The organism is Clostridium sp. CTA-6, assembly GCF_054768115.1.
In genome coordinates, this window is sequence record NZ_BAAAAU010000004.1 from 173,014 (window position 1) to 230,684 (window position 57,671).

Genomic DNA, 57,671 nt, shown 5'->3' on the forward strand with positions numbered 1-57,671 from the left:
GGATGAGAATTGGAATGTCTGTTTTTTCTTAAAATATATTTTAGTGCTTTTTTATAATAAGTAAAAATATATATTATATTGAAAATAATGTTTATCATGGATATAATTAAACTATTGTTAAGTAGAGAATGGCAGAAAATATTGAATAAAAAAATGTAATTTATAAGTAAATATATGTTTAAATAAAACATATAAGGAGGACTAGTTGTGAATTTTAAAGAGATGACAGTATCAGATATAAAAGAGGTTGTAGATATATATGTGCATACATTTAACTCTCCACCTTGGAATGACAAGTGGACAATTGAAACTGCTTCAAAACGTTTATATCAAATGATAAATTGTGAATCTTCATATGGGCTTGTAGCATATGAGGATGAGTTAATTTGCGGCATGATTTTAGGAAGTGAAGAGCAGTTCTATGATGGTGTTGTTTTTAATATTAAAGAATTCTGTGTTAGGAATGATATACGGAATAAAGGGCTTGGTACAAAAATTTTTGAAGAATTTGAAAATCGCTTAAAAGGTAAAGGTATAACTGAGATTACATTAGTTACTACAAAGGATTATAGGACAGAAGGATTTTATAAAAAAAGAGGATTACAATCAAATAATGAAATGGTTGTTATGGGGAAAGAACTTTAATTACATTTTTATATATTTTATGAGGGGGTAAAAAATGTCTGAGCACAGTGTTTCAAAGAAAGATCTTATTTTATTTTTGGTAGTAACCTTTGGCTTTACTGCAGTTATGGGAATTGCTATGGCATTTGCATATTCTAAATATAAAATAGATGCTTTTCCGCTGGTACAAATGTGCTATCCAGCTACGGGTGTTATGATAGCTTTATTGCTAAACAAGAACAGACGTAAAGAGTTACCAATAAAATTTTATGGAGTCTATTTGTTTTTTACTATTACTTTAGTTTTGTATATTTTGGTACAGATATTTATATTTCATAAAAATCCAGGCTGGTATGTGGAATGCTATACCATTATAGGAAGCTTTGCTTTAATAACTATGTATTTTTCAGATGAAAAAGACAAGATAGATGCTTTCGGATTGAAGATTGGTAAAAATTCTGGAGAATCTATCAGGTATACTTTGTTATTTGTTATTTTGTATCTATGTGCAATTCTTTTAGGAGAACTTATTTTTGGTGACGTTAAAGATTTCATTACTCCTTTCAAAGATCCAAAGAGATTGTTAGGAATGTTTTTATTACCACTTTTATTTCCTCTTACCTTTATTATATTTTTTGGAGAGGAATATGGATGGAGATATTTTCTTCAAACAGCCCTTCAGGAGAGATTAGGGAAACGAAAAGGAATAATTCTTTTAGGAGTTATTTGGGGGATATGGCATTTGCCATTGAACTTATTTTATTATAGTCCAAAAACTTCTTTTTATTCTGTTATAAATCAGCTTATTATTTGCATTGGTTATAGTGTATTCTTTGGATTTGTATATATGAAGACGAAAAACATATGGGCTGTTTCTATGATCCATTTTATCAATAATAATCTTGGTGCTATTCTTTATGGTGGCACAGGAGCAGATGTTGTTCTTAGCGGGAAAGCAGTCTTAATAAATTTGTTTTGTATTTTTGTAGTCTATTTACCTTTCTTATTTACTAAAGAATATAGTAAAAAAGAAGCTGAAGTTTCTAATTATAGTGCTTAGGTAGAAATCTTTAGCTACTTTAAGAAAGTAAGGGGACTGTATATAATTAAACTAGAAACAATCATTCAGTAGACATTTGTAAAATCATAGGGATTAAAGACTATTTAAATTGATTTTATTATTTAATATTTTGAAATGGTAAGTAAAAACACCGTAAAATTTAGGTTTGATATGCTACCTTTTTCAGTAACAGATTTTTATTTTTAAATCCGTCCACTTTAAGGAGAGCATATCAGAACTTAATAATACGGTGTTTTTGTAAATCATTCGTTTTTCAGTTATGATATTAAATAAGAATATTATTTATAAATATTTAATCACACCAATGTTCTGGACGACTTAATGATATTGGTAATTGTGTGTTTATATCACCTTTGGCAGAGTTTAGTTGAAGTTGTGTAAGATAAATACTTCTTGATAAATCTGCACCTCTTAAGTCAGTATCTCTTAAATCAGCGCCTAAGAAATCTACTCCACTTAAGTTTATTCCTTTAAGGTCTGCTGCAATTAAAAGTGCACCACTTAAATTCTCTCCTACTAATCTTTTCTTTTTTAAATCTGCCCCAATTAAATTTAATCGTCCTGCTATTAATTTCTTATGATTTATATTAGAACTTTTACCTTTTTTATATTTATTTCTTATAAATTTACTTGTTTCTAAAAGTAGTGCATTTACTTTACTTCTATATACAACTAAATCTAACTTTATTAATGAAACTGCATCTAAATTAGAGACTTTAACTATTTCCATAATCATATTATTTATTTTATATTTAATATTTAAATCATCTTGCATTCTTGAAGCCTCTGATAAATACCATAACATTTCATGAATTTGCCTCATAACTAAAAATACATCAAACATCTGCTGAGAAATTCCAGGATTCTCTCTCCAATTTTCACCTTTGTAAGTAACTTTAGCAACTTTTTGTCCTGCTCCAAAACAATCATATGCAGTACATCCTTTTAACCCTTTTTTTCTAAGCTCTTTATGGACTTTACACTTAAATTCTTCATCTAAATTTATACAGGGATTCCCTGCTTCTTTATCATTTGGAAATCCATCTGACTTAGAAAAATATAATGCAGTACAACAAAACCCAAAACAATTTTTACAATCAATTTTTAAACTCTCTTGTAGTTCTCTATCTTTATCTTTATGTATCATAATTATTATCACTCCATTTATATCAGCCTTTATTTTCTTAATTAATTTGTGATATGATTCATTAGTATTTATTTAGATAATTTAGTTTACAATTACGACTTAACGAATATTAAAATTATATCATGTTTTCTATAAATCTTATAGTTAAGTAGAAAACATGCAAATTTAAAACACTGTATTATTGAATTTTCAAGTTTAATCAGAAGCTATTTAAATTTAAGATAACAGAAAACAAATTATAATGAATAGAGAAAAAATAAATTTAATAAAATAGAGAAGAGTTTATATTATGGTATAATTAGTTAAAATAGGATGTAAAGGAGGAAACAATATGGTTGCGCCAGTTAAAGCAAATATCAATATGGATGTACTTGACAAGATTGATATTAGAGTGGGAACAATTAAATTAGTTGAAGATGTTGAGAAATCAGATAAATTAGTTAAGTTATCTGTTGATTTCGGTGAATTCAACAGAACTATATTAGTAGGAATGAAGGGGGAAAGAGATAACCCTAAAGAAATTGAAGGTAAACAGGCATTATTTGTAGTTAATTTGGCTCCAAAGAAAATGGCAGGTGAAGTTTCTGAAGGGATGCTTTTTGATATAGGATATGCTGATGGTATTATACCTGTTTTAGCACAACCTGAAAAACCAATACCTAATGGCACAAGAGTGGGATAGATACTTAATAGTACGTAACATTCTCAAAGTGCAAAGTAAATTTTATTAGTTAATAATTGACAATATATCTATACAATGATAATATGAAGTAAACTTCACATGAAGTTGGCTTCATATTTTTTATTTTGGGGAGGTGTATAGGTGAAAAATAAAGTAAAAGAATTACGAACAGCATCGAATATGACGCAACGGCAACTTGCCGATTTAGTTTCAGTTTCTTCCAGAACCATTATTTCACTTGAAAAAGGACAATACAATCCCTCAATTATGTTGGCATATAAAATAGCCCGCCTTTTTAACACCACTATTGAAGAGTTATATTGTTTAAAGGAGAATTTGGAAAATGAATATTAAAATATATAATAAAAAGAAATTTTTAAGTGGTATGACATTTTTATTATTAGCAGCAATTAGTATTCCATTTATAATTACACGCTTTAGCAATCTAGACACCTTAAGAATTGTCAAATCTATTATAATAGATACATTTTGTATCTTATTTGGAGTAACAGAAGTATATAGAAGCTTAAATAGCAAATGCACAAAAGAAGACGAGCAAAATGATGATGAACGAGAAAAGTTTATTACTATTAAATCCAAAAGTAGGGCTTTTGATATTACATTTTTAATTTGTGCTATTATTGCAATACTATCTGGAATTGCATTTAAAGTGACAAAAAATAATATTTTCATTGGTATTTTTATTGGTGTAGGCATTGTTCCTACCATTATGATAATTATTGAAATGTTTAGTTATTTTTATTATGATAAGAGAAATTAATTACTATCATAGCATTGTGATTTAATTTTTGAATTAGAGGGGGAAAACATTATGGATAAGAGAAAAGTTAAAAAAGAGATTGAAAGTTGGATTTTCTCTATTTTAGGGGCTATTCTTATTGCAGGTTTAGTTAATAGTAAGGTTTTTGCAAAGGTTCGAGTACAACAAAATTCTATGGAGAACACCTTGCTTACTAATGAACAATTAGTAGTAGATAAATTAAGTTATAATTTTGCAGAACCTAAAAAAGGAGATATAATTATTTTTCATGAAAATAAAGAAAAGGGAACTATAGCCGAGGACACTTTAGAAATGGTAGATAATATAATATCCATATTTAATAATAACAATGATTCTATAGAAAAAGATGATAGATTAATTAAAAGAGTAATTGGTATTCCGGGGGATGAAATTGATATTAAAGATGGACATTTATATTTAAATGGCAAAAAACTTGAAGAATCTTATGTAAAAGGGGAAACTATTGAAAGAGAATTTAAACTTCCTATTAAGGTTCCAGAAAACAAATTGTTTGTTTTGGGTGATAACAGAATGATAAGTAAAGATAGTAGAATGTTTGGACTTATTGATTATAAACAAGTAGAAGGTAAGGCAATATATAGGGTATATCCTTTCAATCACGTTGGAAAGGTAAAGTAGAATTTTCTATAAATATTATGTTGCTGTAATATAATTTTCTTAGATTTTATTATAACAATAATAATTTAAGTTTCGTTTTAAAAGAATATTTTTATATAATAATTAATAATTTTTAAGGGAAGTTAAATAACTTCCCTTATTCTCATTTTAAGAATGCCACAAATTTAAATTAATTCTTTTAATTGCTTGTTAATATTTTAAAAATTTCTGTTTCTGGACCTTGTTGGATTTATAAAAAATTAAAGCTTTTACTAATGAATCCTATATTTGTACATTTCCTATATTTGTAGGTTAATTGTGTAATAATTGTTAACATAAAATTATTTTTGTTTTAAAATTACTTATCATATAAAAATTAAACCTAATTTTTATGATATAATAAAACCTAAATTAATATAGGGATGATTTTGTGTTTAGGTTAGAGTTTTTAATTTATCTAAAACTTAAAAGTAACTACCCAGAGATATAGTCGTTGTTTAACACCACTTTGAGTAAGAGTGAATTATTATAGGTATGCATTGTATAAAAGGCTAGAAATTTAATTCTTTTTATAGATTAAATTATAATGTGTTTTATTAAATAAAATTATAATGATAGCGGTTATCATTAATTCGTATATTTAAATATTTAATTAAATATTTTTTAGTTCTTCTTAAAAGGTTTACATTATGTGGTATATATATATAGTAATAAATAACAGATTCTAAAAATATAACAGATTTAATTTATTAATCCTAGAAAGTTTTAAAAATAAATTTTGTTTCAAAATTTATTTTTATTTATGTACTTTTTTAGGCTTATATTCAAGAAAAATACAAATGATGAAAATTTTTTTGATTGTTTTATATTAAATACTGTCATCACCTTTTTTATTAGCTTCTAGAATTTGCTTGCCCATGAATACTAAAAAACTAATAAAAGGGAGGACATTATATATGCGCATAGGAATCTGTGGAAACGATGTTGAACAAAGAAATTATTTGAAAGATCATCTAATAAAAATTATTAAAGAAACGGAATTAGAATGTGAATTATTAGAATTTGATTGTGGAGAAGAGCTTCTACAAAATTATAAAAAAATGAACATTATATTTTTAGATATAAATATGGGAAAAATAAATGGAATAGAAATAGCTAAAAAAATAAGAGAGTTTGATTCAGTAGTAGAAATAATATTTGTAACAAAGCTTGTCAATTATATTCATCAAGCGTATGAAGTAAGAGCGTATAGGTATTTGCTGAGACCTATAAATTATGAAATTATAAAATATGTTACGTTGAACTGTATTAAGAGTATTGAAGCACAAAAGAATTTAGTTATTAAATATAAAGGTGAAATTATAATTTTGAATATAGATGAAATTACATATATAGAGGTTATGCAAAAGATGTTAACTATACATACTAAAGAGAAAGAATATATATTTAAAATGACCTTATCAAAATTTGAAAAAAAATTATCTCAACATGATTTCTTTAGATGCCACAAAAGTTTTTTAGTTAATCTTAATAAAGTAAAAGAATTTAAGGACAACATAATCAATGTTAATGATACCTATATACCAATAAGTAAATATAGGTCTAAAGAATTTAGACATAAATTAACAAAAATATTAAAAAATTCAATATGGCTTTGAAGAAAAAATCTATTTATTCTAGTACAGGTGTTATTCATGCCAATCATATTGAAAAAAGAATCAAAGGATAGTAGAATTTCTTTAAAGTTAAATTAAAACACATGGGACAAGCCGATTAGAATACATTAAAATCTATTATTGAAAATAAGAAGTTTATTTTAGGTGATGGATTGTTAATATTTTCTCATACTTTAATGATATTAAATTTAGAATGTATATTACTATATTTTAAACTTAATATTGATTAATAGAATCTGTTAAACCACTATAATTATATTTATTCTTTTAATTATATTATCTTTGAAAACTATATAACTTTGGAATTTTTTTAGATTTTAATTAAGCCCCTATAAAATAGGGCATCTATTTTATCTAGGATATAAAAATAAAAAACTTATACTAAATGCATCCATTAAATAATTTATAAGATTTAATAAGACTATATTAAAAAGATAAAAAATTTAATCAACTCTATAAAAACTAACCAAATCAAATCTATAATATAATTTAGTTTTGTACATTATTCTCTTTTTCTTTAGAAATTTATTTGTTTTTTAAAGAAAATAAGAGTTAATGTTCATATAATTTAGAAGTTAAAGGAGGGGGAAATTATGAGATTTATAAAAAATCCATCTAAAAAATTTCAATTAGGATTCTGTGTAGCTTGTTCTACAAACTGTGATAACAGATGCGCAGATCAATGCGTAGTTGTACAACCTAATAGTAACTAATAGAGAATTTAGAAGAATAATTAATGGGGGGTGGATCAAATGAGATTTATAAAAAAACCATCATCAAAATATGTATTAGGATTTTGTAATGCGTGTTCAGAAAATTGTCACAATGATTGTTCTAAGCAATCAGGATGTGGATATTGCGCATCATATGGTGTTTAAAAATAGGAAATGAAGAATAGAATACTCCTAGTCTATCTATACTAAGAGTCTTAATTATTTTAATTTAAAAATAATAGGTAGCTATATTTAAGAAGAATAGTTATATGTATTAAGATGAGAATTAATTTAAATTCTATTACAGCTTTGTAAATTCCTCGAAATTATCATTCATATATATAACATCAATTATCTTTAATATATTTAACAATTCAATATTAGTATAGGTAGACTAGGACCAAAATTATAATAATTTGGGGTATTAATATTATGAAATTTATAGTAAAACCTAAAAGTTTTAGAATAGGCTTATGTTATTGTGATCAGTGTGACTATTGTTCTTTAAAATGTAATAGCAGATGTGGCATTTATACGTAATATAAAAAAGTTTATTAAGATACTATTTAATATTAACATAATACGGTTAATTTAGGGAGAGAGGAGGAAAGTCATGAAATATATAAAAGAGCCTGCTAAAAAATTTTCACAAGGATATTGTGTTGTATGCTCTGGAAATTGCGTAAATAACTGTGTAGGCCAAAGTGTGTGGGGATAGAAACTTACTAAAGTTAGATATTAAAAATTTAAAATAATTGTTCAGAAAATTCGAACTATATTTTGAGAAATAGTCAAATTTTAGTATGGTTAATATAATATACCTTACAATTTAAGGGAAAATGGGAAGGAGGGATTAGATGAGATATATTATTAAAAGAGTAAATTTAAAAGATGGATATTGTGTTGTAGGCTGTGGAGAAAACGGGTGTAGTAGTGTTTGTGTAAATAATTGTTTAAGGGTATGTGTAGTAGATTGTGCACTTAATGGAGGAGAAGCATCATAAAAATAATTTTAAATGAATTAAATTTTAGATTGGAGTTTTATCATGAAATATATAATTTATAGAAAGAAAGAATGGGAATATGTTTCTGGATATTGTCACTGTAGTAATTGCGATAATTGTCATGAAAATTGTGGAACTCAATGTAAGACCTATTACCATTAATATCATATTTACTTTCATAATACTTAGTTCATAACTATAAATTCCCAAAATGATTTTAAAATTATTAATTTGATTTCTCTTTTCTTCTAAGAAAAATGTTTTAAAATCAAATCATTATAATTGGGAGAAAAGAGAAATCAATTTTAATATAACTTTACAGAACGTTGAGAATAAATAGGGGGAATAATATGAAATATATAATCAAGCCATCATCAAATAAAAATTGGTATTGTTATTGTTCTGATTGCAACGTATGTGTGAATTGTAATAACTGTGAAGTATATCACTCAAGGATATAAACAGAGTTCTTGTCTTCAAAGGGAGTTTTTACTCCAACTAAAGCTTATTAACAGAATTCTTAGGAGTTTTACTCCTTAGAAGTCGTTATCCTTTAGGGGAAATCGTTATCCAGGGACGTAACTGATCTTTACTCCCACTTTGAAGAAGAGGGAAGTATTAGAGCGGGTAGTCATCGGATAAATATTTCAATGAATATAGAAATGTGAGAGAAAGACAGTCAAGGGAATAACTAAATGATATGGGAACAAATAATGTAATTAATAAAATAAATTTAGACTGTTATACATTGGATTATTAAAAATTTAACAAAGTAGGGGGCAAAAATTATGAAAAAATCTAAATACAATAAAATAATTAAACTAGAAGATGGAAAAACTATAGCTTTTAATAGTGTTACTTGTGCGCTCGCAGAAGTAGATAAGGACTTTTTAGATGTATTAGAAAACATAGAAAATTTAGATATAGAAAATTTAGATAAAAAAAGAGAGAGTTAGTTGAAAACATGTCAGAGGGTAATTATATAGTTCATGATGATATGGATGAATTAAAGTTATTAAAATATAGAAATTACAATGGAAAGTTTTCAAGTGGCGCACTAGGACTAGTTATTGCTCCTACACTAGCTTGTAATTTTGCTTGTCCTTATTGTTATGAAACTCCAAAAGCAGGCCTTATGGACAAAAAAGTTCAAGATAGTTTAATAGAAATGATAGAAGAAAATGCTAAAAATAAAAATAATATAAGTATAACCTGGTATGGTGGAGAACCCTTATTAGCAAAGGAGATGATATTTGACTTTTCTCAAAGGGCTATAGAAATATGTGAAAGAGAAAATGTTAAATATAGTGCATATATTGTAACCAATGGATACTTGATAGATGAAGAAACTATAGAAAATATGAAAAAAGCTAAAATAACAGGGGCGCAAATTACAGTGGATGGCCCTCCAAGTATTCATAATAAAAGAAGAATATTAAAGAATTCAGATAAGGAAACTTTTACTACAATAATGGCTAATGTAAAAAAACTTATAGATGGTGGAATTAAAAATATAGCTATTAGAATAAATGTAGATAAAACAAATGTTGATCATGTGGAGGAATTATTAGATATATTAGAAGAAAATGGATTGAAAGATGTTGTTGTTAATCTAGGACATGTTACTGCATATACAGATAGCTGTAATGGAATTGCAAATAATTGTTTAAACACAAAAGAATATGCAAAAAGTGATACTAAATATCAGAAAGTACTTTTTGAAAGAGGATATAAGGTGGCAGGAGCATATCCTTTCTATCCAAGCGTAAAAGCAAATTATTGTTGTGCTGATAATGTTGGAGCTTATGTAATTGATTCTGAAGGATATATGTATAAATGTTGGAATGATGTTGGAAATGTTGATAGGGCGGTTGGAAATGTTACTACAATTAAAGACAAAGTAGATGAAAAAATGTATGCAAGAAATATGGAATATATATTATGGTCTCCATTTGAATATGAAGAGTGTAAGGAGTGTACCATATTACCAATATGCATGGGAGGATGTCCATATAAAGGAACAATGAATGAGAAGCCTGAATGTGAAAAATGGATATATAACCTTGAAGAAACAATAATAGCAACATATAACCAAAAAAATGAGGCTGAATGTAGTCAGCAGGGATGTTGCTGTGAATAATCTTAATTTCCATATTAAAGATTTAAGAGTATTAAGAGACATTGAAAGCTATTTGGATTTTTATAATAGAGCAATGAATATAAAAAATCTATTTAATTTTAATGATAAAGTCATTGTAGATGTAATAGATAGTTTAGAAGAATTATCAGAAATACTAGAAGTTAAAGTCCCCAAATGGGTTATCGGGACAAGCTTTGAAGATGTAATTCTAATATTAGATCATGATAAATGGAAAAAATCAAATAATGAGAGTGTTGAAAATTTAATATTACATGAATTTGTTCATGTAGTATTAAATTTAAAGACACAATCACCATTGCCTATATGGTTAAATGAAGGGCTAGCTGTTTATCTTTCAGATCAGCATGGTAATTATAAGGGGAAAAAACCTAATATAAAGGAAGATTTTGATTTTTATAATGTCAATTATAATAATGAAAAACTTTATGATATATCCATTTATATTATTATGAAATTGATTGATAAGTACAGCATAAATAAAGTTATTGATGAAACATTAAAAACTAAAAATTTTAAACAAAGCAAAATGTTTAGCAATGAAAGCTTGTTAGAATTGTTATGATTTATACATTTTTAATGATTTAAAGGAGAGGTGATTATGAGAGAAGACATAGAAATATATAGAGCAGGAATGAGTGATATGAAAAAGATAGCCGATCTCATAGTATCTATAAATGAAGAAAAGACGAAAATTACAAAATATGATGATTTTAATTTTTATCATTCTAAAAATTCTTTAAAGGAAGTTTTAAATGGTAAGAATAAAAATGAAATGATATTCATAGCTAGAAACAAAGAAAATTTTATAGGTATGATAAATCTGTCATTTAGAGATTCAGATTATCTGTTTTTTATTGATAAGTTTTTATATATAAAGTATTTATATGTGGATAAAGATAAATTCATAGATACACAAGAGTATAAAGATATTGCTAAAAAATTATTTGAAGCATCAATAAGTGAAGCTAAGAAGCATGGATTTAAGTATATATGTGGAGATGTACTAAGTGAAGAAGATGAAATAAGAGAATTATTTGAAATAAATGATATGAAAAACTATAAAAATAGATTGTACAAAAAAATAAATACTATGTAGATCTTTTATTCATAGTTTAATTTAGGGAGAAATTATGAAGAAAATATTAAACAATGTATGGGAAGTAGCAAAAAAATATAAAGGCAAAGAATTAATTGGGTTAATTTTTACTATTTTATATACAGTTGCTATATTTATATCTCCAATGGTGTCTAGGTATTTAATTGATAGTGTTATTCCAAGTAATTCAATTTATAAGCTAAAAATAGGCATATTAATATTTTTTGGTGGATGCATATGCCAACCTATATTTGGATATCTAAAAAATAGGGTTTTCATGGGAATAAGTGAAAATATAACAATAATGTTTAGAGAAAAAATGTTTAATAAAGTAATAGACGCACCTATGGAATTTTTCGATGGATGTAGTAATGGAGCTATTGTATCTAGAATAAGTAATGATGGAAGAAGTGTAAGTGAATTTATTACCAACTTTTTTGTTGTTGTTGTGAAAAATATAGTGTTAATAATCATGATTATCATTGGAATGCTAATGTTATCTAAAGAAATTACACTAATGGTTATTTTTTTATATGTAATATATTTTTTTATTAACTGGAAAATATCACGTAAATTTAATCCTATGTCTAAGAGTATCCAAGAAAGTTATGATCAAATATGTATAAAAATTAATCGAAGTGTTGGATCAATTAATACTATTAAAGCATTTAATCAAGAGGAGAAAGTAAAGAGGGAATTTAAAGAAATAATAGAGAAAAATTATACAAATAATTTAAAGTTTAGAAAATTGAGCATGTTAATGAATAGCATTAGTAATGGAATAATGATAGCATCATTATCTATTGTATATGGAATGGGAAGTTTACTTGTTATGGATGGAAAAATAACAATAGGGACAGTTGTGGCCATGGGGCTGTACTTTCAACTATTAGTACAACCAATATATGAGCTACTAAATAGTAATATAGATATACACACAATAGTTCCCATATTTAATAGAATTAATGAGTATATTAATTTAAAAACTGAAAGAGCTAATAAAGAAAATAATGAACTTAGTTTTCTTAAAGAAATAGAATTTAAAAATGTTAGCTTTAAATATAATAATGGAAGTCAGGCTATAAATAATATTAACTTTAAGCTACCATCAAAAGGAATCTTTGCAATAGTTGGGGATTCTGGAGCAGGGAAAAGTTCTTTAATAAAATTATTGAGTGCTTTTTACGACTCATACCAAGGAGAAATAAAAATTAATGAAAAAGAGTTAAAAGAATATGGAGCAAAAGATATAAGAAAAGTTATAAGCTTAGTATCACAGGATATAGAGCTTGTGAATGAATCCATTAAAAATAATATAAAGATGGGTAGAGATATAAAAGATTCAAAAATAAAAGAAGTTGTAAAGTCACTAAGTCTAGAAAAAACTATAGAAAAATTAGAATTAGGCTATGACACTATAGTTAATGAAAGAGCAAATTTATCAGGTGGTGAAAAACAAAGATTATCCATTGCTAGAGCTTTAGTAAAAGAATCATTAATTTATATTTTTGATGAGCCTACAGCAGCTCTTGATACTATAAATGAAAAGAGAGTAAAAGATATACTAGAAGAGTTATCAAAAGAAAGACTGGTAATTATAATAACCCATAATTTGAGTTTATTAAATAAGGCTCAGTGTATTTATACAATTAAGCAAGGAGAAATAGTTGAAGAAGGAGATTATGAATATTTAACAAAAAAAGACTCATATTTTTCTAAGCTTATGAAAGAACTGTCTAAGAAATAGTATCTGGAATGAAGATGTATTTCTAAATGGATTAATAAACTCATGAAGAATTGTCTAAAAATAGTACAAGCAGTTAGGTTATGGAAAGGAGGAAGAAATGAATAAAATCATTATAGGATTTGCTCTGATTATTATAGCCACTTTAACATTAACCTCATGTTCTAAGAAGAATAAGATAAAATTTGACGATGAAATAGCCCCCTATACAAAAAAGGAAACTAATGAGTTTAGTTATAAAATCATTAGTGACACAGTAAGAATAAAAAGCAATTGTGGAAATCTAAAGATTAAAAAAGGTAATGTTGATGAAGTTAAAGTTACCATAGAAAAACTTGTTGGTGGAAAAAGTGAGGATAAATTACAAGAAGCATTAAATTCTATTAGTTGCACTTTAGAGGATGGGACTATTAAGATAAATTTATCTAGTAAAGACAAGTCTAGTATCAGTTCTGTAAACATAGAGACCACTATAGTTATCCCTAAAAAGATTAGTTCATTAAATATAGAAAATAATATTGGAAATATTGAGTTAGAAGGTAATTATAAAGATTTGAAAGTTCAAATGGAAAATGGAAATATATCATACAAAGGAGAGTTAGAGAAATCTAATATAAGTTCTAAAGTAGGAAATATTAATTTGAATTTGCAACAATTAGAAAGTAATTATCAGTACAAGATTAATGGAGAAGTTGTAAATGTAAATATTAAAGTACCAAATAAAAGTAAAATTAACCTGATAGGATCTATGGCTAATAAAATTAAAGTTGAAGATAGGGGAAATATTAGTGAAGATGGTGCGGTATTTTATATAAGTGTAAAAACAGGCAATGTAAAGATAGAAAACTAAAAGAAGATAAGGGGGAGCGCTTATGGACTTTATAGTTAGAGAAGCAAAATTATCTGATTTAGATAATATATTAGAACTATGGAGAGAGCTATCTGTAGATCAATTAGGAAAGGATAACTATTACAAAGGAAGTTTAGAATTTAATTGTGGAGATGGTCAAATTAAAGAGTCTATAATAAATGATAATTGTGGAATATTTGTTGTAGAGTATAATGAAGAAATTCATGGATTTGTAGAAGTATGGATAAATAGAAAGGATTTTTCCTTTGAACATAATGATTATGCTTATATATTACATTACTATATAAATGAAAAAGGTAGAAATGTAAGAAATATTTTCTCTATTATATATCATCTTTATAAAATTGCGGAAGAGTGGGCCATAGGCAAAGGAAAGTCTTATATAATTTCGGATGCTTTTGAACATAATGAGAGAATAGTTAAATTTTTAAAGAGAGTAGGAGTATCTAAATATAAAACACGAATGGTGAGAAAAATATGAAGTTGTTTTTTAAAATTGCATTTAACAGTATAAGGAAAAATAAAATTAGATATATACTATTAACTTGTACCTTAGTTTTGTCTACAATTATTATGTTATCTACATCTATAATAAAAGATTCTGCAATTAAAATCAGAGAAGATCAGCTAAGAAAGACAACTTTAAATAGCCAACTGGTGATAACAACTGCAGATGAAAAAAACCCTTTTTTTAATCCTAAAGATATTATAAATTCTATCAAGAATATAGATGGAATAAGTCATATTGTACCTAGAATAGGAGGTATGGCAAAGGATTATAAAACTTTAAAAGATGTAAATATTATTGGGGTTGATCTTAATAAACAGAAAGCAGCATTCCCAATAGAATTGATAGATAAATATAAGGTTAAAGATAAAGAAAATGAGATTATAATTAATGAAAAGTATGCAAAGGAAAATTATTTAAAAGTAGGATCTAAGATAAAACTAGTAATCGGAAATAAGAATAAAGAATTTATTATAAGCGGAATATCAAAAAATACAGGGGTATTTGATCCTAGTATGAATACTGCAATGATTAGTATTGATAATGCCCAGTACCTTTTAGACCAAAAGGATAATGCTTATTCAATTGGAATAACAATAAAAAATTTAGATGATATAAATAATATGATTGAGAAAATAAAGCCTAAAGTATCATCAAAATTTATAATCCAACAACGATATGATATGGATTATTTTAAATCCTATGTAGGAACTATAGATATGGCATTAAAGATAATTGGTGTGTTGTCTATATTTATAACATTGTTTCTAACCTATTCAACATTTTCACTTATAATTTATGAAAGGTTGCATCAAATTGGTATATTGAGAAGTTTAGGTATATCAAAGAAGGATATTAAAGTAAGTGTTATAGTAGAAAACTTACTTATAGTATTAAGTTCAATAGTTATAGGGAGTATATTAACTGTTCCTTTCGTAAAGCTAATTTTAAACTATATAGTGCGGGATGGATATTTTACTTTAGATTTGAGAAAATTTTTATTCATTGATTTAATAATTATGATTTTTAGTGTACTAGTAATATTAGTTTCTTTAAGGAAGATATTAAATATGTCTGTTATAAATCTTTTAAAAGGTATTGGGAAAAAATATTATATAAATAAAATAGGGAAAATATTTAAATCTTCTTTTGGAGTTGTGTTATTAATTGTATCCATAGTTATTTTAATTAGTGAATATAAAAGAGAAAATGGAACATTAGCATTAATTTTAGGGGCTCTTTTCTTTATTATTTCTTTTGTATTTTTAGCAAAACTGCTACTTATAATGTTTAATTGGATTTACAAAAAAATATTTTCTACATTTAAAGGTTCGGTTAGCATTTTGTTTAAAGAGCTTGTAATGCAATTTTCTAATATAGTAGATATAGTAATAATTACATCAATAATTATTTGTTCAATTTATGTAAGTGTTACACTTAAAAATATGATAAACAATGGAGTAATGAATGTATACGGTAATGCAGATTTAATGCTAAGTATTGATGGGACAGTAGAGGAAGATTTTACAGATAAAATAAAGAATATAAAATATATTAAGAACTCTCTACTACAATCAAGAACAACAGAGGTCATAAAAGATACAAAGGTAGATATTGCAGGAATAGATGGATCTCAGTATAAGAAAGATTTTTCAACAGAAATTATTAAAAAAGGTGGAAATAATATATTTGATAAACTTGATGATGGAAAAAACATTATAATAACAACAACATTTAGTAAGAATACTGGCATTAATTTAAATGATTCATTAAAAATCAATGAAGTGAATTATAAGGTAATTGGAGTTGTTAGTAGTTTTGAAAATATGGGAAAAGTATTATTCCTATCCAAAGATAATTTCAATAAGGACATAAAGGTAAAGGATAAGGATTTATGTCTTATAAAAGTTAATAGTAAACAAATAAAGTCTACAACAAATGAAATAGAAAAATTATTTAAAGACAAATATGAAAATAAATATTCTATACAAGAATTAACTGTTCTTAATGAAGAAAACAATAATAATAACAAAAAAACATTTACCATAGTAAATGTCTTAATATGTATCTCAACAATTATATGCATAATTAGCATGAGCAACAATGTTACTATAAATCTTTTATCTAGAAAAAAAGTATATGCAACTAAAGGAGCTTTAGGCATATCTAAAGGTTATTTGAGTAAATGTATTTTATTCGAAGCTATAATCTTAGGTTCTTATAGTGGAATATTTGGATTAGGTTTAGGAGTTACATTAAGTAATTATATTAATAAAATCTTATCTTATTACATTGGAGATATGATGTTTATTAAGGATTACAAAATAATGGTGATTTTAGTTCTGATTTCTATAGGTATTACTGTTATTAGCTATATTTATCCTATGAGAAAAATATATAGAATAAATATAATAGATGAAATAAAGTCAGATGAATAATAGGGTGATTGATTATGAGTATATTAAAAGGTATTAATATTAAAAAGAAAATTAATATAGGAGATAATTCCTATGATATATTAAAGGGTATTAACTTAGGAATTAATGAGGGAGAATTTTTAAGTATAATGGGACAATCTGGAGCTGGCAAAAGTACATTATTATATATTCTTAGTGGCTTAGACAAACCAAGCGAAGGTAGCGTATTGTTTGAAAATGATTATATTTTCAATATGAAGGATAGCAGGCTTAGTAAGTTAAGAAGAGAAAATTTTGGGTTTATTTTTCAGTTTTATAATCTAATAGAAGGTTTAAATGTTGAGGATAATATATCAATTATATTTGAATATGAAGGAGTTCCTAAAAAAAAGTATAAGGAAAAATTAGATTTTTTACTTAATAAAGTTGGACTATATGAAAAAAGAAAATGCTATCCATATCAATTATCAGGAGGGCAGCAACAAAGGGTAGCTATAGCTAGAGCATTAATTACAGATCCTAAAATAATATTTGCAGATGAACCCACAGGAAGTTTAGACTCTAAATCCGGTAACAAGGTCTTAGAAATACTAAAATCTTTGAATGTAAATGATAAAAAAACTATAGTGATGGTTACCCATGATAAGCATGCAGCTTCTTTTAGTGACAGAATTATAGAAATAAAAGATGGAAAAATTGATATAAGTAATAAATAAGGCTCAAAAATTATATTAGATTGTAAGGTTAATAAAATAATGATTTAAAATTCTATATTACAATGATATAAATGTTGTTTTGTTTTCAGTTGATGAGAAGAATTGATTTATACATCACATATCTTATTTAATATAGCCCATAAAGTTTTTATTTGCATAACTTTATGGGCTATATTGTATTCTTTTTTAGTTATTAGTTATAACTAATATGAATTTTCTAGGTGAATTATTGAATTTGATGTTTATAATGGATACAATTAAACTATTAAATATTATATATTTATGAAATATTTAGAAAGTAGGATTATTTATATTTTATCTGATGACTACCCGCTCTGATACTCCCATATTCTTCAAAGTGGGAGTAATGAGCGGTTACGTATTTGGATAACGATTTCTGAACTTTAGCGGGGGTAAAAACTCCCTCTGAAGCTAAGAAATCTGTTTATAAAGAATGGGGGATGCAAAAATGGAAATTAGAGTTGCTAGAAAAAATAATATAGAAGATATTTGTAAATTGTATGAAGAATTATTTTCAGATATGGGAAATTTACAGCCAACCTACTTTCAGAGTGCAAAGCAGGATAAAGAATTTTTAGAAGGTATTACTGCTAGTGAAAAATCTGATATTTTAATGGCCATTGATAATGATGAAGTTATTTTAGGGTTCGCTCTTATTCAGGAACAGGAAACACCGCCTTTTAATTGCTTAGTAAAACATCAGTATACCTATTTAATGGATCTGATTGTAAAAAGGTCCTACCGTGGCAGTGGTATTGGCACAATTTTAATAAATGAAGTTAAGAAATGGTCTAAAAATCGTAATTTAGAATATGTAGAATTAAACGTCCTACCAGAAAATATTAATGCAATAAAGCTATATGAAAAACAGGAATTTAAAAATGCAATGCAGACTATGAGATGTGTGCTATAAACATAAGTCCAAAGTTTTTAATTAACTAATATATATAGTGGTGTGAGTTAATTTTAAAGATATAGGAACAAATATGATGTATAAGAAAAGAGTATCAAATAGGGAAGTTACTATTTGATACTTTTATCTAACTTTAAATTTAAGCATAAAATATGCTTATAACTTTTTTAAAATTTCATGAATATATATTTCTCCTTTTTCCACAATGTCAAATTCTCCGTTGGAAAAACACCATGAAGCCATAAGTCCTCTTACAAAACTTTCTAAATATAAAAATATGCCATCTGCTGTTTGTTTTGTTTCAAATACCTTTTGGTTAATACCTTCTAAAATTAATAGTTTTAAGTCTTTTGTAAATCCTCTTCTTTCAAAATGTTTGCTATCTTCTGATATACTTTCTGTTAAATTAGTTACATAAGCCCGACATGTCATTTCATGTCCAGCATAATTAGTAAATATAAGTTCTGATATAAGAAATTTTTCTATTTTATCCTTAATATTCATATTTTTATCTTTTGAAATTAACTTTTCATATTGTTCTAGAACGAATTGCCCCATATCGGAATAGTAACTTTCTTTTATAATATCTTCTTTGGATTTATAGTGAACATAAAAAGTACCCTTTGCAACTCCAGCTTTCTGGCATATTTGGCTTATGGTAACATTGTTATATCCTTTTTCTTTAATTAGTTCAATAGCGGTTTCAAAAACCTTGTTTTTAGTAAGAATAGCTTTTTCTTTTCTTAACATATTTATTCCTTTCTTGACGGTTTTTCATTGTAAGTGTATAATAATGACTGTAGTCACTGACCATAGTCATTATTATAATAAACTATTTAAAGGAGAAAATCAACATGTTTATAGTAAATATTACATACATAAAACCTATTACGGAAGTGGAAAAATATTTGCCTAATCATATATTATTTCTAGACAAGTATTATAATGCAGAAAAATTTATTTGTTCTGGAAGAAAAAATCCACGTACAGGTGGAATTATTCTTTGTAATGCTGAAGACATTAATGAAGTTAATTCTATACTAAGTGAAGACCCCTTTTACAAAGAAAAAATCGCTAGTTATGAAATTATAGAATTTATTCCCACCAAATATGCAACTAATTTCAAATATTTTATTTAAGGACAATGAAAAATTCACAGCTTGTTTGACAATTTCATAAATAATCTTTAGGTTATAAAATAAGGAAAGTGCGACGCACTTTCCTTATTTTATGCACTTGGTAGCATTATGAATCTTATTATAAACAATACAGCTAATATATAAACTATAGGATGTACTTCTTTGTGTCTTCCAGTAGCTACTTTCATTATTGGATAGAATATTATACCTGCGGCGATTCCGTTAGCTATACTATAACTAAAAGGCATAATTGCTATGGTAAAGAAGGCTGGAAGAGCTTCTGTAAAATCATCAAAGTTTACATTTTTAATGGAGCTTACCATTAACACCCCTACTATTACTAATGCTGGGGCAGTAGCTTCAGCAGGGGTTATTCCTACTAATCCGCTAAAGAATAGGGATAGTAAAAATAATATTCCTACTACTAAAGAAGTTAATCCTGTTCTTCCACCTTCTGCAATTCCTGCTGTAGATTCTACATAGGTTGCTGTAGTTGTAGTTCCAAACATAGAACTTACAGTCGTAGCAATAGCATCTGATAAAAGGGCTTCATTCATATTTTTAATTTTTCCATTTGGTAAAATCATATCTGCCTTTTGGGCTGTTCCTACTAAAGTTCCTATAGTATCAAATAAATCTACTAAACTAAAAGTTAATATAACCATTATTATACTGGTTAAGGCTCCTATAAATCCAGTACCATTATGACTTATAAGTCCATTAAAATCAAAGGCTAAAAATGTTGGTGCTACAGAAGCAGGAGTGCTTAATATTTTTAGTCCAGAAAGATTAGTTATTCCCATAGGTATTCCTATAATAGTAGTTATAATTATAGATATAAGCATACCACCTTTAACCTGTCTTGCTACTAATATTCCCATTAAACATATTCCAATAAGAGTTAATATAGCTTTAGAATCAGAAAAGCTTCCAAAGCTAATAAGGGTTCCTGGATTGGAAATAATAATATGACCACTTTTTAGCCCTATTAAAGCAATAAAAAGACCAATACCCCCTGTTATGGCTATTTTCAAATTTTCAGGTAAAGCTTCTACTATTTTTTCTCTTATGGAGGTAACAGTAATAATTATAAATATAATTCCAGAGATGAATACGGCTGCTAAAGCTTGTTGCCAAGTATATCCTAATGTTAAACATACACTATAAGTAAAGAATGCAGTAAGTCCAATACCAGGAGCTACAGCAAAGGGCAAGTTACCATAAAAGGCCATTATTATAGTTCCTATAGCTGATGTAATACACATACTTGTAAATATAGCAGCTACTACAGGATCATTTAAAGTAGAAAGTTTAGCTGCTTCATCTCCTTTTAATCCTAAAGAATTCATTCCAGAAAATTTTAGGATGTTAGGAATAACAAGTAAAGCATAGGCCATAGTAATAAAAGTTGTAAAGCCAGCAATAATTTCTGTCTTTACATTGGTTTTGTGTTTTGAAAGTTTAAAAATTTTTTCAAATAAAGAATTTGTCTTTTGTTTTGATTCCATTTTTGTCCTCCTAAATAATAAACATAAAAAAACTATCCAGGATATAAGTAAATCCTTGATAGTTTTATGCATATAAATATGTATATATAAATATAATATATAAAGGATTCACCCATAGAAAAGGTATTTGTGGTACCTAAGTAGAGACTTCTGAACCTTATTATCAGAATTATATGGATGATATCTATACAATTTTAGTAGAAATAATAACATTTAATAATAAATAAGTCAATATTTATTTAAAGAAAAATTTAATAAATGCTAACAAATAAAAGTAAAAAAGTAATTTTTATAATTATTAATTCCTATATTATTAATGTACATAATTCTAAAAAAAGTACGAATTTTTTACATTATTAAAATAAAATATTTAAAAATAGATAAAAAAAGTTGACTATTAAACATATGTTCGATACAATAGGATTGTAATAAAAATTATTATGAAATTAGGGGTTGAAAAAATGAATATTTGTGAAGTGAAAGATAATTATAATTTATTCGTTAAAATTAATTATAAATCTGGTGATGACAAAATATTAAGCAAAATAAAAACTCATTTAAACAATAAGGTATTAGGTGAAAGATATCTTATTGGAGGTGGAATTTTAAATAGAAACGGATCAACACTAATTTTAAAAATAAATAGTATAGAGGACATAAAGGAAATAAGTAGTGAAAAAGATGTTAGCTACAAGTTGTTAGCAGTACCTAAAATATTAAATTAAGCTATAATAAAAATTTAATTTATATAAATGATTTAGTAGCCATAAAGAGGCCTTTAAGCATAAGTAAAATGCATTTAAAAGAGCAATGAGAAAACTTAGTTTAAGCCTAGTTAATAATTGATTAATATAGTGAGTGGTTAATATAGTTTATGTTAATTATTTTTGTAATAATAAAATTAATTAAATTTTTACATAGGCTATATTTTTTATAATAAATAATAAAATAAAGAAATTAAGGTATAATAAATATATAAAATTTATTATATCTTATTTTTTTTGAATCTATTGTCATATAATATTAAAGTGTTATAATTAACCTATATTCATATATGGTTATTTAGGAGGAATTTCAATTGGAAAAAATTGCATTGATTACTGATACAACTAGTGATTTACCAGAAGATATACTAGAAAAATATAACATAAAGCAGCTAGCTTTTAGAATAATATATAAAGATAGGGAACTTAAAGATAGATTTGATATAAGCTCCAAAGAGGTTTATGAAAATTTAGAAGTAGAAGTTCCTACATCCTCACTACCATCTATGGAGGATATGGATAATCTTTTTACACAGTTAGAGGGAGAAGGATATACCCATGTAATAGCTGTAGTTTTATCCAGTGGATTATCAGGAATATATAATGGAATGAAAATAGTAAGTGAAAACCATCCAAAACTTACAACATATATATGTGATTCTAAATCTATATCCTTAGGTGAAGGCGTATTACTAATGGAATCTGCAAGAATGTTAGAAGAGGGTAAAAGTTTTAATGAAATAGTTGAAGCTATTCCTAAAATAAGAGAAAGTGTTAAAACATTTTTTGTAGTTGGAACCCTTGAATATCTAAAAAAAGGTGGAAGAATAGGAAAAGTTGCTGGAACTATAGCAGAGCTTTTAAATATTAAACCTATAATTTCTATAGACAATGAAGACGGTAAATATTATACATATACAAAAGTAAGAGGAAGAAAACAATCTCTAGCTAAACTTATAGATATAGCTAAAGAATTTTTGGAAAAGGGTAAATGTAAAATTTATGTTATGCATGGAAATGCAGAAGAAGAAGCTAAGACAGTTTTTGAAGTTCTTAAAAATTTACCTAATGTTACTTTTGCTATGCTTGGAGGATGTATAAGCCCAGTTTCAGGTGCCCATAGTGGTCCAGGTTTAGTGGGTGTTGCATGTCTTAGAGATATGGATTATTGTGGAAATTAATTTAGATTTACAAATAAAAATATTAGTAAATTATCTAAGTAAATATAATGAAAAACTAAATAAATTAGGAGCCTTAATCATAAAGTGAATTTTTTAAAAAAAGTACTTTATATTAAGGTTTTTTTGTGTTATAGTATAGCAGTTGGTTGGAAATATGGATTAAATTTGACCTAAAACTTGCGTTTATACACTTGTTTTAATGGTATGTTTGAAGCTTTTAATTCATATTTAAAATTTATATAAATTTAGTGTTGATAGTAATTTTTTATTTTAAATAATTAACATATATTTTTTAAAAATACTATTAACAATTAATCATTTTCCATATATAATATGTTATGGTTGATGACTAGGAATTATATTTTGTATTAAAAATAAGGAGATAGGGGGGGCTGGTTAAATGTTATCATATTATGCATTTATATTTTTTGCTAAAATTATGGAAGTGGCACTAATGACGGTTAGAACCGTTTTAATTACTCGTGGTGAAAAATTATATGGGTCAATTATAGGTTTTATAGAAGTAACTATATGGCTTTATGTAACTAGTTCTGTTTTAAGTGGAATTAAAGATGACCCTATAAGAATGGTAGTTTACGCTTTAGGTTTTACTTGTGGTAATTATATGGGCTGTGTTATAGAAGAAAAATTAGCTATAGGCCTATTAACTATAAATGTTATAACTTCAGAATCAGATGGTAAAAGATTGGCAGAAATATTAAGAGATGAAAATGTAGGAGTAACCATGGTAGATGCAGAAGGGAAAATAGAACAAAAGAAAATGCTTATAATACACGCTAAGAGGAAGAGAAGAGAGGAAATCATAAGAACCATAGAAGGTAGCGATATAAATGCAATGATATCTATAAATGATATAAAGACCGTTTATGGGGGATATGGTATAAGAAAATAAAATATATTTAGTTTTAACACTGCAAATAAAAAATACACTAATAAACATATGAGTTTATTAGTGTATTTTTTATTTGCTATATTAAAATTAAATATATTTTTAGGTAGTTTTTTCATAAAAAACCTTATGTTTATGTATAAGGTTTTATTTATAGTTTGCATAATCCATATATAAACATATATAATAATCAAGGGAGAAATATTAAAGAAATTTTAATATTTTATTTAAACCATATACATAGGGAAATTTTATACTAGTATAGGTAAGTCATAATTAATATAAAAAAGTTAATACGTTGATTTTATATTTGGTATACAAATTTAAAATTAATTTTTATCTTTCTATGTGGATTATATAAATAACCATAATGATATTTAATTTATATTTAAAATTTTTATGGGTTTAAATTAATATAATGTTTAGTAGGTAAACAGAAGACAAATAAATTTAATAATAAGTTTTATAAATATTATTAGTGAGGGATGGAAATGGAGAAGGCTTTAAAGTTGAAAAATATAATTAAGAAAATAGTTATTAGAAATTTAGATATAATACTATTTTTGATTTTAGTAAGTTTAAAAGTAATGTTTTATGGGAAAGAAATATCTCCAGAATTTTTTAACTATAAGTATATATTATTACCAGTTATAGCATCTGTGGGGATATTATTAGGTATAGGATATTTTTTACCAAAACATAAAAGAACTAAATTTTTATATGTGTTAAATATAATAATTAGTTCAATAATTTTAGCAGATTTACTATATTACAGATATTATAAAGATATTATATCTATAGGGGCCATAAGGAATGCCTTTTTGTTAGGGGGAGTTGCCTCCAGTATTACAAGTTTGTTTAAAATTATGGATTGTGTATATTTTTTAGATATACTATTGATTATACCTTTCCTAAAAGTGTATAGAAATATGCCTTATAAAGAAAATAAAAAAATTATAAGAATAGGTATGGGATCTTTAATATTAGCAGGGGCTATTTTATTAAATGGTATAAATATATATAAATTATCAGTAGATCAACCGGGATTGCTTAATACTATGAGTAATAGGATATATATAACTAAGGTTTTAGGAAATGTAAATTTTCATGTTATAGATGCTTATCAATTTACAAAAAATAAGATAAATAATAGTAAGAAACTTCCAGAAGATAAAGAGAAGGAACTAGTAAACACTTTTGATGGAAAATCAGAAATACAGGGAAATAAATTAAAAGGTGTAGGAGAAGGTAAAAACTTAATAGTTATACAAGTAGAAGCACTTCAGCAATTTGCTATAAATGTAAAGGTAGAAGGGCAGGAAGTAACACCTAATTTAAATAAATGGATAAATAAAAGTATGTATTTTGATAATTATTTTTATCAAGTAGCAGCAGGGAATACATCTGATGCGGAATTTTTGTCTAATAATTCATTGTATCCAGCAGCTTCAGGTGCAGCTTATTATATGTATAGTGGTAATCAATTTAAATCACTACCAAGCACGCTCCAAGATAAGGGATACTATACAGCAGCTATGCATGGTTATAAGGATGGATTTTGGAATAGAAATGTAATGTATAAAGCCCAAAAATTCCAGGATTTTCATGGAGAAAGTACTTATAATATAGATGAAGAAGTAGGATTAGGACTTAGTGATAAATCTTTCTTTAATCAATCTTTAGAAAAAATGAAGACTTTTAAACAACCCTTTTATAGTTTTTTAATAAGTTTAAGCAGTCATTTCCCTTATGATGATGTAAAAGGATACGGGGAATTTAATGTAGGAAAATATGAAGGTTCATTTTTAGGAAATTATTTAAAGGGTATACACTATACAGATGCCCAGCTAGGTATGTTTTTAGAGAACCTTGAAAAAGAGGGATATTTAGATAATTCAATTGTAGTTATTTATGGAGATCATAATGCTATATCTAAAAATTATATACAAGAGTTGTATGACTTTGTAGGAGAAAAATCACCAAATGATTTAAAATGGTATGAACTTCAAAAGGTACCTATGATGATACATTTCCCACAGGATCAAAATAAAGGAGTAAATCATACTTATGGTGGTCAAATAGATTTATACCCTACATTGGCTAATTTATATAATTTGCCTAGGAAATATATGTTAGGTAACGATTTATTAAATGTAAAAGAACCTAAAGTCACTTTTAGAAATGGATCCTTTACTGATGGAAAAGTTTTTTATGTATCCTGGACAGGAGAATATTATGATATAAAAACTGGAGAAAAGATTACTGAAACAGAAGAATTAAAGGCTAAAAAGCAGGAAAGTGCAAAGGATTTACAGAGTTCAGATGAACTATTAAATCATAATTTAATAAAGAAATTAGAAAGTGAATCAAAAGGGGAAGGGGAAAGTGAGCAAAGTAAATAGGCTCACTTCCAAATCTCAACTTAATAATAACAGGGTTATGTTAAGAAATTATTATACTAACATTATATTTTCTTAACATAACCCTATTTTTTATAATATGACTAAATTCATATTTATAAACAGAGTTCTTGGCTTTGGAGGGAGTTTTTACTCCCTCTAAAGCTTATTAACAGAATTCTTAGGAGTTTTACTCCTTAGAATTCGTTATCCCTTAGGAGAAAGCGTTATCCAGGGATGTAACCGCTCTTTACTCCCACTTTGAAGAAAAGCAGAGAGTCCAAATCTTCGATTTGGTGCGAATCGCTTTCACAGCGTGCGATGGGAGTATTAGAGCGGTTAGTCATCGGATAAATAATGTTTAATTAGTTTAATCCTGTTTATCTTCTAATATTTCATTTAAATCTATATTGTATTTATTTATTTTTCTATATATAGTTGCTCTACTTATACCTAATAATTCAGAAGCCTGTACTATATTGCCTTTACAATGAATTAGAGCTTTTTCGATGGCTTTATGTTCTAAAATATCTAATGGAACTATAGGTTCTTCTTTTCCAATGCAACAGTTATGATGCTCATTTTTCATTAATTTGTTATTTAAAAATTTGTCTGTAATAGTATTATCTTCGCATATATAGTAGCTTCTTTCTACTATATTTCTAAGTTCACGTACATTTCCAGGCCAATGATAAGCCTTAAGTTTATCCATAAATTCAGGAGCTATTTTTTTAAAGTTGCCTGGGTTTTTAATATTTAGTTTATCTACAAAACAATTAGTTAAGGCTTCAACATCTTCTGTCCTATCTTTTAAAGGAATAAGATGAACATTTATAACATTTAACCTATAATAAAGATCTCCCCTAAAATTTTTATTAGAAACTTCTTCTGATAAATTTCTGTTAGTAGCTGCCAGTACTCGAATATCTATTTTCTTTTCGTGAGTACCACCTACTCGCATTATTTTTAAGTTGTCTAGAACTCTTAATAGTTTAGATTGAATATCTAATGGTAGTTCTCCGATTTCATCTAAAAATATAGTTCCACCATCAGCCAACTCAAATTTACCAGGATAGCCACCTTTAGAAGCTCCTGTGAAAGCACCTTTTTCATATCCAAATAATTCACTTTCCACTAATTCTCTAGGAATAGCAGCGCAATTTACTGCAACAAAGGGACCATGGCATCTATTGCTATGGTTATGAATAGCCTGAGCAAACAGCTCTTTACCAGTACCACTATTACCATCAATTAAGATACTGCAATCAGATTCAGAAGCTTTTTTGGCTAATTCTATTATACTTTTCATTTTTTGATTTTTAGTTATTATATCATCAAAGGTATAGGAAGCTTTATAGCCGACTACATTGTTAACTAATTTATGTATATGTCTTGTATCTCTTATAGATACAATAGCTCCTATAATAGAATCCTGAAATTTTACAGGCATTATATTTGTAATACATCTTATAGAGTTATTATCTATAAAAAAAGAGGAGTCTATGCTAAATTTGTGAATCCCTTTTTGTAGGCAATCTTCTATAAAGTTAAAATTTCTTAGGATATCTTTTATGGAATATTTTTTTAATTTATCTTCTGTAGAATTTAATATGTTTAAACCCATAGTGTTTATTTTTAATATGTTATAATTTTTATCAATAAGAATAAGTCCCTCATAAGCTACATTAAAAGCTGTTTGAAGAACAGAAATAGATAAAAATTTTTCACCATTTTCATTAGAAAATAGATTCTCTAAACATATATCATTATCGTAATTTACCAAAAAAATCACCTCAGTATTAATCATTGGTTCTAAAAATGTGATTAATTAAGTATAACATAAAATCAAATATATATTAAGGGCACCTGAATACATATATTTATATAAGGCATTGAATTGTAACCATGGTAACTATTAATTTTTGTATCATTTTTTAAGCTATAGTTGTTCGTAAAATATTTTTAGGAACAACTAACTAATTTCATAAAAATTCTTTCAATATTAAGAGACCATTACAAAATTAAATATATTTTGCAACGGCCTCTATAATACTATTAGTAAATAATTTATTAAAAAACCTTTTATATGCTCATTAATATTATTTTTTCTGCAATATTGTTAGCGAATAATCTATTTATTTTATATTAATATTCCAGCAATACAAGCTGTTAAAAAACTTGCTACAGTACCACCTACTAGTGCTTTAAAGCCAAGTTGAGCAATTTCACTTCTTCTTTTTGGAGCAAGCTCTCCTATACCACCTAGTTGTACTGCTATGGAACTGAAATTAGCAAATCCACATAGGGCATAAGTTAGTATAGTTACTGTTCTTGGATTTAGCGTTCCTTGCTTTATAAGTGTGGATAAATTTGAATATGCCACGAATTCGTTTATAACAGTTTTTTGTCCAATAAGAGAGCCAGCTGTTAACATATCCTGAGAAGGTATACCCATTACATAAGCAAAAGGAGCACAAATATAACCTAATATATTTTCAAAGTTTAAGCCATTAACTCCAACTAAGTGTCCAATACTTTCTAAACCTGCATTTAACATAGCAATTATAGCAACAAAAGCTATTAACATAGCTCCAACATTAAGAGCCATGTGAAGACCTTCAGAGGCACCTCTAGCCGCTGCATCAATTACATTCTTGTCTAATTTTTCTACTTCACAATTAACGTTACCCTTAGTTACAGGTTCTCCTGTTTCAGGCACTATTATTTTTGCTGCCACAAAGGCTGCTGGTGCAGACATTATAGAGGCTGATAATAAGTGAGCTGAACTTATTCCCATGCCTATGTATCCAGCCATTACACTACCGGCGACTGTAGCCATTCCACCAACCATAACAGAATGAAGTTCGGATCTTGTCATTTTTTCTATGTAAGGTTTTACTATTAAAGGAGCTTCAGTTTGTCCAACAAATATGTTTGCAGCAGCAGACAGAGATTCAGCACCGGAAGTTCCTAAAGTTTTAGCCATAAAATTAGCTATATGTTTTATTAAAAATTGCATAATACCTAAATAATATAGAACTGCCATTAAAGATGAGAAAAATATAATAGTTGGTAATACTTGAAAAGCAAATATATACCCAAAACTATCCACATTGTTAACTAATCCGCCGAATAAAAACACTGAACCATTTTTAGTAAATCCTAAAATAGCTGTAATAAAATCAGAAAGTTTTTCAAAAGTTATTCTACCAATAGATGTCTTTAAAATTAAAAAAGCGAAAATAAATTGAATAATAATTCCTGCAAAGACTAGTTTAAACCTAACCTTCTTCTTGTTTTCTGATATTAAATAACATATACCTAAGAAAACAAAAATACCTATGAAACTTATAAATCTTTCCATAAAATCCTCCTTATTTTTTGTAAGTGAGTGCTATTAAATTATAAAAAAATAGCAAAAATAAAAAGCCTTCACAATATGGAAGGCTTAAATATAAACACAATTCAGAAAAATCTAACATACGTATACATTTACAACCCTCATATTATTATAATAATATGAAGAAAAATTTACTTTTCTGAAAAAATATTATAAAGATTTATGTTATAAAAGTCAATGGTTAATATAGTAATTAGTGTCATAATTCAGTGTGGTAGGGGGCTTATAAAGGAATTAATATATTAAAAAATATTAATTATTAATTTATATATTGGAAAGGATTTCATTTATAGCATGTATTATATTTTCAAAATAATGAAATTACAAAATTTAAGGTATTTTCTGAATTTATAAAAGGTATTGTTAAATATCATTGACATATAATATTATAAATATTATAATTTTGTAATAAGTTCAATAATTATTGATAATTACTGTATAAATTTTTAGACAATCACTAATAATTGTAATAAACACTTTTATATAAGATCCATAAGGATTTTAAAGTATTTAAATTAAGTTTTAATTTATATAGTATAATAAAATATTAAACCAAAAACTATGAGGAGAAGAGTAGGTATAGATAATATTTTAAAGCGAGTGGATGAGGGTGCAAGTTCCATAAATATGCTATATTGAAGAACATCTCGGAGTTTCTAACCGAAATTTTTTAAAGAGTAGGCTTAGAGGTTGCCAAAGCCTTATATTTGGATTGTATGATTATTAAAGAGTCATACTTTAAAGTTGGCCTTTTGGCAATTTGGGTGGTACCGCGGAATATATACCTTTCGTCCCTTTTGGGATGAAGGGTTTTTTTATATTATGAAATAAAATCCACAGAGGAGGAAAAAACATGGATATAACTTTAGTAAAATCACTTTACAGAGAAACTGAAAAATACATGGATAAAGAAGTTAAAATTAATGGATGGGTAAGAACAGTAAGAGATTCTAAAAATTTTGCCTTTGTAGAAGTAAATGACGGAAGTTTCTTTAAAAATGTTCAAGTAATACTTGAATCTTCTTTAGAAAACTTTAAAGAACTATGTAAAATGCCAATAAGTACATCAGTAGAAGTAGAGGGAATAGTTCAACCTACACCAAATGCAAAGCAACCTTTTGAAATAAAGGCTACAAGAGTTTCCATAGAAGGTAAATCAAGCACAGATTATCCTCTACAAAAGAAAAGACATACTTTTGAATATTTAAGAACTATAGCTCATTTAAGACCAAGAAGTAATGCTTTCTCAGCAGTATTTAGAGTGCGTTCTTTAGCAGCTTATGCAGTGCATAAATTTTTTCAAGAAAGAGGATTTGTTTATACAAATACTCCAATAATAACAGGTAGTGACTGCGAAGGCGCAGGAGAAATGTTCCAATTAACTACTATGGATTTAAACAACATACCAAAAACTGAAGAAGGAAAAATAGATTTTTCAAAGGATTTCTTTGGATCACCTGCAAACCTTACAGTAAGTGGTCAGCTTTCAGCAGAAACTTTTGCTTTAGCTTTTAGAAACGTATATACTTTTGGACCAACTTTTAGAGCAGAAAACTCAAATACTGCAAGACACGCATCAGAATTTTGGATGATAGAACCTGAGATGGCCTTTGCAGAACTTACAGATTACTTAGATAATGCAGAAGATATGGTTAAGTTTGTAATAAACTATGTAATGGAAAATGCTCCAGAAGAAATGGCATTTTTCAATAGTTTCGTAGATAAAGGCTTATTTGATAGGTTAGATAACGTTATAAACTCTGATTTCAAGAGAATAACTTATACAGAAGCAGTAGAATTACTTCAAAAATCAGGAGCAAAATTTGATTATCCAGTAGAATGGGGAATAGACCTTCAAACTGAACATGAAAGATATTTAACAGAACAAATATTTAAAAAACCAGTATTTGTAACAGATTATCCAAAGGATATAAAAGCTTTCTATATGAGATTAAATGATGATGGAAAAACTGTTGCAGCAGCGGACTTACTTGTACCAGGAGTAGGAGAAATAATAGGTGGAAGCCAAAGAGAAGAAAGACTAGATGTATTAGAAAAAAGAATGGAAGAATTAAACCTAAATAAAGAAGACTACTGGTGGTATTTAGAGCTAAGAAAATACGGAGAAACTAAACATTCAGGATACGGTTTAGGCTTTGAAAGAATATTAATGTATATTACAGGAATGACTAATATAAGAGACGTAATACCATTCCCAAGAACTCCAGGATCAGCTGAATTTTAAAAGAAATAAACTTATTAAAGATAATTTTATAAAAAAGTAGCCTCATTTTTGATTGAGGCTACTTTTTTACATTTTGATAATTATATGTACCCATTGACTTTTTTTTATTTATAATCGTTATATTGTATGAGACGTCTCGGAGGTGATAATAGTGGAAGATTCTAAATTGATAGTAGAAATTAAAAAGGGAAAGATTCATTTAGTTGATGAATTAATAAAAAAATATTATGGGAAAGTATACTACTATTGTTACCGACATTTAAACAATAAGGAGGCTGCCCAGGATTTAACTCAAGAAGTATTCATGAAAGTAATAAAAACTATTGGAAGTTATAAACATTATGGAAAATTTGAAAATTACCTTTACGTAGTTGCAGGAAATACATGCAAAGATTTTTATAAGAAAGAATCCAAATATGTTTTAAAAGAAGCAGAAATAAAGCCAGATTCTTATAAAGAAGAGGAGATTTCTAAATTAGAAAATAAAGTGATGATTGAAGAGGCCTTAAACAAGCTTTCAAAAGATCAACGTGAAATAATAATTTTAAGGTTCTATCAAGATCTAAAAATAAAAGATATTGCTAAGATTATGAATTCAGGTATTTCTATAACTAAATATAGGTTGAAAAAGGCAATAAAATTAATTAGTGAGAGTATGAAAGGAGGACAAGCATGAATAAGAAAGAGAAAGAAATAAGAGACATGTTAAATAATTATTGTGTTCCTAGTTATGATGAGGATGCACCTATGAATGCAATTGAGTTTATTCATAAGAATTATTCAAGTATACCCAAATTTAGAACAAGTAATAAGCAATTTATTTTATCTCAAATTGGCTTTATTAGAAGGAGAACCTGGGTATTTCAAATTTTAATTTTAGCTTTGATTTGCTCAGCTTTTTATAATATAGGAAGTGAAAGTTCTCTAAATTTTGAAACTTTTTCTCTAATATCAATTTTATCGCCTCTTTTATTGATTATAAATATTGAGGAAATATCAAGAGTTTACTATAAAAGCATGTTAGAAATTGAATTTTCTACAAAGAATTCACTAAAAAAAGTTTTAGCTACAAGAATGTTTATTTTGGGTATAACAGATTGCATTGTATTAATTATAATGATGATATTTGCAGACAAATTAATGAATATAGGTACACTTAGAGTTATTATGTATACATTTGTGCCCTTTAATTTAGTGTGTATAGGCTGTATGCAACTAATGAAATATTTTAAAGGACGTGAACTTAATTATGCTTGTACCACTTATAGCGTTTTATTGATGCTAATATTTCTTTTAGAAAAGGTTAACGACTTAGGAATCTATACACAGAATTTCATATCAATCTGGATTTTAATTTATATAATCACTACAATTATCTTTGCTATTGAAATGAAGAAGTTCTGGAAGAGATTAGATTTGTTTGATGATGTTATTAAGGAGGTTACTATATGAATTTATCCATAGAAAGATTGACAAAGAGATACGGAAGTAAAATTGCAGTAAATGAACTTTCTTTAGATTTAAAAGAAGGAGTATATGGTCTTTTAGGGGCTAATGGCGCTGGGAAAACCACTTTGATGAGAATGATTTGTGGGGTGTTAACACCTACTTCAGGTAAAGTTGAATTAAATGGTAAAAATACTATATCTATGGGGGAAGATTATAGAGATTTAATAGGATATCTTCCTCAAAATTTTGGGTATTATCCAGATTTTACAGCAAAAGAGTTTATGCTATATATTGCATCTTTAAAGGGTTTAATACCAAGTTTTGCAAAGAATAAGACTAAAGAGTTATTAAGCATGGTAGGGCTAGATTCTGTTTCAAATAAAAAAATTAGAACTTTTTCAGGAGGAATGAAACAAAGATTGGGAATTGCTCAGGCAGTATTAAATGATCCTAAAATTTTAGTTTTGGATGAACCTACGGCAGGTCTTGATCCAAAAGAACGAGTGAGATTTCGTAACTTAATATCAGATCTTTCCAAAAACAAAATAATAATATTGTCCACCCACATTGTATCTGATGTAGAGTATATAGCTGATGAAATACTTATAATGAAAAATGGAAATATTATTTCTCAAAATTCTGTTGATGGATTAATAAAAGAAATTGAAAATAGTGTATGGAAATGTACAATATCAGAATCAGAAGAAGATTACTTTTGTAATAAATATTGTATAGTAAATCTACAACATAACAGAAATGGTTCTTTAGATTTAAGAATAATAAGCCGTAAAAAACCAATAGATAATGCAGCTAATGTACCTTCCTCTTTGGAAGATTTATATTTATATCATTTTCAAGATAACTTAAAAAATTAGGACGGTGAAATATATGTTTAGTTTAATAAAATTTGAGTTTAAAAAGTTGGCAAAAAAGAAATTAAATATTATAACCATTTTAGTCAGTGTAATACTTACTATTATACTTTTTTCAATGTCTATTACAAGATTTGAATACTTCAATTTAAAAGGACATTATACAGGGCTGAAAGCAATAGAGCTTAAAAAACAAGATGCTAAAAAACTTCCAATAGAGGTAAAAGAAGATCAAGTGGAAAAAGATATTAAAAATTATCAAAGTCTATTTTCAAATCCTACAAATACTATAAAAACCGAAACAGGACAACTTTCACTTAAAAACCATGTTTTCCTTAAATATGTACAGCCTAAATATGATTATCTATCAATGATAGCTGTAAATTACTGTAAGCCAGGTGATGAAAGTGAAGTTTATGATCTTTCCAATTTACTTAGACTTAAATTCCAAAATGGAGCAAAGTTTTATGAAACTAGAAATAATAAAATCTCAACATTTGTAAATATGAATCATAAAGGCGGAAATTATTCTGATAAAGAAAAAAAGTTTTGGATTAATAAAAGTTCTAAAGTACAAAAACCCTATAGGTATGGTTACTATGTAGGCTGGGAATCGCTACTTAGAATGTTCGGAACATTAGTTTTTACACTTTTGGCTATAATTATAACTCTTGCACCAATGTTTGCAGGGGAATATCAATGTGGTGCTGATTCTATTATTTTATCATCTAAATATGGAAAAACAAAAATAATTAAAGCTAAAATAATAGCAGCATTTGGATTTGCAACTATTATATTTGTATTAAATCTAATTTTTGCACTGGCTATACCTCTTTTGAGTTTTGGAACTGATGGGTGGAATTTACCTATTCAAATTCAAAATACAATAGCACCTTATAAAGCTACATTTTTGGGGTCTACTGTTATGTCTATAGGTATTGCTTATGTAGTTATACTTGGCACAGCATCTTTTACACTTCTATTATCAACTAAATTTAAAACACCTTTTACTGTTTTGATAGTTCAGATAGTAATTTTATTTATTTCATTATTTATGAATAAAGGAGCTGATAATGGATTATTTAATCATATTTTATATTTGTTGCCTTCTAAAGCAATGCAGCCTGATTTTTTCACTTATTTGTCCTATCCATTTGGAGGCATAACTATAAGTTTACTTTTAATGCGTGTTATAGTCTATGGAGCTGTTGGAGTTATTTCTTTACCACTTGTAAGGAATACTTTTAGAAAACATCAAGTACAATAAATAGCTTTAGATATTTTATAGTCTAATAATTTATTGTAAAAGACTTATTAGAAAATAAGAAATTATATGCGACATGGGTAAAATAATAGATTTAGGGATAGTATATTATCATTTATAGAAATATAATATATAAATCTAGTTGATTATGAAACTGGTATTACTAAACTTTAAATTAATAAAAATTAGTAGCTTTCCAATCGAGACTGAGGAGCTACTATTTTTTTACATCTTAATCTATAAGTAATCTATAAATGTTAATGGTTCTAGGGAAAAATCCTAAATTAATAAAAAATAATTGATAAATATATCATTTAATGATATATTATATTTAATGATATATCATTAAATGATATAACTAATTAAATTGTATATAAAAATAGAAAGGAGAATTCTATGGCCAGAAAGGATTCTATTGAAATTGGAGAGCTAACGGATTCAGCATTTTATATTTTAGCTAGTGTTATTGAAGAAAAACACGGATATTTAATCATGAAAGTTATTGAAAAATTTACTAATGGTGAAGTGAATATTGGACCCGCATCCCTTTATACCACATTAAAAAAACTTTTAATATCAGGATTAGTTGAATTAAATCCTAATATACATGAAAACAAGAAAGTTTATAGGATAACAGATAAAGGAAAAGAAATGCTTGTACAAGAAATAAATCGCAAAAAACAGATGATTACCTTTGCTGAAAAATTTTTGAAGTAGAAAGGAATGATGTCTATGAAAAATAAATATGTAATGATTGGTGGATTTGCATTTAGTGAAGAAAGTGATATGGAAAAACTAAGAAATTATGCAAAAAAGGGATGGATATTAGAAAGTATAGTAGGAGGATTCCTTTATAAGTTAAGAAAAGATGACCCTCAAGATATAATATATAGTTTAGATTATCAAAAAGATGTAAATGAAGAATATTTTCATATGTTTAAAGAGGCAGGATGGAATATTGTTATTTCTTTAGGCAATGAAATGCATATTTTTTCAGCACAATACGGGACTAAACCTATTTATAGTGATTTTGAATCAAATTTAGGTAAATATATATCAATGCAAAACACAGTAGGAAAATCAGCAATTTATTCTTTAATTGTAGGTATAATATTAATAGTTTTATCATTTTTTATAAATAACATTTTTTTAACCGGATTATTATTAATAGATTTTATTGTATTTATATTTAGCTTTATGCCCTATGTAGCTTATAGTTATAGAATCAAAAAAATGAAAAAATATAATAAAAATAAAAAAAATTTATAATACACAAAATAACTTAAACTGCCTATAGAGTAGTTTAGGTATTTATTTTCTAATATTTAATAATTTATTTTTTAGGTATTTTATTTCCTATTGCATTTATTTGCATAATATATGATAAACAATTAGGAATTATCAATATTACACCTTGGACTGTATTGATTGCGGTACTACTTGGTAGTATTGGTCTTTCTATGATTTTTCATAAACGTACTAAATGGGTTAATACGCAATATAATTGTGAAGATTATAAGTTTGAGAAAATTGGCATAGAAGACGAAAGTCATGTTAGATTTAAGAATTCATTTGGTGCTAGTATAAAATATATAAATTCAGATAATTTCCAGCAGGCAGATTTTGATTGTTCTTTTGGAGCTATGAAGGTTTATTTTGATAATGCAATTATGTCTAATGATAATGATGCTATAGTTAGAATTAATGCTTCTTTTTCAGGAATAGAACTATACGTGCCTAAGAATTGGAACATTGATGATAAAACTAATGTATTCTTAGGAGCTATTAGTGAAAAAAACAAAAATGATAAAACAACAACTAACACTTTAACAATAATTGGTGATATTACTTTTTCAGGAGTAGAAATAATTTATATCTAATTAAAAATAAAGAAGAGAAAAGAAGGTGATTTTGAAACAGATATATAAATAATTCAAAGTTGTAATGATATGAATATAAAGTCTAACAAATATTCCTTAAAAATAATATAAAATATAAGTGAAAAAGAAAAAGTAAATATAGAAAAGTATCTATTAGTAGAGGGAGCTTTTAGATAGTGGTTTACGACTATTCAAAATCAATCGAAAATATAAGTAATTTAATGAATCCGTGACTATAGATAATCTAATTTAATATAATTATACTTGAATATATTGGTGCCCAATGGGTATAATATAATCAATATATAGAGATAATAAAAGCAGAGTGTTGGTAGCACTCTGCAGTATACAATTTTAGTTGTCTTAGACAACTGGTATAACTAATTTAACATGTAATAAAAGTAGCTTTACCAATTGCACCGGTGGGCTACTTTTTTATTTTATCTATAAGTATGATAATTAAATTTATCAAAGCTATCATAAATGACAGAGCAGTAAAAACTATCATAAACATTTCATACATACGTATCACCTCCCTTCTAAAAGGGATAGGGATACCAGTTGCCCACACACAACTATATTAAATTGTATGAAGATATTTTAACATAATGAAATATTAATGGAAACATATGGATATACCAAGCATATTAAAGTAACAGGATAATCTATTTAATTGTTTTCTTTACATATCATAGAATTTCATATATTAATCGCTGTATATGTGATACTCTTTTAAATAATATATCTTAGATTTAAGAGTTACCGAAAAATATTCCATGGGATCATTATCCATACACCTTCTTATAATTTTTTAACAAATCATTTTCCATTTTTAAGCACCTATTTTCTGTTTAAATAAATTTTAATTATGTGATATTTTTTCTGAATAAAATTTATTTTATTAGAGCAATTAAATTATCCTTGTTAGTAAAATATATTTCGAAGAATATCACACTATACCCATTAAACCATTGAAAATTCAACAATGTTAACTTTGGTTGACATATTGCTAAGCTCAATTGGTAGCCATTATTAAAAATAAAATGTAAACTTTGTTGTAAGAAAAAGTATATTTATCTTCATATAAATAATTAGTCGGGGGGCAGAGTTTATGAAAGAAATAATGATGATGATTAATCCCTTTAAGGAGGACGTAGGTGATATTTCTAAGGAATTATATGTAATTAAGAAGTTACTTGGCTTTATTGTAGTATTTATATCATCTAAGATTATTGCAGAGGTTATAGTAATATTGGGACTAGCTGCAGCAGGTTATAATTTTTTGCAGGGAGAGATGCCCAGTAACGATGTTATGACGTTAATTAAGTATTATGGGTATTCGATTCATGTGGCAATAACAATACTATATTGCAAGTTTATAGAAAAGAGAAATTTAGAAAGTATGGGGATTGTAAAAAAGAAAATTGCAAAGTCGTATTTTTTAGGAACAGGAATAGCAGTAATACTACTCTGTATTATATTTGTTTTATGCGTATTCAGTGGGGCTGTTGTATATTATGGGAAAAATGATGATATAAATATAATCCTTATTGTGGCATACTTAGGAGGTTTTATTATTCAAGGGGCTATGGAAGAAATTATGTGTAGAGGATTTTTGATGAATTCACTTCTATATAAAATTCCTACTAGCATAGCAATATTGATTAGTTCAGCTATGTTTGCATTCCCACATTTTTTTGCCCTTTTTCAGTCTAATACAATAGTTGTAATTGTAGGGATAGTTAATTTATTATTATTTTCAACAGTAGTATCTTTATTAATGATTAAGTATAATAATATATGGGTATCATGTGCTGTTCATAGTATTTGGAATTTTATGTTATCAATTATAATTGGAATTAATCTAAGTGGTTCAAACAGTGCATCATCAGTGTTTAAATTTAATTCCAATGAAAATATGAAACTGTTAAGTGGTGGTAAATATGGAATAGAGGCTGGATTAATTTGTACAATAGTATTAATTTTATTTGTTATAGTATTAGGTAGAAAGGGTGAGAGGTAGAGAGGGAGGGAAATGGCGTTTAGTAATAAATTATATTCTTTGAGAAAGCAAAAAGGATTATCACAAGATGAATTAGGTAGTAAGTTAAATGTTTCAAGACAAACGATTTCTAAGTGGGAACTTGGTGAAACTACACCAGAACTAGAAAAATTAATAGCCTTAGGAGATTTTTTTGAAATATCCCTAGATGAATTAGTAATGGACGTAAAAGCAAAAGAGAGTACAAAGACAGAGCCATTAGTAATGAATAGGCTTGAAACAATAATTGATAGCATTGATCGAGAAAATGTTAAGATGTATACAAAGAAGATATCCAAAATAGTACTAATAATTATATTAATAATTCTTGCTATTGATTTGATTTCAATGATTGTGTACTTTATACTTAATGGTTTCCCGATATAAACTTACTATACACAAAATAAATATGAAAAAATAATGAATTAATAGCTAGTAAAATATATTATATTTTACTAGCTATTAATATATATAAATAAAAAATACATTTAAAGTTCTCACCCGGAAACAAAATGGCAACAAATTCATTATATTTGGTAAAAATACCATGGTAATATTTAGGTATACTAAATGGGAGGAGTGAATTTTTATGAGAAAAAAAGCTATAATTTCTTTACTATTAATATTAATATTTATGCTAAGTGTTTCAGGGTGCGGTAAAAAAGAAAAGACAAGTGTATTAACCAACAATGTAAAACAACAAGAAGCTATGAAAGAAAATGAAATAAAAAAATTTATTAAAAATGGAACTAATTTTTTAAATGAAGGAAAATATGATGATGCTAAAAGTTCTTTTGAAAAAGCAGTTTCAATGGAGAGATCTAACAAGGTATCTTATATAGAAATAAAAAATAAATATATGGAAAAAAATAGATTAGATGATGCTTATTATTTTGTAAAACTAGCCGTAAGTAATAATGTTGATACTGAAAATATGAAAAAATTATTAAATGATATAAAATCAAAGTTTGAAGTTACTAAATTATATATTAATGTATATCAAAATAATGAATACAAATTACCAGATAAAATTAAAGCTAAAATAAATGATGAAGACAAGGAGGTTGAGGTTATTTGGAATAATAAAAATGTAGATACAAGTGAAATAGGAGCTATAAAGTACCAAGGTAAAATAGAACAGTATGATAGAATCGCTGAATTAAATCTTAAAGTAATAGAACTTGAAAAAGAGACTAAGAAAGAGATGAAAAAAGAAAATAACACTCAAAAAGTGAAGAATATTCAAGAAGAAAATAAGAATGAAAAAGTAAAAGAAGTTAAAAATGGAAAACAGATAGGATTTATAAATGGAATATATGAAAGAAATGGTAAAAGATATTTAAAATTTGATGAGGTAGAATTCTTTAAAAACAAAGATGCTAATGATAGGACTGCAGAAAGAGAAGTCATAAAAGACGGAAAGAAGGAATATTTACTAGATGGAAGAGTAACAGATGATTATTATCTTAGAAATAATGATAATAGTTTAGAAAATTATGAAATATCTGAAAATGTAGAGGTAGATGTTTGTAAGTATCATATAGATAAAAATATTAATACTATAGATTTGCAAAGAATCAATTATGAAAAATTTAAAACTTTAGATAATGTTTATGGTCAGGGCAATGCTTTATTCTATATATATGTAGAAGATAATGTAATAGTAAAAATACAAGAACAATTTAGACCTTAAGGGTATAAAATATTAAATAAGTTAAAAATAGATTCCTTTAAATAGTGATGATGCTTAGAATATTACTGAAAGAAAAGATTCAGCAATATTCTAAGCATATATTTGTAAAGTATTATATAATTTAAATTTTCACCCGGAAACAAATTGGAAACAAGTTTATTAATTTTGGTAAAAATACCATGGTAATATTTAAATATACCAAATGCAAGGAGTGAAAATTTATGAGAAAAAAAGCTATAATTTCATTAATATTAATATTAATAGTTATGCTAAGTGCCTCAGGTTGTGGGAAGAAACAAAAAACAAGTATATTAGCAAATGATGTAAAACAACAAGAGGCCATGAAAGAAAATGAAATAAAAAAATTTATTAAAGATGGAACTAATTTTCTAAATGCAGGAAAATATGATGATGCTAAAAGTTCTTTTGAAAAAGCAATTTCAATGGACAAGTCTAACAAGGGAGCTTATATAGAAATAAAAAATAAATATATGAAAAAGAATAGAATAGATGATGCTTACTATTTTATAAAATTAGCTGTAAGCAATAATGTTGATACTGAAAATATGAAAAAATTATTAAATGATATAAAATCAAAATTTGAAGTTGTCAAAGTATATGTGAATGTATATCAAGATAATGAATACAAATTACCAGATAAAATTAAAGCGAAAATAAACAATGAAGACAAGGAAGTTGGAGTTGTTTGGAATAATAAGAGTGTAGATACAAGTAAAGTAGGAACTATAAAGTACGAAGGTAAAATAGAACAGTATGATAGAATTGCTGAATTATATCTTGAAATAATAGAAATTGAAAAAGAGACTAAAAAAGAAGATAACACTAAAAAAGTGAAGAAGATTCAAGAAGAAAATAAGAATGAAAAAGTAAAAGAAGTTAAAGAAGGAAAACAGATAGGATTTATAAATGAAATATATGAACAAAATGGTAAAAGATATTTGAAATTTGATGATGTACAATTTTTCTTAAATAAAGATGCTAATGATAAGACTGCAGAAAGAGAAGCTATAAAAGATGGTAAGCTAAAGGCAGAAAATGTAGGAAAGGTACCATATGAGTTTTATATTAGAAATAAAGATAAGAGTTTAGAAACTTATGAAATATCTCCAAATGCATATATATATATTTGTGGATATCGTAATAATTTAAATGCTTTAGATTTACAAAAGGTTAATTATGAAAGCTTTAAAAATTTAGGATTTGACCATGGAAATTTTTTAGCATATATATATGTAGAAAATAATGTAATAGTAAGAATAGAAGAACAGTTTATACCATAAAGTTATAAAATGGTTAATATTGGGCGTTGTGGATTTGTGTTATTAAAAGATAATGTAATAAAATATTAATATAGAAAATTATTTTTATTAATTATTAACACATAATATAATTGATATAAAAAAGAACCTATGGACAAGACCATCTTTTATGTGTTTAGTCTATAAGTATAATTTTAATTTTGAGTAAGATTACTAGTTTCCTTTATATCCTTTAAGAAGAAGGATATAACTAAAACTTTTCTTGGGAAACAAATTGGTAACAAATTTGTTAATTTTGGCAAAATAATAATGATAATATCTGGATAGAGAAGGCATAAGGAGTGATAATTTATGACAAAAAAAACTATAATTTCTTTAATATTAATATTAACAGTTATGCTAAGTGTTTCTGCCTGCGGAAATAAACAAAAAACCAGTGTGTTAACAAATAATGTAGAAAAAGAAGAGGCAATGCAGGAAAATGAAATAAAAAAATTTATTGCAAATGGAACTAACTTTTTAAATGTAGGAAAATATGATGATGCTAAAAGTTCTTTTGAAAAAGCAATTTTAATGGACAAGTCTAACAAGGAATCTTATATAGAAATAAAAAATAAATATATGGAAAAGAAAAGAACTGACGATGCTTATTATTTTATAAAATTAGCTGTAACCAATAATGTTGATACTGAAAATATGAAAAAATTATTAAATGATATAAAATCAAAATTTGAAGTTACCAAAGTATATGTAAATGTTTATCAAAATAATGAATACAAATTACCAGATAAAATTAAAGCAAAAATAAACAATGAAGACAAGGAAGTTGGAGTTGTTTGGAATAATAAGAATATAGATACAAGTAAAGTAGGAACTATAAAGTACGAAGGTAAAATAGAACAATATGATAGAATGGCTGAACTAAATCTTAAAATAATAAAAGCACAAGAACAAGAAAAGTCAAATCCTAAAAACAACAATAAAGTAGATTCTAAAAATAACAACAAAGTATTAGAACACTCTAAAAATAATAAAGTGGACTTTACTCAAGAGAAATCATTAGAATATGCTAAAAAGTACTATAAAAATAATGAGGATTTATCTTATTCAATTATTCCAGAAGTTAAAAATCAAAATGATAAAAAATATTATGAGATTGTAGTAAAGTCAAAATCATTTATAAAACAAGGTGGAACAGGAACTGTTGGTGTTATTAAGGTTTTTGAAGATGGTAAGATAATAGAAAAAAATTAAATTTAAATAAATCCAGAATATATTTATTATTTATAGATAAAAATTTTTTGAAATAGAATATATTTACTAAAAAAGTAATAGTGTATACTTATAGCATATTCATAAAAAATATTATATAGATAAGTTTCAAATTTTAATTTAGTGTTAAATTATAAATAAGTTGGAAAACACACAGATATTTCGGTGTATAAATGTTAATAGTAAGGGGAAATTACAATGGGATTTAAGGTTCTAATAGTTGAAGATGAAGTGTCTATAAATGATATTTTAGTATCTGCATTAAGGGCAGATGGATATACTGCCAAGGGTGTATTTTTAGCCAAGGATGCACAAGATGCTTTAGAGATTTTTCATCCAGATTTAATATTATTAGATATAAACTTACCAGATGAGAATGGTTTTGAATTATGTAGGTATATAAATAATAAATACTGTATTCCAATAATTATGTTAACTGCTCGTAATGATATTGTGGACAAGGTTTTAGGATTAGAGTTAGGCGCGGATGATTATATTACTAAACCATTTAATATAAAAGAGGTATTAACTAGGGTAAAGGTTGCAATAAGAAGAGTTAATAAGTATAAAGAAAAATCAGAGGAAGAGTTTATATATATAAATAAATTTGTTAAAGTGAATTTAGAAGGTAGAATTGTATTTAAAGATGATGAAGAAGTTAAACTAAAACCTCAAGAATATGAATTGTTAGAGTTTTTTATTAAAAACAGAAATATAGTTTTTTCAAGAGAAATTATCTTAAATAAAGTTTGGGGATTTGATTATGAGGGTGAGGTTAGAACAGTGGATGTTCATGTTAGAAGATTAAGAAGTAAGCTTGATAAAGAAAATGCAACATCTATCATAGATACTGTTTTTGGAATAGGATATGTAATGAGGTAACTTTTATGAAAATAAGATATAAATTTATAACTGGTTTAATATTTATACTGATAGTTTCTATGGTAATAATGAATGTTGCAATAACAAATGTTTTAAATTCAAATATGGAGAATGGTATAAATAATTTTTTGAAACAAGTAATGAATAGCACCCACGAGTATGTAAAGTACACCCTTGTGACTAATAGTACTAAGGACAAAAAAGAAGCATTAGTTGAAGAGGGTAATTATATAATAAAACATATATCTTTAAATTATGAATGTAAATGTGATATAAGAGATATAAATTATAAATTGATAGAAGGAAATGTTCCAGAAGAATTCAGAAGTATAACAAAAAAAAGTAAAGAAATAGTCATGGATGGTAAAGCTGTAGTAGATTTGAAGTATAAAAATAATGGAGTAGATGCAATGCTAACTTATCCTATATATATTGATAATAAATATATGGGGATCGTAAGTATAGTAAAGAATTATGATACAGAATATAGGAACTATAAAAATACTATAAATATTATAAATATTATAGAACTTGGAACATTTATAGTTATATTTATATTCTTATTTTTAAGAACAAATAAAATTACTGAGCCAATTACCGAATTAACAGATGCAATAAAAAAACTAGGATATGGGGATTACGATATTTATATTGCTGAACATGGAAAAGATGAGGTAGCAATATTAGCAAGAGAATTTATAAATATGAGAGATAAAATAAAAGAACAGATAGAAACTATTGAATCAGAAAAGAACAAGGTTTATAAATTAGAAAAAGGAAGAAAGGAATTTTTTAATAGTGTAACTCATGAGTTAAAAACACCATTAACAGCTATATCAGGATATGCTGAATTATTACTTACAGGAATGGTTCAGGATGAAGAATTTGATAAAAGGGCTATTGAAAGAATCTATTCCGAAAGTGATAGACTTCATAATTTAGTATTAGAGCTTATAGATGTGTCCAAAGGTATGTGTGTTATTGAAGAAGAGCTTAAATATATTGATATAAAGGAGCTTATTATCCAATGCTGTAATGATATGAATATAAAGGCTAACAAATATTCCTTAAAAATAATACAAAATATAAATGAAGGAACAGTTAAGGCACAACAGGATAAAATTAGGCAAGTATTAATCAATATAATTGATAATGCAATAAAATATTCCTATGGAGGAAATGAGATATACGTTAATTCTTATATATTAGACAATAAATATGTTATTGAAGTAATAAATAATAGTAATCTAATTCCAGATGAAATATTTGATAATATATTTGAACCTTTTATAAAATGTGATAACGATAATAAAGATAGTAGGGGACTAGGGTTATATTTATGCAATGAAATAATTAAAGAGCATAATGGTAAAATAACTATAGAGAATGGTTCGTTAATAAAAGTAAAAATTACTTTAATAATTTAAATATATGAAAAGCACACTAATCTTTGTGGGATAGGTGCTTTTTCTTTTTATGGTTAATTTCTATATGAATTCCAAAAAATTCAATCTTAATATTTAAATTAGAACTAAAAAATATATATATAATAAAAGTTATCATGAGGATTTAAGGAGTTGTATAACAATGGAGTGATTTAATAAAGATGTAAGTTTTGTGTCCGTTTTTTATAAACTTAAGATTTTGTAAGAATTTTTTATAATTCTCTTAAATTCTATCTTCTACAATGAGATTACCATATTAGAAAGGAAGTAGAAGATATGAAAAAAGGATTTAAAAAGAGTTTATTATTTATTATAATAATAATAATTTGTGGATTTTGTTATATGCTAAAAAATACATCACTAAATTTAGAGCATTCAAGTGTTATAGGAATTAATACTAGTTTTGCTGATAAAGATAAGCTAGTTAAGGAAAATGGTGTTAATATAGGACCAGAGAGACTATTAGTAAATAGACAGAATGGGTTAAATAAAGATTACATACCAGAAGGGTTGAGTATACCCAAAATATCATTTTCAGATAATTTAGAGGATGAAGAAAAACATGTAGCAGGAATTATTGTAAAACCATTAGAAGAATTGATAAATACAGCTAAAGAAGAAGGGATAATATTACTTGGTAACTCAGGTTATAGATCTTATAGATCACAAAAAAATATTTATAAAAATAGGGTGAAATTTCAAGGAAAAAAACTTGCAGATGCATATGTAGCTAAGCCAGGATTTAGTGAACATCAAACAGGACTATGTATTGATATTACTAATAAAGATAGATATTTTGTAGAAGGAACAAAAGAAGCAGATTGGCTTGCAAAAAATTGTTATAGATTTGGATTTATTATAAGATACCCAAAGGAAAAGAAAAGTATAACGAATATAGAACATGAACCTTGGCATATTAGATATGTTGGGAAAGAAGCTGCTAAATATATTTATGATAACAAAATTACCTTAGAGGAATACTTAGGTAAATAATTGTATAATTGGAGGAAAACATGAACAATAATATTCTTGTGGTGGATGATGAAAAAGAAATAAGAGATTTATTAGAAATAAATCTTATAAATGAAGGATATAATGTATTTAAGGCAAGGTGTGGAAAAGAAGCTTTAGAAATATTAGAAAGAGAAGAAGTTAATTTAATGGTTTTAGATATAATGATGCCAGATATGGATGGCTTAGAAGTTTGCAAAAGAGCAAGAGAAAAGTATAGCATACCAATTCTTATGCTAAGTGCAAAAGTAGAGGATATGGATAGGATAGAAGGTATTATGACTGGTGCAGATGATTATGTATGTAAGCCTTTTAATCATTTAGAACTTACAGTTAGAATAAGAGCATTACTTAGAAGAGCATATTTTTTAAATACTAAAATGCAAACTACGGATAACATAATAAGAATTGAGTCAATGGTTATAGATAAGAAGCAACACAAGGTGATGATAGATGATAATGAAATAGATTTAACAGCAAGGGAATTTGAAATTTTATATTTATTAGCTAACAATAGGGGAAGGGTTTTTAGTGCAGAAGAAATTTTTGAAAAGGTGTGGAAAGAAAGATATTATCAATCTAATAATACTGTTATGGTACATATGAGTAGACTTAGAGATAAAATAGAAAAATGTATGGAAGGTAGTAAGGTAATTCATACTGTGTGGGGAGTTGGTTACAAAATTGAAAAATAAAAGATTATATAAATATTGTTTATTGTCAGTAATAGATATATTAATTGCACTATTATTAGTGTACACATCATTAGCTATTCTTAATAAAATATTTAACTATTTATATATCCATACTGAAAGTGAAGTTGTTAATTATTTATGGTATCTTTGGAGAAAATTTAAGTATGAAATATTTGGACAGAACAACTTTAATATAATTATTGTACTAATAACATTTTTTATATTTTATTTACTTATAACATATAGAAAAAATAAGGGGTTAGTTGCCATTATAGAAGAAACTGAAATAATGGCTAATGGTGATTTAGATAGAGTTATACAGGTTAATGCAGAAGGGGATATTAAAAATTTAGCAGAAAATATAAATAATATATCAAAACAACTTAAAGATATAACAGTAGCAGAAAGAAATGCACAGAAAACCAAAAATGATTTGATAACTAATGTTTCTCATGATCTAAGAACTCCATTAACTTCAATAATGGGATATTTAGAACTTATTGATAATGATCAATATAAAGATGAGGTGGCACTAAGATATTATGTTAATATAGCCTATGAAAAATCTAAGGGATTAAATTTGATTATAAAGGATTTGTTTGAACTTACTAAAATGCAAAATAACACTATTAATCTAGAGAAAGTTGATATTAATTTAGTGGAATTATTAGGGCAAGTAGTTGCTTATTTTGAATATCAATTTAAAAGTGCAAATATGGAATCAAGAATTAATTTTTCAAAGGATAAGCTAATAGTAAATGTAGATACAGGAAAATTAGTAAGAGCATTTGAAAATTTATTATCTAATGCAATCAAATATGGGAAAGAGGGTTATTATGTTGATGTAGTAACAAGGCTTGAAAAAAATATGGCAGTAATTCAAATTATAAATTATGGTCAATCCATACCAACAGTAGACTTACCATATATATTTGATAGGTTTTATAGAATAGAGAAATCAAGAAATAGTAATATATCAGGCTCTGGTCTTGGGCTTGCAATAACAAAAAATATTATAGAACTACATCAAGGGACCATATCAGCTTATAGTGATAATGACAGTACTATATTTGAGGTAAGATTACCAGTTAAATAATATTCTATATTGGAAAATGAAGTAACGAATATAATGTTAGTATCATATAATGTATTAGCCATAAACTATTCAATCTATATTATGTTTTTAACAAATATGGATTAATATTTAGGAGGAGTTTAAATGGCTAAGATACAACAATTTGAGTATTTTGAGCTTGACTCTAATAAGTTTAATAATACCAAAATACCGATATCAACTTCACCTTATGTAATAGGAGAAGTATTTATAGATGAAGTTATTCCAGGTGACGTTATTTGGATAAATGCAGTAATTGGTGGTACTGACAATGACAATGAACTTATAGCTGCATCCATTAGCTTTAAGTTATATAAAGGAAATGTATTTATTCCAGGAATAGAAATGTATTCCTTAACTCAGGAAGTGGGTAAGAATGGCTATAGCGATATTACAAACGTACCAATTTCTTATGTTGATGCTATAAATAAAGCTACAACGAAGGTAAGGTACGTTTTAACAGCGCAACTAAATAATAATATAAAAGATGTATTTATAAGAGGTCCTCTTACCTTTACAGTAGTAAGAATCAGACAATAAGTAGTAAAAGTTTTATTTTATTCATTAATTATGAAGTTATTATCTAAGGAGGAATTGTAATGGCAACAATACAACAATTTGAGTTTTTTACAGCGGCAAGTAAATCTACTGATAATTTAATACCAATAACAAATACTCCTACAGTATTAGCAGAAGTAGTTATAGATGAAGTTATAGAAGGAGATCTTATTTGGTTAAATGCTGTAGTTGGTGGCTTGGATAATGATGATGAGACAACCTTTGCTGGATTTGAGTTGAAAATATTTAAAGGAAATGTACTCATTCCAGGGAAAGAGATTTATTTAGCTGTAGAGGAAATTGGTAAGGAAGGCGATGGAGATGTTACGAATGTACCATTGTCTCATGTAGATGTTATAGAAAAAAATGATACAAACGTTAAGTATGTATTAACTGTTCAGCGAACAGATGGGTCTACAAATGTATTCGTTGATGGACCAATTACACTTACAGCAGCGCGAATTAGACAATAATTGAAATACGATTAAGATTTGATAATAAGGAGAATAGGTGGAATTGTTTAAGAAAATCCACTTATTCTCCATTTATTTATAGTTTATTTTTTAGTTCAATTATCTATTTCACTGTATTAAAAAGGTTTAAAAAGCTTTACTTTTAGCAATTAATGTATCAGCAATGTCATCATTGGTATCATTAGCAATTTCACCATTAATATTATTAACATCATCATTTACTTCATTAATTGGAATCTCATCTAACTTGTAGTCTTTTCTAGCAAAACTTTTAAAAACAACTGATCCAACAAGTCCACCTATGGTTCCACCTATTACAGCAAAGGTAACAGCTATAAGAACTTTTTTAGGGTCATTAAATCCAAAGGGTGCCAATAATCCTGGTATAGGAGATGCTGTTCCTGGAGCATTATTTATTATATTAAAATATGCTGCTGAAAGTCCTGCTAATCCTCCACCTAGAATATTTGATCCATATATAGGGATAGGATTTTTAGTTACTATTGGTGCTTGAGTTAATGGTTCTAACATTACTGCTATTATATTACTTTTATTACCTAATTTAAGTCTTTTAAAGATAATACCATTTGTAAAAGAGCCTCCAACACAGGCTATACCTGCGATACCCATAGCTAAGCCTTGTAGTCCAAGCATAGCTGTAACTGCCATTGAACTTAATGGTGAGGTGCATACAACTTTCATTATTCCACCAAGTAAAAATCCCATAACTAATGGGGATTGCTGTGCAGCTAAGGATATCATTTGTCCAATATTAACTAATGTAGCATTAACTACAGGATCTATTCCCATTGCTATAAATCTTGCTAAGGGAGCTATTAAAAGAGCTCCTACTATAGTATTCAGTCCTTCTGGTAATTTTTTATCAAACATAGGTGCTATAAGTCCTATAATATAGCCAGCTACGAATCCTGGAAGTATTCCATATCCACCTAAGGCTACACCTGCTACCACTGCATAAAGTGGATTAGCTCCCATAGATATTGGCACTAAAATAGCTGCTGCCACACCCCCCATAGATCCTGACACTGATCCAACTTTACCTAGAAAAGCAAAGTTTAAAAAATCACCACTTATATATTTATGAATAGCTTCTACTAAAAAAGTTGCTACTGCTGCATTTGCTAGTCCTGACATAGCTTTACTTCCCTTAGGGGCTTTAAAGCTGAATAATGAAAATAATCCTAATGTAAATAACAATAGGCCCATTCCTTTAACAATTTCCACAATATGAAACCTCCCTTGATTCCAACTTTTCTGATAGTTTTCAGAATTAATTGATTATTTAGACTATATAGCCTAGCTTTCAAAAAGTTTCGGAAAGTTTCAAAAAGTATTTTGTTATAATTATAACAATTTCAAATACACTTTATTTATTAATGTAATAGGTTATTCCCTGTAAAAATTTTTTAACATTGACAGATCCTTTTTCAGAATTTTTTCCTCTTATATAATCCATTTCCTTCTTTACTTCTTCAAAACTAAAAATAGAATTTGAAAATTCTACAAAGATGTCATTCATGTAATCTTCTATTCCTAAATTAGCAATATTATTTAAAGCTACAAAGGCTGTTCTTCTTATTCTTTGTTCTATTGATTTGGGTTTATCGGATATTTCTTTAAATAATTCTTTAAGAGTATATGTATCTTTAGAATTATTTTGAATTATAAATTCTATACTTTTTATTATATCTTCGCATCCTGATTCACCTAATATGCCTAATTTATTCATTATACTTTTAATCTTAGATGTAAAGTTATCCTCATCCTCTTTTTTTAATATAGAGTCTATATTACCTAATTTTTTTTTCATAATACCACTATTAATCACCTTTTTTAAAACAGATTTAACTTCAACTGCATTTATGGGTTTGCTTATATAAAACTCAATTCCATTTTCGTAGGCTTTAGCTATCATATCTTTAGAGGATACTTGGGATAGCATTATATATTGAATATGAGGGTATTTAGATTTATATTCTCTAACTAAAGTTAAACCATCCTTTCCAGGCATCAAAAGATCTACAATAACAATATTTGGTTTTTCTTTTTCTATTAAAAATCCTCCATCCTCTCCATTTAGGGGAGTATCTTTTATTACTTCCCCCAGGCATTCATGATTTATTATTTTATTAAGAATTTTATGAACATTTATGTCATCATCTATTATTAATACTCTCAAATTCTTTCCCCCTCTAAAACATCTTTGGGTATAAAAATCATAAATTTAGTACCTTTTCCTTTTATAGATGTTAGCTTCACGATTCCATTTAGCTTAGTTTCAACTATATCTTTTACTATACTTAATCCAAGTCCACGATTCACATCTCCTGTATTAAAATCAATTTTAGTAGAGAAGCCTGGATTAAATACATATTTTTTATCTTCTTTATCTATTCCTTGGCCATTATCTATAATTTCAAAACAATGTCCACTTATATTATCAATGCTGGTATAAGTATGATTTAAACATACTAGTCCATTATTTATGTTCTCCAAAGAATCAATGCTATTCATAATTATATTTCTAAATATAGATATTAAATAATAATGATATATTGTATTAAAATTTTCTCCCTTTCGAATCTTAAAGATTACCTTTGTATTTTTAATTTCTATATTTATCATATGTCTTAATATATCTAGTATTTCATAATAATTCATACTATCTTTAAGTTCCTTTGTGTTTGTTAATTCATTAACACCTCTAACTATCAAATTAAACTCTTTTTTTATTTCATGAATGTCTTTTGTAATTTCCATAGTTTTAGTTTTTAAAACCTCATCTAAATCTTTTTGGCTTACATCCATATACAACTTATAGGATTTTCCCATGACTTTTTCTATGTTATCCATAGATTTTTCCATAAGATAAACTTCACTTTTTAAAGTAGAATTTGATGCTAATAGCTTTATATATCTTTCTGTATGCTCTTTCTTTAGGAGGGTAGTATTATATCTAATCATTAAATTTATCATAACCCATATTAATGTTGATCTTAAGAATGCAACAAACAGTAATCCTATTATTATATTAAGACTAAAGTTTTCTAAATAAATAGTATGTCTAATAGACATTTCAGTAAAATTAGCAAAAAAATCACAGATAATGAGTTTAAATAAAAGGGAATTTAAATTTTTATTTTTAATATTAATAAAGTAGATAGTTATATAAACTAAGTAAAATATGAACTCTGGGAAATGATTACTTATACCTAATTTAAGAGCAGAGTTTATTTCACTATTTTCTAAGAAATAAGCAAAGATTCTTATTATATATACAAGAAAAGAAGAAGTGATGGCCACCATTATTTTATCATCCATTTCAATCATATATAGTAGGATTATTAGAACTATAATACCAAAGGATATATTGAAATGATTAACAAATAATTTTATATATATTTGAGATGAAAACATAACTAAAAAGCCTATAAATATAAGTTGATTTAAATTGCTTTTTGTTTTCATTATTTTCATCTCCTTATAAAGCTTCTTTAATAGTAGTATTCAATAATTTTTTTAAATAACCTTTGAAAAGTCTATTAGAATAGCTGATAGTGTCTATTAATAAAACTTATTTTATATATTAAAAGAATAAAAACTGTTTCAATTATACTGAAACAGTTTTTATCTCTTTATTTATATAAGTAGTCTCTTGTCATAGGAATTTCATTATTTAATCCTTTTGTTAATAAAAATTGATGTAAATCTATTACTCCATAATGGAAGGAAGCAGCGCAGGCATTTAGATATAATCTCCACATTCTAATAAACTTATCATCGAAGCCTAGTTTACTAACTTCATCTAAAGAATTTTCAAAGTTTTTAGCCCAACATTCTAAGGTTTTACAGTAATGTAGGCGTAAACTTTCTAAATCTATTAAATGTAAGTCATTTTCTGCCATGTTATAAACTAGTTCTCTTGTAGAGGGGATATATCCACCGGGGAATATGTATTTTTTAATCCATTGATTGCCTTCACATTCTTTCTGAGCTGTTATACAGTGAAGTAGACATACCCCGTTTTCTTCTAATAAATCACTTATAGTATTTATATAAAGAGGAATATTTTTTCGGCCTACATGTTCTATCATACCGACACTTGCAATTCTATGAAACTTTTCTCCTGTTTTTAATAGTTCTCTGTAATCCAATAATCTAACTTCTACTTTATCTTCAAGGTGATTTTCTTTTATTCGTTCATTAACTTTATCAAATTGTTCATTGCTTAAAGTTATTCCCAGTGCTTTAACACTATATTCTTTTGCTGCAGTTATTATAAGGTCTCCCCAGCCACAGCCTATATCTAACAATCTTTGTCCATCATGTAAATTTAATTTTTTTAAAATATAATCAACCTTATTTAGTTGAGCTTGGTATAGAGAATCATCCTTTGATTTAAAGTAGGAACAAGAATAGTTCATAGTTTTATCTAACCATAATTTATAAAAATCATTACCTAAATCATAATGGTGCTGTATATCATTTTTACTATTTTTTATAGAGTGTGGGGTAATTTTGTATAACTTTTCAAATAGACAAGCTTTATGTAGAAAACTATCCTTATTTCTATATACTGACTCGATAATTTCTTGAATATTACCTTCAAAATTTATAGTTTTATTCATATATGCTTCACCAAAAGTTAAGAAGGGGTCTTTTAAAATATCACTTTTAGATAAATGTTCATTTATTATTATTTTAAACTTTGTATCTCCCTCACCAAATTTTTCACCTGTTCCATCCCAGAATTTTACTTCAAAGGCATCTGAGAATATACTTTTTAAAAACTTTTTTAAAAATAACTTTTCCATTGCTATACCTCCTTAAGTACTTTTTAGAGTATAACCTTAATATCTAAATATATGCTTATAATAATATTTATTATTTGATTAAATATTTTAAACTTTTATACTTATATATGGATTAATTGTATTATATATAAATTATAACATAATTTATACAAATTTAAATGAGAATATTTATTATTTATATATTTATAGGGGAAAAAGTTTGGCTTAAAGTTGCTAAATATCATAGAAATAGAATGCTACAGCATTGGTGATAGTCATTATCAAATAATTTTTGGTTTGTATTTTATTTATATAAGTAGTCTCTTGTCATGGGAATTTCATTATCTAATCCTTTTGTTAATAAGAATTGATGTAAATCTATTACTCCATAATGGAAGGAAGCTGCACAGGAATTGAGGTATAATCTCCACATTCTAATAAATTTATCGTCAAAACCTAATTTTTTTACTTCATCTAAAGAAGCTTCAAAGTTTTTAGCCCAACATTCTAAGGTTTTACAGTAATGTAGGCGTAAGCTTTCCAAATCTATTAAATGTAAATCATTCTCTGCCATGCTATAAACTAATTCTCTTATAGAGGGGATATATCCACCAGGGAATATGTAGTTTTTAATCCATTGATTAGCTTCACTTTCTGTTTGGGCTGTGATGCAGTGAAGTAGGGATACTCCATTTTCTTCTAATAAATCACTTACAGCATTCATGTAAACAGGAATATTTTTTCTTCCCACATGTTCTAACATACCAACACTGACAACTCTATGAAATTTTTCACCTGTTTTTAATAGTTCTCTGTAGTCTAATAATCTAACTTCTACTTGATCTTCAAGATGATTTTCTTTTATTCGTTCATTTACCTTATTAAATTGTTCATTGCTTAAGGTTATGCCAAGTGCTTTAACATTATATTTTTTTGCTGCAGTTATTATAAGGTCTCCCCAGCCACAGCCTATATCTAATAATTTTTGTTCTGGATGTAAATTTAATTTTTTTAAGATATGATCAACTTTATTTAGCTGAGCTTGATATAAGGAATCTTCCTTTGATTTAAAGTAGGAACAAGAATAGTTCATAGTTTTATCTAACCATAATTTATAGAAATCATTACCTAGGTCATAGTGGTGCTTTATATCATTTTTACTGTTTTTTATAGAATGTGGGGTGATTTTGTACAATTTTTCAAATAGAAAAGCTTTATGCAGAAAGCTATCCTTATTTTTGTATACGGATTCTATAACTTCTTGAATATTACCTTCAAAGTCTATAATGTTATTCATATATGCTTCACCAAAAGTTAAGAAGGGATCTTTTAAAATATCACTTTTGGATAAATGTTCATTTATTATTATTTTAAACTTTATATCTCCTTCACCAAATTTTTCACCTGTTCCATCCCAGAATTGTACCTCAAAGGTATCTGAGAATATACTTTTTAAAAATTTTTTCAAAAATAATTTTTCCATTGTTATATCTCCTTAAATACTTTTTATATTGTAGTTTTAAGATTTAAATATATACTTATAGTAAATATTTAAAGTAAAATGGTCAATTAGGATTTTAGGTATGATGATTTAGAATTTTAAAGTAAATAGGAGAATAAAATAGAAAAATAAGTGGTCATACCACTGCAAAGATGAAAATAAGGCATAATAAAAATGCAAAATATTTAAAAATATCTTACATTTTTAAAGAGGTGTTATTATTTTTTGAAAACTATAAATTAACTTTAAATTTTTTTATATCATCTAATCCACGATAGATTTCTTTTCTTGGAAAATTATTTTTATCTAAATATTCATCACTTTTTTCTAGTAATGAATTATAAAATTTAATAGCCACTTCATATACTTCAGGGGAATTATTCTTTTCTAATTCATAAAAAATTAAATCTTCTGCTTTATTATAGTTTCCCTCATGAAATAATTTATTTAAAATTATTTTAAATATTTCTGTTGAGCTCATTTGATTAATATTAATCTTTTTACTGCTTTCTTCTTTTTTATTAAAAATTGTTTTTCCTAATGTTTTTCCAAACTCTTCGATAAGTTTTTCGATATTCATAATACTCCACCTTGATTTTTTTATTAATGCTTGTCAAGTATATATGTATTGTTCATTTAAATACTCTTTATTATTTAATACCTATATATGGTTTGATTGTATTATATTCGATTATAACATAATTTATATAAACTATAATAGATTATACACATATGAAATTGTAAAATTCTTTTATAAGTTAAATAATAAAGTACTGTTTATGGAATTTATTATTAGTTAATATAAAATAATTATATATCATATAAGTAATATGGATAAATATATTAAATTCATTTTTATGATATAATATGGATATTCTAGTAAATTAATTTATGGGAGTGAGTAATATGGAATTTGAAATACTTGATAAGTTAGATCCCATTTGTGAAATATTTGGATTGATTTATATGAGTCATAATTATGAAGAAGTTATTGATCTCTTAATAAACGAACTTAATAATAATGGAGTTAATGGAGAATTATTTCTAAAGAAAAATTTTAAGGTAATTGATAAATATATAAAAACTT

57 protein-coding genes, 3 pseudogenes, 1 riboswitch and 1 other annotated feature (1 of these 62 running past the window's edge) are annotated in these 57,671 nt (G+C 26.4%); of the genes and pseudogenes, 49 read left to right on the forward strand and 11 right to left on the reverse strand.

Features of this window, described 5'->3' with window-relative positions; translation table 11 throughout:
• Positions 1–207 precede the first annotated feature (207 nt).
• Positions 208–645 (forward strand): GNAT family N-acetyltransferase, encoded by a 438-nt coding sequence (locus tag ACYUDJ_RS07905; RefSeq protein ID WP_003488531.1) that lies wholly within the window; start codon positions 208–210, stop codon positions 643–645.
• A 34-nt stretch (positions 646–679) separates the two neighbouring features.
• Positions 680–1,684 carry a CPBP family intramembrane glutamic endopeptidase gene (locus ACYUDJ_RS07910; protein WP_043031359.1) on the forward strand — a complete coding sequence of 335 codons (1,005 nt, stop codon included), beginning with the start codon at positions 680–682 and terminating at the stop codon, positions 1,682–1,684.
• 313 nt (positions 1,685–1,997) lie between these two features.
• Here the strand turns inward: ACYUDJ_RS07910 and ACYUDJ_RS07915 are convergent, their stop codons facing one another.
• Complete coding sequence (locus ACYUDJ_RS07915) at positions 1,998–2,852, reverse strand: pentapeptide repeat-containing protein (protein WP_003488535.1); 855 nt, start codon at positions 2,850–2,852, stop codon at positions 1,998–2,000.
• 331 nt (positions 2,853–3,183) lie between these two features.
• On the opposite strand from ACYUDJ_RS07915, the gene ACYUDJ_RS07920 reads away from it, so the two are divergent.
• From ACYUDJ_RS07920 to ACYUDJ_RS08020, 21 genes and pseudogenes are all read left to right on the forward strand, one after another.
• On the forward strand, positions 3,184–3,534 hold the full coding sequence (locus ACYUDJ_RS07920) for a tRNA-binding protein (protein WP_003488537.1): 351 nt from the start codon (positions 3,184–3,186) through the stop codon (positions 3,532–3,534).
• 141 nt (positions 3,535–3,675) lie between these two features.
• On the forward strand, positions 3,676–3,888 hold the full coding sequence (locus ACYUDJ_RS07925; protein WP_003488539.1) for a helix-turn-helix transcriptional regulator: 213 nt from the start codon (positions 3,676–3,678) through the stop codon (positions 3,886–3,888).
• Positions 3,878–4,315: a hypothetical protein gene (locus tag ACYUDJ_RS07930; RefSeq protein WP_003488541.1), complete on the forward strand. Its 438-nt coding sequence runs from the start codon at positions 3,878–3,880 to the stop codon at positions 4,313–4,315. Before ACYUDJ_RS07925 ends, ACYUDJ_RS07930 begins: the two co-directional genes overlap by 11 nt.
• 51 nt (positions 4,316–4,366) lie before the next feature.
• Complete coding sequence (gene lepB / locus ACYUDJ_RS07935; RefSeq protein ID WP_043031361.1) at positions 4,367–4,975, forward strand: signal peptidase I; 609 nt, start codon at positions 4,367–4,369, stop codon at positions 4,973–4,975.
• Positions 4,976–5,910: 935 nt separating this feature from the next.
• Positions 5,911–6,612 (forward strand): LytR/AlgR family response regulator transcription factor, encoded by a 702-nt coding sequence (locus ACYUDJ_RS07940; protein ID WP_021107374.1) that lies wholly within the window; start codon positions 5,911–5,913, stop codon positions 6,610–6,612.
• Between the two features lie 611 nt (positions 6,613–7,223).
• Positions 7,224–7,343 (forward strand): Clo7bot family Cys-rich peptide, encoded by a 120-nt coding sequence (locus ACYUDJ_RS07945; protein WP_003359862.1) that lies wholly within the window; start codon positions 7,224–7,226, stop codon positions 7,341–7,343.
• 39 nt (positions 7,344–7,382) lie between these two features.
• Positions 7,383–7,508, forward strand: a complete 126-nt coding sequence (locus ACYUDJ_RS07950) for a Clo7bot family Cys-rich peptide (RefSeq protein ID WP_003488547.1) — start codon at positions 7,383–7,385, stop codon at positions 7,506–7,508.
• A 267-nt stretch (positions 7,509–7,775) separates the two neighbouring features.
• On the forward strand, positions 7,776–7,883 hold the full coding sequence (locus ACYUDJ_RS07955) for a Clo7bot family Cys-rich peptide (protein WP_071647788.1): 108 nt from the start codon (positions 7,776–7,778) through the stop codon (positions 7,881–7,883).
• Positions 7,884–7,956: 73 nt separating this feature from the next.
• Positions 7,957–8,061, forward strand: coding sequence for a Clo7bot family Cys-rich peptide (locus tag ACYUDJ_RS07960; RefSeq protein WP_003493127.1), 105 nt, complete (start codon positions 7,957–7,959; stop codon positions 8,059–8,061).
• Positions 8,062–8,200: 139 nt separating this feature from the next.
• The gene (locus ACYUDJ_RS07965; RefSeq protein ID WP_043031367.1) at positions 8,201–8,347 is read left to right on the forward strand and encodes a Clo7bot family Cys-rich peptide; all 147 of its coding nucleotides are present in this window, start codon (positions 8,201–8,203) and stop codon (positions 8,345–8,347) included.
• Positions 8,348–8,389: 42 nt separating this feature from the next.
• On the forward strand, positions 8,390–8,509 hold the full coding sequence (locus tag ACYUDJ_RS07970) for a Clo7bot family Cys-rich peptide (protein ID WP_003400449.1): 120 nt from the start codon (positions 8,390–8,392) through the stop codon (positions 8,507–8,509).
• Between the two features lie 188 nt (positions 8,510–8,697).
• Positions 8,698–8,808: a Clo7bot family Cys-rich peptide gene (locus ACYUDJ_RS07975; protein ID WP_078983337.1), complete on the forward strand. Its 111-nt coding sequence runs from the start codon at positions 8,698–8,700 to the stop codon at positions 8,806–8,808.
• A gap of 327 nt (positions 8,809–9,135) precedes the next feature.
• A pseudogene (gene ctpM / locus ACYUDJ_RS07980) lies at positions 9,136–10,487 on the forward strand (radical SAM/SPASM domain Clo7bot peptide maturase).
• Complete coding sequence (locus tag ACYUDJ_RS07985; protein WP_043031371.1) at positions 10,480–11,070, forward strand: M1 family aminopeptidase; 591 nt, start codon at positions 10,480–10,482, stop codon at positions 11,068–11,070. The pseudogene ctpM and the gene ACYUDJ_RS07985 overlap by 8 nt, the downstream one beginning before the upstream one ends.
• A gap of 36 nt (positions 11,071–11,106) precedes the next feature.
• Positions 11,107–11,604, forward strand: a complete 498-nt coding sequence (locus tag ACYUDJ_RS07990; protein ID WP_043031372.1) for a GNAT family N-acetyltransferase — start codon at positions 11,107–11,109, stop codon at positions 11,602–11,604.
• A 34-nt stretch (positions 11,605–11,638) separates the two neighbouring features.
• A complete protein-coding gene (locus ACYUDJ_RS07995) occupies positions 11,639–13,351 on the forward strand; it encodes an ABC transporter ATP-binding protein (protein ID WP_043031373.1) in 1,713 nt (570 codons plus the stop codon).
• A gap of 97 nt (positions 13,352–13,448) precedes the next feature.
• Positions 13,449–14,198, forward strand: a complete 750-nt coding sequence (locus ACYUDJ_RS08000) for a DUF4097 family beta strand repeat-containing protein (RefSeq protein ID WP_043031374.1) — start codon at positions 13,449–13,451, stop codon at positions 14,196–14,198.
• Positions 14,199–14,220: 22 nt separating this feature from the next.
• Positions 14,221–14,700, forward strand: coding sequence for a GNAT family N-acetyltransferase (locus ACYUDJ_RS08005; RefSeq protein ID WP_003488563.1), 480 nt, complete (start codon positions 14,221–14,223; stop codon positions 14,698–14,700).
• Positions 14,697–17,165 carry an ABC transporter permease gene (locus ACYUDJ_RS08010; protein ID WP_043031377.1) on the forward strand — a complete coding sequence of 823 codons (2,469 nt, stop codon included), beginning with the start codon at positions 14,697–14,699 and terminating at the stop codon, positions 17,163–17,165. Before ACYUDJ_RS08005 ends, ACYUDJ_RS08010 begins: the two co-directional genes overlap by 4 nt.
• Positions 17,166–17,179: 14 nt before the next feature.
• Entirely contained in the window at positions 17,180–17,860 is a 681-nt protein-coding gene (locus ACYUDJ_RS08015; RefSeq protein WP_043031379.1) for an ABC transporter ATP-binding protein, read from the forward strand.
• Positions 17,861–18,329: 469 nt separating this feature from the next.
• Positions 18,330–18,794: a GNAT family N-acetyltransferase gene (locus ACYUDJ_RS08020; RefSeq protein WP_043031381.1), complete on the forward strand. Its 465-nt coding sequence runs from the start codon at positions 18,330–18,332 to the stop codon at positions 18,792–18,794.
• Positions 18,795–18,950: 156 nt separating this feature from the next.
• Here the strand turns inward: ACYUDJ_RS08020 and ACYUDJ_RS08025 are convergent, their stop codons facing one another.
• Positions 18,951–19,544, reverse strand: a complete 594-nt coding sequence (locus tag ACYUDJ_RS08025) for a TetR/AcrR family transcriptional regulator (RefSeq protein WP_003488571.1) — start codon at positions 19,542–19,544, stop codon at positions 18,951–18,953.
• A 104-nt stretch (positions 19,545–19,648) separates the two neighbouring features.
• On the opposite strand from ACYUDJ_RS08025, the gene ACYUDJ_RS08030 reads away from it, so the two are divergent.
• Positions 19,649–19,933, forward strand: a complete 285-nt coding sequence (locus ACYUDJ_RS08030; protein ID WP_003488573.1) for a YciI family protein — start codon at positions 19,649–19,651, stop codon at positions 19,931–19,933.
• 89 nt (positions 19,934–20,022) lie between these two features.
• On the opposite strand, the gene ACYUDJ_RS08035 is transcribed toward ACYUDJ_RS08030, so the two are convergent.
• A complete protein-coding gene (locus tag ACYUDJ_RS08035; RefSeq protein WP_043031384.1) occupies positions 20,023–21,441 on the reverse strand; it encodes an NCS2 family permease in 1,419 nt (472 codons plus the stop codon).
• Between the two features lie 95 nt (positions 21,442–21,536).
• Positions 21,537–21,638: riboswitch (purine riboswitch) on the reverse strand.
• Between the two features lie 264 nt (positions 21,639–21,902).
• On the opposite strand from ACYUDJ_RS08035, the gene ACYUDJ_RS08040 reads away from it, so the two are divergent.
• From ACYUDJ_RS08040 to ACYUDJ_RS08055, 4 genes are all read left to right on the forward strand, one after another.
• The gene (locus tag ACYUDJ_RS08040; protein WP_042386160.1) at positions 21,903–22,166 is read left to right on the forward strand and encodes a hypothetical protein; all 264 of its coding nucleotides are present in this window, start codon (positions 21,903–21,905) and stop codon (positions 22,164–22,166) included.
• A 353-nt stretch (positions 22,167–22,519) separates the two neighbouring features.
• On the forward strand, positions 22,520–23,386 hold the full coding sequence (locus ACYUDJ_RS08045) for a DegV family protein (RefSeq protein ID WP_003488579.1): 867 nt from the start codon (positions 22,520–22,522) through the stop codon (positions 23,384–23,386).
• A gap of 400 nt (positions 23,387–23,786) precedes the next feature.
• A complete protein-coding gene (locus ACYUDJ_RS08050) occupies positions 23,787–24,299 on the forward strand; it encodes a DUF2179 domain-containing protein (protein ID WP_003488581.1) in 513 nt (170 codons plus the stop codon).
• A gap of 488 nt (positions 24,300–24,787) precedes the next feature.
• Positions 24,788–26,698 (forward strand): LTA synthase family protein, encoded by a 1,911-nt coding sequence (locus tag ACYUDJ_RS08055; protein WP_043031386.1) that lies wholly within the window; start codon positions 24,788–24,790, stop codon positions 26,696–26,698.
• Positions 26,699–27,065: 367 nt separating this feature from the next.
• Here the strand turns inward: ACYUDJ_RS08055 and ACYUDJ_RS08060 are convergent, their stop codons facing one another.
• Together ACYUDJ_RS08060 and ACYUDJ_RS08065 are read right to left on the reverse strand one after the other, a co-directional pair.
• A complete protein-coding gene (locus ACYUDJ_RS08060; protein WP_043031388.1) occupies positions 27,066–28,478 on the reverse strand; it encodes a sigma-54 interaction domain-containing protein in 1,413 nt (470 codons plus the stop codon).
• A gap of 357 nt (positions 28,479–28,835) precedes the next feature.
• Positions 28,836–30,059 carry a NupC/NupG family nucleoside CNT transporter gene (locus ACYUDJ_RS08065; RefSeq protein WP_043031390.1) on the reverse strand — a complete coding sequence of 408 codons (1,224 nt, stop codon included), beginning with the start codon at positions 30,057–30,059 and terminating at the stop codon, positions 28,836–28,838.
• A 588-nt stretch (positions 30,060–30,647) separates the two neighbouring features.
• Positions 30,648–30,894: a binding site (T-box leader), on the forward strand.
• Positions 30,895–30,948: 54 nt separating this feature from the next.
• On the opposite strand from ACYUDJ_RS08065, the gene asnS reads away from it, so the two are divergent.
• The 20 genes and pseudogenes from asnS to ACYUDJ_RS08165 all read left to right on the forward strand — a co-directional run bounded on the left by asnS (position 30,949) and on the right by ACYUDJ_RS08165 (position 50,269).
• Entirely contained in the window at positions 30,949–32,340 is a 1,392-nt protein-coding gene (gene asnS, locus ACYUDJ_RS08070; protein ID WP_003488589.1) for an asparagine--tRNA ligase, read from the forward strand.
• A 151-nt stretch (positions 32,341–32,491) separates the two neighbouring features.
• The gene (locus ACYUDJ_RS08075) at positions 32,492–33,016 is read left to right on the forward strand and encodes an RNA polymerase sigma factor (protein ID WP_052500378.1); all 525 of its coding nucleotides are present in this window, start codon (positions 32,492–32,494) and stop codon (positions 33,014–33,016) included.
• Positions 33,013–33,792, forward strand: coding sequence for a hypothetical protein (locus tag ACYUDJ_RS08080; RefSeq protein ID WP_003488592.1), 780 nt, complete (start codon positions 33,013–33,015; stop codon positions 33,790–33,792). The genes ACYUDJ_RS08075 and ACYUDJ_RS08080 overlap by 4 nt, the downstream gene beginning before the upstream one ends.
• The gene (locus ACYUDJ_RS08085) at positions 33,789–34,664 is read left to right on the forward strand and encodes an ABC transporter ATP-binding protein (RefSeq protein WP_043031392.1); all 876 of its coding nucleotides are present in this window, start codon (positions 33,789–33,791) and stop codon (positions 34,662–34,664) included. Before ACYUDJ_RS08080 ends, ACYUDJ_RS08085 begins: the two co-directional genes overlap by 4 nt.
• Before the next feature lie 13 nt (positions 34,665–34,677).
• Positions 34,678–35,928, forward strand: coding sequence for an ABC transporter permease subunit (locus ACYUDJ_RS08090; RefSeq protein WP_043031394.1), 1,251 nt, complete (start codon positions 34,678–34,680; stop codon positions 35,926–35,928).
• A 393-nt stretch (positions 35,929–36,321) separates the two neighbouring features.
• Positions 36,322–36,642 (forward strand): PadR family transcriptional regulator, encoded by a 321-nt coding sequence (locus tag ACYUDJ_RS08095; RefSeq protein WP_003488598.1) that lies wholly within the window; start codon positions 36,322–36,324, stop codon positions 36,640–36,642.
• Positions 36,643–36,657: 15 nt separating this feature from the next.
• A complete protein-coding gene (locus tag ACYUDJ_RS08100; protein WP_042386167.1) occupies positions 36,658–37,194 on the forward strand; it encodes a DUF2812 domain-containing protein in 537 nt (178 codons plus the stop codon).
• 53 nt (positions 37,195–37,247) lie between these two features.
• Positions 37,248–37,805, forward strand: a pseudogene (locus ACYUDJ_RS08105) (LiaF transmembrane domain-containing protein); the annotation flags it as partial.
• Positions 37,806–38,916: 1,111 nt separating this feature from the next.
• Positions 38,917–39,828, forward strand: coding sequence for a CPBP family intramembrane glutamic endopeptidase (locus ACYUDJ_RS08110; protein WP_043031398.1), 912 nt, complete (start codon positions 38,917–38,919; stop codon positions 39,826–39,828).
• 12 nt (positions 39,829–39,840) lie between these two features.
• Entirely contained in the window at positions 39,841–40,233 is a 393-nt protein-coding gene (locus tag ACYUDJ_RS08115; RefSeq protein ID WP_003488605.1) for a helix-turn-helix domain-containing protein, read from the forward strand.
• Positions 40,234–40,435: 202 nt separating this feature from the next.
• Complete coding sequence (locus ACYUDJ_RS08120) at positions 40,436–41,539, forward strand: tetratricopeptide repeat protein (RefSeq protein ID WP_043031401.1); 1,104 nt, start codon at positions 40,436–40,438, stop codon at positions 41,537–41,539.
• Positions 41,540–41,760: 221 nt separating this feature from the next.
• Entirely contained in the window at positions 41,761–42,840 is a 1,080-nt protein-coding gene (locus tag ACYUDJ_RS08125; protein ID WP_003488609.1) for an Ig-like domain-containing protein, read from the forward strand.
• Between the two features lie 330 nt (positions 42,841–43,170).
• Positions 43,171–43,759: pseudogene (locus ACYUDJ_RS08130) on the forward strand (Ig-like domain-containing protein); the annotation flags it as partial.
• 530 nt (positions 43,760–44,289) lie between these two features.
• A complete protein-coding gene (locus ACYUDJ_RS08135; protein ID WP_003488612.1) occupies positions 44,290–44,973 on the forward strand; it encodes a response regulator transcription factor in 684 nt (227 codons plus the stop codon).
• Positions 44,974–44,978: 5 nt separating this feature from the next.
• Complete coding sequence (locus ACYUDJ_RS08140) at positions 44,979–46,400, forward strand: sensor histidine kinase (protein ID WP_003488614.1); 1,422 nt, start codon at positions 44,979–44,981, stop codon at positions 46,398–46,400.
• Between the two features lie 294 nt (positions 46,401–46,694).
• Positions 46,695–47,411 carry a M15 family metallopeptidase gene (locus ACYUDJ_RS08145; RefSeq protein WP_003488616.1) on the forward strand — a complete coding sequence of 239 codons (717 nt, stop codon included), beginning with the start codon at positions 46,695–46,697 and terminating at the stop codon, positions 47,409–47,411.
• A 20-nt stretch (positions 47,412–47,431) separates the two neighbouring features.
• Positions 47,432–48,124: a response regulator transcription factor gene (locus ACYUDJ_RS08150; protein WP_043031403.1), complete on the forward strand. Its 693-nt coding sequence runs from the start codon at positions 47,432–47,434 to the stop codon at positions 48,122–48,124.
• A complete protein-coding gene (locus ACYUDJ_RS08155; RefSeq protein WP_043031405.1) occupies positions 48,114–49,220 on the forward strand; it encodes a sensor histidine kinase in 1,107 nt (368 codons plus the stop codon). The genes ACYUDJ_RS08150 and ACYUDJ_RS08155 overlap by 11 nt, the downstream gene beginning before the upstream one ends.
• A 123-nt stretch (positions 49,221–49,343) precedes the next feature.
• A complete protein-coding gene (locus ACYUDJ_RS08160) occupies positions 49,344–49,778 on the forward strand; it encodes a hypothetical protein (RefSeq protein WP_043031406.1) in 435 nt (144 codons plus the stop codon).
• A 59-nt stretch (positions 49,779–49,837) separates the two neighbouring features.
• A complete protein-coding gene (locus ACYUDJ_RS08165) occupies positions 49,838–50,269 on the forward strand; it encodes a hypothetical protein (protein ID WP_052500379.1) in 432 nt (143 codons plus the stop codon).
• Between the two features lie 126 nt (positions 50,270–50,395).
• On the opposite strand, the gene ACYUDJ_RS08170 is transcribed toward ACYUDJ_RS08165, so the two are convergent.
• The 6 genes from ACYUDJ_RS08170 to ACYUDJ_RS08195 all read right to left on the reverse strand — a co-directional run bounded on the left by ACYUDJ_RS08170 (position 50,396) and on the right by ACYUDJ_RS08195 (position 57,164).
• A complete protein-coding gene (locus tag ACYUDJ_RS08170) occupies positions 50,396–51,514 on the reverse strand; it encodes a PTS sugar transporter subunit IIC (protein WP_003488627.1) in 1,119 nt (372 codons plus the stop codon).
• A 142-nt stretch (positions 51,515–51,656) separates the two neighbouring features.
• A complete protein-coding gene (locus ACYUDJ_RS08175) occupies positions 51,657–52,469 on the reverse strand; it encodes a response regulator (RefSeq protein WP_003488628.1) in 813 nt (270 codons plus the stop codon).
• Positions 52,466–53,758, reverse strand: a complete 1,293-nt coding sequence (locus ACYUDJ_RS08180) for an ATP-binding protein (RefSeq protein ID WP_043031407.1) — start codon at positions 53,756–53,758, stop codon at positions 52,466–52,468. The genes ACYUDJ_RS08175 and ACYUDJ_RS08180 overlap by 4 nt, the downstream gene beginning before the upstream one ends.
• A gap of 167 nt (positions 53,759–53,925) precedes the next feature.
• Positions 53,926–55,104, reverse strand: coding sequence for an SAM-dependent methyltransferase (locus ACYUDJ_RS08185; RefSeq protein WP_043031409.1), 1,179 nt, complete (start codon positions 55,102–55,104; stop codon positions 53,926–53,928).
• Between the two features lie 283 nt (positions 55,105–55,387).
• The gene (locus ACYUDJ_RS08190; protein ID WP_043031412.1) at positions 55,388–56,566 is read right to left on the reverse strand and encodes an SAM-dependent methyltransferase; all 1,179 of its coding nucleotides are present in this window, start codon (positions 56,564–56,566) and stop codon (positions 55,388–55,390) included.
• A gap of 250 nt (positions 56,567–56,816) precedes the next feature.
• On the reverse strand, positions 56,817–57,164 hold the full coding sequence (locus tag ACYUDJ_RS08195) for a DUF6483 family protein (protein WP_043031414.1): 348 nt from the start codon (positions 57,162–57,164) through the stop codon (positions 56,817–56,819).
• Between the two features lie 326 nt (positions 57,165–57,490).
• On the opposite strand from ACYUDJ_RS08195, the gene ACYUDJ_RS08200 reads away from it, so the two are divergent.
• Positions 57,491–57,671, forward strand: partial view of an ArsR/SmtB family transcription factor gene (locus ACYUDJ_RS08200; protein WP_043031416.1) — the start only. Its footprint extends 851 nt past the window's final position; the window shows 181 of its 1,032 coding nt (coding positions 1–181); the start codon lies at positions 57,491–57,493; the stop codon falls past the right edge of the window.

Coding starts and splice junctions, on each gene's coding strand:
- ACYUDJ_RS07910 (WP_043031359.1), top strand. CDS start 680: ATGTCTGAGCACAGTGTTTCAAAGAAAGATCTTATTTTATTTTTGGTA.
- ACYUDJ_RS07915 (WP_003488535.1), bottom strand. CDS start 2,852: ATGATACATAAAGATAAAGATAGAGAACTACAAGAGAGTTTAAAAATT.
- ACYUDJ_RS07920 (WP_003488537.1), top strand. CDS start 3,184: ATGGTTGCGCCAGTTAAAGCAAATATCAATATGGATGTACTTGACAAG.
- ACYUDJ_RS07930 (WP_003488541.1), top strand. CDS start 3,878: ATGAATATTAAAATATATAATAAAAAGAAATTTTTAAGTGGTATGACA.
- lepB (WP_043031361.1), top strand. CDS start 4,367: ATGGATAAGAGAAAAGTTAAAAAAGAGATTGAAAGTTGGATTTTCTCT.
- ACYUDJ_RS07940 (WP_021107374.1), top strand. CDS start 5,911: ATGCGCATAGGAATCTGTGGAAACGATGTTGAACAAAGAAATTATTTG.
- ACYUDJ_RS07945 (WP_003359862.1), top strand. CDS start 7,224: ATGAGATTTATAAAAAATCCATCTAAAAAATTTCAATTAGGATTCTGT.
- ACYUDJ_RS07950 (WP_003488547.1), top strand. CDS start 7,383: ATGAGATTTATAAAAAAACCATCATCAAAATATGTATTAGGATTTTGT.
- ACYUDJ_RS07955 (WP_071647788.1), top strand. CDS start 7,776: ATGAAATTTATAGTAAAACCTAAAAGTTTTAGAATAGGCTTATGTTAT.
- ACYUDJ_RS07960 (WP_003493127.1), top strand. CDS start 7,957: ATGAAATATATAAAAGAGCCTGCTAAAAAATTTTCACAAGGATATTGT.
- ACYUDJ_RS07965 (WP_043031367.1), top strand. CDS start 8,201: ATGAGATATATTATTAAAAGAGTAAATTTAAAAGATGGATATTGTGTT.
- ACYUDJ_RS07970 (WP_003400449.1), top strand. CDS start 8,390: ATGAAATATATAATTTATAGAAAGAAAGAATGGGAATATGTTTCTGGA.
- ACYUDJ_RS07975 (WP_078983337.1), top strand. CDS start 8,698: ATGAAATATATAATCAAGCCATCATCAAATAAAAATTGGTATTGTTAT.
- ACYUDJ_RS07990 (WP_043031372.1), top strand. CDS start 11,107: ATGAGAGAAGACATAGAAATATATAGAGCAGGAATGAGTGATATGAAA.
- ACYUDJ_RS07995 (WP_043031373.1), top strand. CDS start 11,639: ATGAAGAAAATATTAAACAATGTATGGGAAGTAGCAAAAAAATATAAA.
- ACYUDJ_RS08000 (WP_043031374.1), top strand. CDS start 13,449: ATGAATAAAATCATTATAGGATTTGCTCTGATTATTATAGCCACTTTA.
- ACYUDJ_RS08005 (WP_003488563.1), top strand. CDS start 14,221: ATGGACTTTATAGTTAGAGAAGCAAAATTATCTGATTTAGATAATATA.
- ACYUDJ_RS08010 (WP_043031377.1), top strand. CDS start 14,697: ATGAAGTTGTTTTTTAAAATTGCATTTAACAGTATAAGGAAAAATAAA.
- ACYUDJ_RS08015 (WP_043031379.1), top strand. CDS start 17,180: ATGAGTATATTAAAAGGTATTAATATTAAAAAGAAAATTAATATAGGA.
- ACYUDJ_RS08020 (WP_043031381.1), top strand. CDS start 18,330: ATGGAAATTAGAGTTGCTAGAAAAAATAATATAGAAGATATTTGTAAA.
- ACYUDJ_RS08025 (WP_003488571.1), bottom strand. CDS start 19,544: ATGTTAAGAAAAGAAAAAGCTATTCTTACTAAAAACAAGGTTTTTGAA.
- ACYUDJ_RS08030 (WP_003488573.1), top strand. CDS start 19,649: ATGTTTATAGTAAATATTACATACATAAAACCTATTACGGAAGTGGAA.
- ACYUDJ_RS08035 (WP_043031384.1), bottom strand. CDS start 21,441: ATGGAATCAAAACAAAAGACAAATTCTTTATTTGAAAAAATTTTTAAA.
- ACYUDJ_RS08040 (WP_042386160.1), top strand. CDS start 21,903: ATGAATATTTGTGAAGTGAAAGATAATTATAATTTATTCGTTAAAATT.
- ACYUDJ_RS08050 (WP_003488581.1), top strand. CDS start 23,787: ATGTTATCATATTATGCATTTATATTTTTTGCTAAAATTATGGAAGTG.
- ACYUDJ_RS08055 (WP_043031386.1), top strand. CDS start 24,788: ATGGAGAAGGCTTTAAAGTTGAAAAATATAATTAAGAAAATAGTTATT.
- ACYUDJ_RS08065 (WP_043031390.1), bottom strand. CDS start 30,059: ATGGAAAGATTTATAAGTTTCATAGGTATTTTTGTTTTCTTAGGTATA.
- asnS (WP_003488589.1), top strand. CDS start 30,949: ATGGATATAACTTTAGTAAAATCACTTTACAGAGAAACTGAAAAATAC.
- ACYUDJ_RS08080 (WP_003488592.1), top strand. CDS start 33,013: ATGAATAAGAAAGAGAAAGAAATAAGAGACATGTTAAATAATTATTGT.
- ACYUDJ_RS08085 (WP_043031392.1), top strand. CDS start 33,789: ATGAATTTATCCATAGAAAGATTGACAAAGAGATACGGAAGTAAAATT.
- ACYUDJ_RS08090 (WP_043031394.1), top strand. CDS start 34,678: ATGTTTAGTTTAATAAAATTTGAGTTTAAAAAGTTGGCAAAAAAGAAA.
- ACYUDJ_RS08095 (WP_003488598.1), top strand. CDS start 36,322: ATGGCCAGAAAGGATTCTATTGAAATTGGAGAGCTAACGGATTCAGCA.
- ACYUDJ_RS08100 (WP_042386167.1), top strand. CDS start 36,658: ATGAAAAATAAATATGTAATGATTGGTGGATTTGCATTTAGTGAAGAA.
- ACYUDJ_RS08110 (WP_043031398.1), top strand. CDS start 38,917: ATGAAAGAAATAATGATGATGATTAATCCCTTTAAGGAGGACGTAGGT.
- ACYUDJ_RS08115 (WP_003488605.1), top strand. CDS start 39,841: ATGGCGTTTAGTAATAAATTATATTCTTTGAGAAAGCAAAAAGGATTA.
- ACYUDJ_RS08120 (WP_043031401.1), top strand. CDS start 40,436: ATGAGAAAAAAAGCTATAATTTCTTTACTATTAATATTAATATTTATG.
- ACYUDJ_RS08125 (WP_003488609.1), top strand. CDS start 41,761: ATGAGAAAAAAAGCTATAATTTCATTAATATTAATATTAATAGTTATG.
- ACYUDJ_RS08135 (WP_003488612.1), top strand. CDS start 44,290: ATGGGATTTAAGGTTCTAATAGTTGAAGATGAAGTGTCTATAAATGAT.
- ACYUDJ_RS08140 (WP_003488614.1), top strand. CDS start 44,979: ATGAAAATAAGATATAAATTTATAACTGGTTTAATATTTATACTGATA.
- ACYUDJ_RS08145 (WP_003488616.1), top strand. CDS start 46,695: ATGAAAAAAGGATTTAAAAAGAGTTTATTATTTATTATAATAATAATA.
- ACYUDJ_RS08150 (WP_043031403.1), top strand. CDS start 47,432: ATGAACAATAATATTCTTGTGGTGGATGATGAAAAAGAAATAAGAGAT.
- ACYUDJ_RS08160 (WP_043031406.1), top strand. CDS start 49,344: ATGGCTAAGATACAACAATTTGAGTATTTTGAGCTTGACTCTAATAAG.
- ACYUDJ_RS08165 (WP_052500379.1), top strand. CDS start 49,838: ATGGCAACAATACAACAATTTGAGTTTTTTACAGCGGCAAGTAAATCT.
- ACYUDJ_RS08180 (WP_043031407.1), bottom strand. CDS start 53,758: ATGAAAACAAAAAGCAATTTAAATCAACTTATATTTATAGGCTTTTTA.
- ACYUDJ_RS08185 (WP_043031409.1), bottom strand. CDS start 55,104: ATGGAAAAGTTATTTTTAAAAAAGTTTTTAAAAAGTATATTCTCAGAT.
- ACYUDJ_RS08190 (WP_043031412.1), bottom strand. CDS start 56,566: ATGGAAAAATTATTTTTGAAAAAATTTTTAAAAAGTATATTCTCAGAT.
- ACYUDJ_RS08195 (WP_043031414.1), bottom strand. CDS start 57,164: ATGAATATCGAAAAACTTATCGAAGAGTTTGGAAAAACATTAGGAAAA.